Origin of the sequence: Microcoleus sp. B3-A4, from assembly GCF_036705385.1 — a bacterium.
Lineage (GTDB): Bacteria > Cyanobacteriota > Cyanobacteriia > Cyanobacteriales > Microcoleaceae > Microcoleus.
The window spans coordinates 1-53,830 of sequence record NZ_JAUBUI010000001.1 but is presented as its reverse complement, the minus strand read 5'-3'; the positions used below and the strand labels follow the sequence as shown (position 1 = coordinate 53,830).

Sequence of the window (53,830 nt, the reverse complement as noted above, 5' to 3'; positions counted from 1 at the left end):
ACTTGTACCACCCGAGCTACTTGTACCACCCGAGCTACTTGTGCTACCACCACCCACTACACTAACAGTGCTTCCGCTGCTGCCCGTACCAGGTTTTTGTTTGGCCTTTTCTTGGTCTAATTCTACATCACTGATGTTATTGATTTCTAAAACAACTTGCCCTTCGTTATCTTCTATGTATGTATCAAAAAAGAAGCCGGAGAGGGTTGTTTTTTGTTTGACTTCAAAAATAACTTCATCTTTGAAGCCATTTAAGGAACACCAACTTTCGCTAAGTTCAATTTCTGTCAACTTGGAGATAAATTTTCCCCCTTCAATCAACAGTAACGCCCAAGGTTCTAATTGGAAATTTTTTGCTTCTGCTCCATAAGTGGCATTGCTTTCCCGAATCTTGACGCGATAGTTCCCAGCAGCTAACTCGATAGAATTAGCATTTGCTTTTTTAAGAGTTGAGAGATAATTGCCATCAAGGGAATAGCAGTTTCTCTTGCTATCAACGGTTAAAGTTTGGGGATTAAACTGTTGATTGCCCGTGATGGAAACAGTGACTTCTCCTTGATTATCAGCACTATAGGTATCAAAGAATAAAGCACAGACTACAGCTTTTTCTTTGATATCTAACTGCAATTTGTCGTTATAGCCGTTTAAAGTTGCCCAAGTTCCACCTGTCTCAACACCTGTCTTTGTGTTGATAAAGGTACTGCCATCAAGTCCATAAATCCAGAGAAATACAAAAGGCTCACCGACGGTATTGTCGGCACTATAACTGTAGCTACCACTGGTAATTTGGATATCAAAAGTTCCTTTGTCTAATGTCAGAGACTTAGCAACATTTTGTTGCAAGCTATTCATCTGAGCGGTATTGATAACGTAACAGTTTTCTTTGGTATCAATCGTTAACAGTTTCATAGTTTCCTCACCCTTTGTAGTTGTTGTTTGTGGAGCTTGTGTAGTTTCAGTGTTAACTTTTGAAGTGATGATTTCGCTCACTTCTGCTGCTGGTTGATAAACCGCAATTCCTGCCCAACGACCGCTAGGCTTGGTTTGAGCCACTAATGTGCCTTTACCTGTCTTGGTATTAATGCGGATTAATTGACCGTCTTTTCCCAAGTTAAAAAATCTGCCGGTAACGCCATAAAGGACATTACCAACAAATTCCATACTGCCAATACCAGGAAATCCAGTATCACCAATAGTTTTAACTTCGCTAGTATCGAGATTGCATCTAGCAAGTAATTTCTTTTTTTGGTAGCCAATTAATGTGATATATGCTATGCCATGGCTATCAAAGGCAACTTCGCCACAGTTGTAGTCTTTATTAGCTACGGTAGCTACTGGTGTACCTTTTCCTGTTTTGATATCAAGGGCAATCAGTTGTTTAGCTGTGCTGGCATAAAGGGTTTGACGTTGGGCATTATAAGCCAAGCCTGCTGTAGCAAAGCCCGTATCCCCAATGACAATCGTATCGCCCGTTTTGATGTCAATTTTTACGAGCTGCGTTGTGCCGCCTTCTTGCTCAATGCCATAGAGTTGTGAATCAACAAAGGCAATATCATACACTTCTGTAATGATCTCACCGATGAATGTTGCTTTACCTGTGGCTAAATCAAGAGTATACAGTTTACTTAACTGATTTGAGACACAATCCTGGATATAAACTGTGCCTGGAACGATAGCTAAATCCACAGAAGGTATATTGCTTGCTTGATTACTCATCTTTATCTTTTGAACTTGCCCAGCGATCGCTCTCTCTGGCCAGCAATACTGGTACAGGATGCGACAACTGAGCCGTCTGAGCTTGTTTGAGCATATCTCCGAGTTGAGTGGTGCTGAGATCGTCGTAGGCTCGCGCCTGCGCCAAAAACTCGTCTACATTCAGTTTTTGGTAATCACTTAATGTGATATCTGCTATTAGACTTGTTTTGCCAAACAGTTAAGAAATCATAATCGAGGTTGCTGATGACGGTATTTCCCTTAATGCTGATAAACTCAGCATCTGCTAGAATTGGTCGCAACTTTGACCGCTCCGGGGATGACTATTAGTCTATCTAGAAGGGTAGATAATTTTTTTTTTAGTAATAAAGCGTAACATCTCTCTGTATCCGCTCAATAATCCGGGGTAAATCGCTCAACGATGCACCTCAAATGACGCAAAATCGTTCCTGAGTGGGTACTCCGCCCCGAATTATTGAGCGGATACATCTTTCTCATCTTTCAGTGGTGCGAAGTCAGCAGCAACGAGCATTTTATCGAGTTCGTACTCGCTCCCTGCCATAGAGTTGTGAATCAACAAAGGCAATATCATACACTTGTGTAATCATCTCACCGATGAATGTTGCTTTACCTGTGGCTAAATCAAGAGTATACAGTTTACTTAACTGATTCCAGACACAATCTTGGATATAAACTGTGCCTGGAACGATAGCTAAATCCAAAGAAGGTACATTGCTTGCCTCATTACTCATCTCTTTCTGTTTTTATTACAGAAAAAAGCAGATGAAAGTAATAGTGCGGTTGGTCATGAGTTATTTCAACTGAAGTTCGGAAAATACTCGGCTACCAACCACAGCCACCAGCAAGGGGGATATCAAGTGATGAGATATGCACTTGGAGCTACTGGGCTACCTAGCACACAGTTCTTTATTAATACATCACTAGCTTTTTTAGCAGTGGGCGGGGAGAGAATCGAACTCTCATACCTTTCGGTGTCAGATTTTGAGTCTGATGCGTCTACCAATTTCGCCACCCGCCCTTTTTCGTTTCACCATCATAACACACCGATCGATTTCCTGCAAGCAAAGATTCATAATCTTTTGAACTTGCCCAGCGATCGATCTCTCTGGCACGCAATACTGGTACAGGATGGGACAACTGAGCCGTCTGAGCTTGTTTGAGCATATCTCCGAGTTGAGTGCTGCTGAGGTCGTCGTAGGCCCGGGCCTGCGCCAAAAACGCATCGACATTCAGTTTGGGAGCTAAAGTCGGCGAACCTCCGGCCAGCTTCATCAGCACCGATGCTACCACTCTTGGGTCTTGGGTGGCGAGCAAGGCGGCGCGATCGCACGTAAATTCGGCACACCGCAACCATTCCAACATTTGCGCCTGCAAACCCTGCGCCAGCACGGTTCCCACAGGCGAAATTTGACCGGCCGCCAACACAATTAAATTAGCCAGAGTCAGGTAAACTCCATGCTCGCACTTCAAATGCCCCAACTCGTGAGCGATTACGGCCTTAACTTCCTCATCTGTGAGCAAATCAATCAGAGAAGTGTGCATCACCACAAAAGGCTGTTTTCCCCGCATCGCAAAGGTGTAAGCATTCGGCATCGGATGCTGGCGGACATAAAGCTGTGGCACCTCCAAATCCAGAGTTTTGCACGCATCGACCAGCAATTGATGCAGGTGGGGCAATTGATTTTCGCCGACTTGGACGCTGGAAGCCAGATTTTCCAGCATGAAAAACTGTTCGCCAAGTTGTCCCAGCAACTGCCGCACGATCAAATCCAGGCCGGGCAGTTGTTTAAGAGCGCTGGTGGCTTCCAAGTCTAGCGGGTGGCGAAACTGGTCTGCTTTTAAACCGATGAGCGGTATGTTCGACATTGTAGTGATTATTCATTAGTCAACAGTTAACAGTCAACGGTCAACCGTCAACAGTTAACCGTCAACAGTCAACAGTCAACGGTTAACTGACTAATTAACAGTTTAAACCCGATCGCACGGGATTGACAGGAGCCTCAGCAGTCGCCGGGTCTGTACCCTCTTTGACCCGTCGCAACTTAGCTCCCAATTTTTGCAGTTTCACCTCTAACTGCTCGTAGCCGCGGTCTAAATGCTGCAAGCTGCTGATGGTGGTGACACCATCGGCTGCAAGTCCCGCTAGCACTAACGCCGCCGAAGCCCGCAAATCTGTTGCCACTACAGGCGCGCCCGACAGCCGCGACACTCCCCGCACAATCGCGACATTGCCTTTAAGGCGAATGTCGGCGCCCATGCGGTTGAGCTCTGCTACGTGGCGCAAGCGATTCTCAAACACGGTTTCTTTGATCAAGCTGTCGCCTTCGCTCAGCGTCAGCAAAGCCATAAACTGAGCTTGCATATCTGTGGGGAAACCGGGATAAGGCAGAGTTTCGATGTCTGTGGCCGAGTGAGTTTGGCCGGGAACTATCCGCAAAATGTCGGGGGATTCTGCAATAATTTTCGCCCCAATTGTCTGCAATTTGGCAATGACTGCGGTCAGGTGGTCAGGAATTACCGGCGACAAACTGATTTCCGAGTGAGTGATAGCTCCGGCTACTAAAAATGTTCCGGCTTCAATGCGATCGGGAATAATTGAATAGTCTACCGCGTGCAGCTTGGGAACTCCCGAAATGACGATCGTATTCGTGCCAGCCCCTTGAATTTTTGCTCCCATAGCGCGGCAGAAATTCGCCAAATCTGCAACTTCCGGCTCTTGAGCCGCATTTTCAATCACGGTTTCTCCTTCAGCCAGAGTCGCCGCCATCATCAAAGTTTCAGTTGCGCCGACGCTGGGGTAGTCCAAATAAATTTTGGCTCCTTTCAGGCGGCGGTTTGGCCCTTTGACGTAAGCGTGAACAGTGCCGTGGTCGATGTGGACTTCGGCCCCGAGCGCTTGCAGACCCCGAACGTGGAGTTCAACGGGTCGGGCACCGATGGCGCACCCACCCGGCAAGGGCACTTTGGCAAATCCCAAACGCGCTACCAGCGGCCCGATGATGAAGAAGCTCGCCCGCAGTTGGCTGACTAATTCGTAGGGGGCTTGAGCGTCTATGAGGTGGCTGGCGTTGATGTCTAAAACGTCCCCGTTTTGCTGTAATTTGACTCCTACAGCCGAGAGAATTTGCCCCATGCGGGCGACATCGACTAGACCAGGAACGTTGCGGAGACGGCAATCCTCTGGGCATAGCAGGGCTCCTGCCATGACTACTAAGGCCGAGTTTTTGGCGCCGCTGATTTTGACGTGTCCTTTAAGGGGTTCGCGACCCCAAATTTGTAATACTTGTTGTTCGTCGCTTTCAGGGGAAGCTGGCAGGTTAGATGAGTTCTGAGCTGGTGTAATGGGTTTGCCCTCCATAATGCGCTTCGTTACTTTATACATTATTAATTTTGGTTCGATTTTACCGGAAAGTTTTTATATGTCTAGGGGTAACATTAGGAATTCCCGGAATTATATTTGCTACTACTCATACGCCGCAAGGTTTTCAGGTTTACTCGCACAAATAATGTCGATCGAGTCTCCGAGAGTTATCTGTATCAAAATTTACGTTAATTTGTAGCGCTCGCTCAGAGCGCAGATGTTGTAACTTTGTCAACGATCTTTTTAAGTAAAAGCGGACTCGGTTGTTGACCGAAAATTTGGGTACAAGCCCCTTCTTCAGCGGACGGCTTTAATTGTATTTCTTGAAAAAGCATCTGGACGTTTGCTCACAGCTCTGGTATAATTAGGTATGAGGATAGAGCAAATGTTTCATTTAACCTACGAATTTAAACTCAAGCCAACGACAAGACAAATAGAAATATTTGAAAATTGGCTAGAACAATGCCGTCGCGTTTATAATTACGCATTGGCAGAGCGTAAGCATTGGTTTCAGTCTCGTAGTTGTCAAATTAACGCTTGCTCTATCCGGTCTGAATTTATCATTGGGGCCGAAACGAAGCGACCCACTTATGCGAGCCAATGCAAAAGCTTAACTACAGCTAGAGCAAATATACCTGCTTTGTCTGCCGTTGCCGTACACGTCCTACAGCAGACATTAAAAAGACTTGAAAAAGCTTTCGTGAGTATGTGGGAGCAAAAACATGGTTTTCCCCGCTTCAAAAAAGCCGGGAATATGCGCTCGTTTGTGTTCCCACAATTGGGGGTTGAGCTGGTTCAGAATCAAGCGGTCAAGCTCCCTAAAATTGGTTTAGTCAAGTTTCACCAATCACGTCCTATTCCTGATGGCGCAACGATTAAGCAAGCAAGGGTAGTTCGTAGGGTTAGCGGTTGGTACGTGATGTTAACCCTACAATGGGACGTTTCAGTGCCCGATCTAATGCCTCACGGTGAAGGTATCGGTATCGATATTGGATTAACTAATTTCATAGCAACTTCTAACGGTCTTTTAGTCAAACGCCAAAAGTTTTTCATAGATGCAGAACGCAAGCTTAAATTGCTGCAAAAAAGTGTAAGTAGAAAAAAAATAGGCTCGAACAATTGGCGTAAAGCTCAGAAGAAAGTCGCTTTATTGCATGAGTACGTTACTAACTGTCGAAAAGAGTGGCATCGTAAATTATCTCATCAAATCAGTAAAGATGTGGGGATGATTTTCGTTGAGGATCTGAATCTAATCATGCTCTCTAGGGGAATGTTAGGGAAACATTGCCTAGACGCATCTTGGGGACAATTCTTCAGGATTCTAGAGCAGACTTGTCTGAAATATGGCGTGTACTTTCAGAAGGTAAACGCCAATAAAACAAGCCAAACTTGTCCCAACTGTCTAACAGAAACTGGTAAGAAGCAGCTCTCAGAACGTACTCATTCATGCTCAAATTGTGCCTATACGACAGATAGAGATGTTGCAGCAGCTCAAGTAGTTCTAATTAGAGGACTTGCAGCCGTAGGGCATACGGTCAAGATGCTTTCTGAGGGTAAATTCGTCGGAATCCCTGCGAAGAAAGAATCCCCATGCCTTTAGGCTGGGGTATGTCAAAAAGGTGTAAGATATCGGTTCGATCGACAATGCCAGAAAGTTAACACATTGTCGATCGCCCCATTGCCTGTGCTACCCTGTGACAACAACCTAGAGCCAAAGCTACTCCTAGCATATGGTTCACATTAAACGGATCGAACTGACTAACTTTAAATCTTTTGGCGGCACGACGGCCATTCCCGTGCTGCCCGGTTTTACTGTGGTTTCCGGGCCCAACGGTTCTGGGAAGTCCAACATCCTCGACGCTTTGTTGTTTTGTCTCGGACTTTCGAGTTCTAAGGGAATGCGGGCTGAACGTTTGCCGGATTTGGTCAACAGCGCCCAAAACAAACGCGGTACGATCGAAGCTAGCGTGACTGCGACTTTTGCGCTGGAAGATGTGGGGGAGGAATGGTTCGCCCAGGATGAAGATGAGGATGAAAATGCAGCAGATGAGTTATCTGTTGCAGCAGAAGAAGTCGAAGGGATAGAAACTGCCCAAACTCAAGACAACAACGGACAATCATCTTCTGTCAATCAAGAATCGCCTCTATCTGTTGAAGAAGCCGAAGGGATAGAAACTGCCGAAACTCAAGACAATAACGGGAAATCATCTCCTGTCAATCGAAAATCCAAAATCCAAAATCCAAAATCGGATGAGTTATCTGTTGAAGACGTAGAAGAGATTGAAATCGCAGCAACTCAAGACAACAACGGACAACTACTCGCTACCAATCCAAAATCCAAAATCCAAAATCCAAAATCGGATGAGTGGAGTGTGACGCGCAAACTTCGGGTAACTCGCCAAGGTACTTACACTTCAACTTATTACATTAACGGTCAACCTTGCACGCTGACTCAACTTCACGAACAACTCAACCGCTTGCGAATTTATCCCGAAGGCTATAACGTCGTCCTGCAAGGAGACGTGACGAGCATTATTTCGATGAATTCTAAGGAACGCAGAGAAATCATTGACGAATTGGCTGGGGTGGCTCAGTTCGATCGCAAAATCTCCTTAGCTAGGCAGAAGTTGGATGAAGTTAAGGAGGTGGAAGAACGCAGCAGTATTGTGGAAAAAGAGCTGATTTCTCAGCGCGATAGACTTGCTTCCGATCGCACAAAAGCGGAAAAATATCAAAAATTGCGGGCGGAATTTCAAGAAAAGTCGCAGTGGGAAATTGTGCTGAAATTCCGGCAATTGCAGCAGCAAGAATGGAAACTGCGAGAACAAATCGAAACGGGCGATCGCACTTCTGCATCTCTCACCGAACAACTGCAAGCAATTAGCACCCAAATTCAAGAAGCAACCGCCGAACTTGACGCGCTGAATGCCCGCGTTAAAGCTTTGGGAGAGTCAGAATTGTTGGCTTTGCAAGCGACGATTGCCACTCAGGAAGCGGAACGGCGGCAACTGCAAAACCGCAAACAGGATTTGGAAAAAACTGCTGGGCAAATGGCGGCTAGTATAGCACAAACCGAGGAAGAAGTTCGGCAATTTAAGCAAAGTTTGGAGCAAATTGAGATTGAAATATCTTATGTTAAGTCTCAGCAGGGGAGTTTTCAGGAACAGCGGGATGCAGCCCAGCAAAGTTTAGATGAAAGTCGGGAAGTTGCCAATGCGATCGCCTCGACTGCCGAAGTTTGGGTGCAGCAGCAAACGGAACTGCACCGCCAAATCGAAACAATTCAACAAACTTTGGAACCGCAGCGTACAGAACAAGCTACCATTGGCGAAAGAGCCGATCGCCTGCAAAGTCAAATTCAAGAACAAAACCAATCGCTGCAAGTATTGGAACAGGAAATTGCAGCGAAAAAAGAGCAGCAATCTCGCCTTGGGGAAACCAAAGGCGTTGCATCTTTGCAAGTAGAATCGCTGAATCAGATTTTAGTCGAAGCCGAACAAGAATTGCAACTGCAACAGGAAACTCAAACTCGTTTGTTGGAAGAACAGCGGGAAAGACAGCGCAAATTAGACAAACTAGAAGTGCAGTTTCAAGCACTGCAAGAAGCGACGGGAACGTTTACGGCAAAAATTGTCGCGCAAAGCGGAATTGGCGGAGTTTGCGGCTTGGTGGCTCAACTGGGCAGGGTGGAACCGCGCTATCAGTTAGCGCTGGAAATTGCGGCGGGCGGGCGCATGGGAAATATGGTGGTGGAAGATGACAGCGTGGCTGCTGCGGCGATCGAATTGTTGAAACAAAAACGGGCGGGAAGGATGACGTTTTTGCCTTTGAATAAGATTAGGGGCGGCAGGTATTCGGTAAATGAAAATTTGCGACGCGCGGCTGGGTTTGTGGATGCTGCTGTTAATTTGATAGATTGCGATTCGCGGTATCAGGAAATTTTTGCTTACGTTTTTGGCAGTACGGTTGTGTTTAGCAACCTCAGCGACGCCCGCCGCTATTTGGGACAGTACCGGATTGTCACTTTGGACGGGGAAATTTTGGAAACTAGCGGGGCGATGACTGGGGGAAGTTCTACTAATAGATCTACCTTACATTTTGGCACGGTTGAGGCTAGTGAGGCTGCTAGTGAAGCCAGGACGATCGCATCTCTACAAGAACGTCTTGAGGAAATTGAGCGGATTTTGGAAAGGTGCAAAGTTGCGATTGATCGCGCTGCTGTTGCAGTCAAAACTCGCAGCCAAGAATTGATGGAAGCAAAACAAAATTTGCGCGAAAATCAGTTGAGATTGGAACAGTTGGATTCAGAAATTAAGAATTTGCAAGCGCAACAGGAACAAGTGCGATCGCAAATTGCGAAAAATACACAGGAATTAACTAATTCGCGATCGAGATTGCAGTTGCTGGAACGAGAATTGCCCGCACAGGAAACTCAATTGCAGCAGTACCGGCAAACTTTGGCGCAGTTGGAAGAGTCGAACAGTCACAGCGAATGGCAGCAAATGCAATCGAGTTTGCGTGCTCTGGAAGCGCAACTACAAGAGCGAGAATTGGCTCTGAGAAACGTCCAGCAGCGCCTTGTAGACTTGGAAAATCAATTCGGGCGTTTGGAAGACAAAATTAAGGAAGGTAGCGATAAATTGCAGGAATGGCAAGTGCAGCAAAATGCGGGTGCGGATGCACTCGATCGCATTGTTTCGCAGCAGTTAGAACTCGATCGGCAAATTGCGGAAGCTAAGGCAGCTTTGGGGGAAATTGAGGAAAAATTGGGCGTGCAGAAGGGAGAGCGCGATCGGGCGGAATCTCAATTGCGAGAGCAGCATTTAGCCAAACAGCAGTTACAATGGCAGTTGCAAAAACTCCACGAAACCCAGCAAGAACGCCGGGAACAATTAGCCGCAGTCCGCACTCTATTGGAAGCGCAGCGGGCGGAAATGCCCGACCCCGTGCCGTCGATTCCTGAAAATGTCGAGAAAGCCAATTTGACGGAATTGCAACAGGAAGTAAAGGCGATCGCCAAACGCATTCAAGCTTTAGAACCTGTCAATATGCTAGCCTTGGAAGAGTACAACCGCACTCAAGAACGCCTTCAAGAATTAAGTCAAAAATTGACGACATTGGAAGGAGAACGCACTGAACTGCTGTTGAGAATCGAAAATTTTACCACACTCAGGCGGCGCGCTTTTAAAGAAGCTTTCGACGCGGTTAACGAGAACTTCCAGACTATCTTTGCGGAACTTTCCGAAGGCGATGGCTATCTCCAGCTAGATGACCAGGAAGACCCCTTCAGCAGTGGCTTGAATTTGGTGGCTCACCCGAAGGGCAAACCCGTACAGCGGCTGGCTTCCATGTCTGGAGGCGAAAAGTCGCTGACGGCGCTGAGTTTTATTTTTGCGCTGCAACGCTACCGCCCGTCTACGTTTTACGCTTTTGATGAAGTGGATATGTTTCTGGATGGGGCAAATGTGGAGCGATTGGCTAGAATGATAAAACGACAGTCTGAACAAGCCCAGTTTATTGTTGTGAGTTTGCGGCGACCTATGATTCAATCGGCTGAGCGTACAATTGGCGTTACTCAAGCGCGGGGAGCTTATACTCAAGTCATAGGACTGAAGTTGTAGTCCCGGAGTTTATGTTAACGCTCGTGTTGAGTGATATATGTACTTAATAAATCAGGATTAAAGTTAGAATGACATCCGAACAAATCTGCCAACGCTCCGATATTCTAGGCACTCAAGTCATCACCCGCGACAGAGGTAAACGCTTGGGGGTGGTTAGTCAATTGTGGGTGGACATTGACCGGCGGGAAGTTGTGGCGATCGGTCTGCGTGATAATATATTTGCGGTCGCTGGAATGCCGAGGTTTATGTTCCTCAGCAATGTCAGTGAAATCGGCGACGTGCTGTTGGTGGAAGATGAGAGCGCGATCGAAGATGATGTTGATGTTGAAGCCTACAGCATTTTGATTAACAGCGAAGTTATTACCGAAACCGGCGAACTTTTAGGTAGGGTGCGGGGCTTTAGGTTCGACCCCGAAGACGGTAAGTTAGTTTCTATAATTATCGCTTCCCTGGGAATCCCCCAAATCCCCGACCAAGTTCTCAGCACTTACGAGTTGGGGATTGAAGAAATTGTCAGCAGCGGCCCGAATCGCTTGATTGTGTTTGAAGGTTCCGAGGAAAGGCTCAGGCAGCTTAGTGTGGGTTTGCTGGAGCGCGTCGGTTTGGGTCAAGCACCTTGGGAACGGGAAGAGGACGAGGCAGGTTATTATCCGAAACCCGTGGCTACGGGAAATCAATTGGGCCCGGGCGTGCGGATACCTGCACCGGAAATGCGGAGCCGGGTAGCTGCGCCTGCGGTTGAGGAAGTTCCTTGGGATGAGGATTCGCAGTGGAATCGGCCTGCGGTGCGCCAGCCGCAGCAGCAGATGCGCGCGGTGCAGCCTGAGCCGCTCATCGACGATTACGAGGATTACGAAGAGGATAATTGGGGCGGCGAGGAGGACGATTACGAGGAGGAGTACGAGGCGAAGCCGCAGTACACTCGCCCTGAGACTTCTCGCCCGAAGGCGCCTGTGGTCGAGTACGAGTACGAGGATGATGTGGAGGCTGATGCTTGGGCTGACGATGAGGCACCGAAGCCTTACCAGGCTCCTCGGGTGAACATCCCTGAGAAGACGAAGACTCCTGAGTACGAGGAGGAGCCTGGTTATTAGAAATTAATCGCTCGGTTGAAATTAATCTGGGATTTTTGGGGCGGGCTTGCGTACCCACCCCAGACTTATCTGGGTTGATTTCTTGGGTGGGGGCGAGTTTACAAAATTATTGATTCTAGGCCTAGATGGTTGGAAAAACCCGCCCTTACAAATTGTCGTAGGGGCGGGTTTTGTCCGAGAGATCATTAATCATAAACATTATGAATAAACCCGCCCCCGCAAGGCGATCGATCCGAGTTGATTGTTTGGGCGGAAGCAGGTTTTGCCAGAAATATCGATCGCCCCAGTCCGTGATATCATGTCCGGTGATTTGATTTGCGATTGTTCGCTGTTTTGGGCGATCGGCAAAACGGTCGATTGCTTTCACCGCGATCTAAAGTATGAAAAAAGATATAGCTAAAAATTTTGCTTTTCGGTTAATAACTTATCTAATCTTTCCAATATTTCTATCTGCTACCAGTGCAGAAATTGTCTTACGAGTTGCGGGATACAAACCCTGGCAAATAGAAAATGTTGATGTTGCCGTCGAACCCAAAGGTAACTTTTTTACCAAGGACTCGGAACTTGGATACAAGCATTTGCCTGGTAAATTCAAGGTGACACTTAACGGCAATTACTCATTTAATACAACTCATCTCAATAATAGTTTAAGAATAACACATCCCCTCAATACTTACAATTTATTATCGTCAAAAAAACCTGAGATTTGGATATTCGGCTGTTCTTTTACCTACGGTTGGTCATTGAATGACAGCGAAACTTATGCTTGGTTGCTGCAAGAGAAATTACCCAAATATGAAATAGTGAATTTCGGGGTTAATGGCTACGGCACGCTGCACTCGTTCATTCAATTCAAAGAAGCACTCAAACAAGGAAATAAACCCAAAGTTGCGGTGATTGCTTATGCGGGATTTCATGACCGCCGCAATACTTTGTTAAGGGCGAGAAGAAAGCAAATGGCTGCTTGGAATAAACTCGGTATTTTATTCCAGCCCGATGCTAGGCTGAATGGAGAAAATAATTTTACCTACCAGATGGCAAAACTTGAATATCGCGAGTTTCCGCTGATGCGGGTTTCTGCATTAAGCCATTTTTTGGAGGTTAATTACAATCAATTTGAAGAGGGATTGTACAAAAGTCATGAGGTTTCTAAGGCAATTATTGAAGAGTTTAACCGTATGGCTGAGGCTAATGGTGTTAAGTTAGTTGTGGCGGGAATTAATACAGGTTCTGCTAAGATGTTGGAGGAGTTAAGTCAGGAGGGAATTGCTACGGCGGATATTTCGGTTGATTTGAAAATACCTGCCAATAATAATTTACCTCATGACCTTCATCCAAGTGCGATCGCGAATCGGCAATATGCAGAAAAGTTGGAAGGTTTTTTGCAAGGTACTGTTTTAAGGTAAGTTAACGAACCGCGAAGGCGCAAAGGGCGCGAAGGAAGAGAGAAAGAAGAAGTTTATAAGTTATTTAGGGTTGCGAGAGTGATGGGATTATTGGATTTTGTTTCTTTTAAATTGCCTCGCCAGAGTTTGATTGATGGCTTTTTTCTGTTTTTACTTGTTATTGTAACTGTGGGCGTAACATCAATCTATGTCTCCAGCGAACATACTTTTTATTGGTGGGATTACGCGGGCTACAACACTGCTACAGTCAACACGGCAAATTTATTTCGAGACTCGCCAGATAAAGCATGGCGCGGAGTTATAGAATCGCTATCTAAGGAAAAAAACCTGTTAATTTCTCTGCCCTTAGTGCCGTTTATTCTCTTATTTGGCGAGTCTCGGCTGAGTTACATTCTCAGCGTATCCCTGATTTATGTGCTGCCGTTTCGCCTGTTGCTGGGGGCAATTTCTGCAAAGCTAATTCCAGTTTATCCCCGCCGGGTGTTTTGGTCAACTGTGCTGCTGAGTTTATTAATTCCGATGAGTTGGATACCGACTCTGCGGGGATATCTGGATACTGGCGGCTGTGTGTTTGTAGCCTTGGCAATTTTGGTTTATTTGCAGGATGTTAAGCTGAAATCTTGGTGGAAAATCCCGTTAATTGGGTTTTTGCTGGCGGCGGCGATTCTGTTGCGACGCCATTTTGCTTATAGTGCGATCGCATTTTTTGGTGCAGCGATTTTACAGGCTTTCATCGAGTTTATTGTACTAATATACCCTAGGGCAACGGCGTTGTCGTCTTCAAAAGACAAGGACGTGGCAGTGCCGTTTCCTTACCGATGCTTGTTTGAATCCGGTGTTAAATTGGGTTTAATAGCTGCAACTAGCTTGACTATTTTAATGTTGGTAGCGGGAGATTTTACTCGCAGTGCTCTGACGGTTGACTACCGCAATTTGTATGTCGCTTGGAGTTTGCCTGTAAATGATATTTTAACTCGTTATGCGGATTTTTACGGTTTGGGAACTTGGCTGCTGGTACTGATTGGTTTTTCGGCGGGAATTATCACCCGAATCCCGGTTCCGGCGGCGACTATTTTTGTTTCGTTGTTTGGGGTTTTATCGCTGATTGAATGGCTGTTAGTGTTGCGTTACGGGTACTTGCACTATACAATTCATATTACACCTATCGTACTTTTAGGATTGTCAACATTTTTCTGGACAACTTGGCTGACACTCAAGGGAAAAGTCCGGTATTTGATGCTGGGCACGGCGGGTTTGTACCTGGTTGTAAATGCCGCAGTCGGGTTAATTCCTCTTAAAATTGATTTGCCAACACTGTTTGTGGGTAATTTTCCGCCGTTAGTGCGATCGGACTACGACGAAGTTGTAAAATTAGTAGAGTTTCTGCGAAAATTAGCACCCAACGAAGAACCAATTTATATTGTCGGTGCTTCTAACAATTTCAATGCTAACATCCTCAGACAAGCCAACCGAAAATTAAACCCGCCCGAGGGTTGGTGGAAATTAAATACACTCGGCAGACCGCAAATTGACTCGCGCGATACTTACCCGCTACCGGAGTTGTTGCAGTCACAATATGCGGTGGTTGCTGTACCTTTTCAGCAGGTGTTACCGACTGACGAACAAGTTTTACGATCGCACGAACAAGATGTTGTTAAAGTTGTGTACGATGCCTTTACCCAAAACTGGCAGATTGCCCGCGATTTCCAATTGCTACCGGAACAGTTTAAGCTAGAAAACGGCGTGACTGTCAGCGTTTACCGGAGGAGGCGGCCGACTGATACAGCAACGGCAGTTAGGACTCTGGAGGCGATGCAGCGGCAAATAGTCGATCGACCAGGCACGCAGTTAGATTGGATTAGTTTGCATCAATCAATCTACACAAGTGCCAATTATTCAGTCAGTCAAGAATCCGATAACCTATATAATATAGTAACTCATCCAATTAAAAACAGCAAGAAACTCGATACATCTTTCCTGTATTTAGGTTCCATCTCAGACAAAGCGAAAGTTACCGGCAAACTCAATTTACCTAACAAACAATGTCCGGGAATTGCCCTGCGCTTGACTTTGTGGGACAAGCAAGGTAAATTAGTAGACTCAGCAGAGATGGCTTATAGTCAAAAAAGTGCGATCGGCTTAAATCTATTAGTTGAGGGCAAAAATCCCCTTTATCTGCTGCTTGAGGTATTGAGTAGCAGCAAACAGGATTTAACAAACCAATGCCAACTGGAGATTAACAATTTAGCTGTCAGTAGGTAAATTGAATCGTCAATGCAGAAACATCAAAAATCCAACTGGTATTTTAATCTATCTCTCTCTACTTTTGTCATCATCGGCTCTCTGATGGCAACTGGCTATATTTTCCCGATTGGAGGCAACTTTCCCGAAGTGCCGCCCATTCAATTTATGTTAAATCCTGAACTGTATAAAAATGATTATTACGTTCAGGAAATGGTTAAATTTAATCCGAGATACTACTATTACTATATCATTTATTTGCTCGCAAACTTAGGAACAAGCATTCCCCTAGCGCATTTTATTTATCAATTCCTATCCTTCGGTTCATTTATCCTAGCTTGCTACGCAATTATCAATATCTATACTAATTCCAAACTGCCTGCCGCAGCGATGGCTTTTTTATGTATAGCCGCTTCATTTACAGATGTTGGTAACACGCTGATATTTTCCACCAAATCAGTACCCAGTACCTTCGCAATGGGTTTCGCCATCTGGGGAATTTACTTTAGTTTGCGCCAGAAATGGCTGACAGGATATTTCTTTTTTGGACTGGCTTGTCTGCTGCAGTTCTTAGTGGGTTTGTTACCGGGATTGATGATGGTTCCCATTTTGGTAATTCAATCTGTAAAACAGCGGAAGTTTAAAACATTGATTTTGGCGATCGCACTTTTAGCAGCAATGGCAAGTATCGTTTACGTACCGATGTTATTAACAGGTACTACCAGCACTCACACTATCAACAACGCCCAGTTTGTCTACATTCACGCGAAAGTCCGCAACCCCCACCACATCCTCCCGTCAAATTGGGATGTTGGGAATTGGTTCAACTTTATATGTTTCATAATTGGTGGCTTGCTTTGCATCAAAAATTCCAATTTATTGCCAAAAGAAGACAAGATTAATTTTTCTGTATTTGTTGGAACATCAATTTTTGCACTGTTTCTAAATTACATATTTGTCGAAGTTTACCCGCTGGCTTTTATCGCTAAACTACAGTTAGCTAGAACTGTACCTTTTGCTCAATTAATTATATTTATTGCTATTGCTTTGACGGTCGAGCAACTTTACAGAGAAAAACAAATAGCTATTAGCTTGTTGCTGTTAGCTGTACTAACTTTGCCTTTTAGGGGCATCATTTTCTTAGGATTATCAGTTTGGCAAACAAAAAATTACGTATTGCCGAAACGATATAATATATTGTTGTGGATTGTAGCAGCAGGAACGGTAATTTTCAGCTTGATATATCCGGTGACTGATTCATGGGAAATAATGGGCGATCGAATAATTAGCATCGCAGTTTTTTTCTCAATCCTCGCCTTCCCATTCATGTTAGAAGAAACATCCCTTGCTACATCTATAAAACAGACTCTAACTCACACATTAGCCTTAATAACTACCGCCACCTTAGTTTGTGGAGTAGCAGGAATTATGCCCAAACCTATATTAAATGTATTTCAAACAAGAGTTAATATCAATGCCGTTCCCAGAGACGACTTAAGCAAATTAGCTGTGCGATTTTCGCAAAGTAGCAGCCGCGATTCACTCGTATTAATTCCACCTTCAGTTACCAGCTTCCAGTTTTTCTCCGAAAGAGCGATTGTGGTCAATTTCAAGAACTTTCCCTTTACCGAAAAAGGCATCAAAGAATGGCAAACTCGCATGGAAACCGTTTTAGGAGTCCCCTTAAACCCGCAAATGATTTGGGGAGGAAATGACTTTTTCATCCGCCGTAGCAGTGCCGATTTAGTCAAAGTAGCCAGAAACTATGAGGCCGATTATATCCTGACTCGTACTGACTGGCATCCAAATATGCAAGGGGAAATCGCAGACAAACAAGGCAAATGGATACTGTATAAAATTAGGTAATAGGTAATTGGTAAAACTTTTTAAATCCAAATCTAAATTTTCTCTTAGTCTGCTGAGGCAGACTTTGCTTGTCTAGAAGCAATTTCAAGATCCGATTAATCAGCGTTAATCGGCGGTTAAATATCAAAACCTGAATCATCAATAATTTCGCTAATTTGCTTGTCCACATAATCAGCATCCACATTCCGCGCCATCAACTCAGCTAAAATCCCCAAAGAAATCAACTGCACCGACAGAATTGTACACAAAATCCCAAAAAATAACAAAGGTCGATTCCCGATCGGCCCAAAATTCATCCCCGCCAAATTCAGAAACCAAATAACTATCAAATAACTCAGCGAAACAGTTCCCACCAACCCAAAACACAATCCCAAACCTCCAAACAAATGACCCGGTTTGTGTAAATACTGCGTCGTGGCTAACACCGTCAACAAATCAATAAATCCCCGCGCATAACGTTCCCAGCCGTAATTCGATTTTCCGTGCTTGCGCGGATGATGTTCCACAACTACTTCCCCAATTTTAAACCCTAAATTGTTGGCTAAAGCCGGAATGTAGCGGTGCAATTCCCCGTACAATTTAATCGACTGCAAAACTTCCCTGCGATAAGCTTTAAAACCGCAATTCATATCGTGCATTTGCACCCCCGTCAGCAAACACGCAACGGCATTAAACAGCTTGGAAGGTAAAGTTTTAGAAAGCGGGTCGTTTCGCTGTTTTCGCCAACCAGAAACTAAATCAAATCCCGATTCTAAATGATGTAAAAACTTGGGAATTTCAGCGGGGTCATCCTGAAGGTCAGCATCGAGAGTAAAGATAATTATCCCTGCTGCATTCCGAAATCCTGCTGAAAGTGCGGCAGATTTGCCAAAGTTGCGGCGCATTTTAATCGCTTTAATTAGTTTGGGATGTTGGCTGGCTAAATCTGCGATTTCTTGCCAGGAATAATCGCGGCTACCGTCATCTATGAAAATGACTTCGTAACTGTCAATTCCTGTTTGGAACATGACAAGTTGGATTTTTTTAAACAGCAGTTTGAGGGTGGCTTCTTCGTTGTGAACGGGGATTACGAAGCTGAGATGTTTTGGCATAGGGCTATTCTATTTCATTTGTGTTGTCTCTGAGATTTTTTTATTAACCGCAGAGGGCGCAGAGGGCGCAGAGGAGGAGAAAGAGAGGTTTTTTAGTTTTTATTGATAACTTGGGAGTTTCGCAAGGCTACCCAATCTTTGCGGTTTTTAAAGGAGGCATAAGCTGTCAATAATTTATCTGTTGGTGATGTTTGAATGTATCCTCTCCAAGCTGCGAATTCGTAGGAAGGGCCAAACAATTTAACTAAATCTGGGCGGGGAAATCCTGACAGGGCAAAACCTCGAACGACATTTTCTTGGTTGAGAATGGCAATACATTTTACATTGTTTTCGGGGTCTCCTACCCAGCCAATTACTCTCGCTGCTGTTGGTGCAAGTTGGGTGGCTGTATCAAAATATCCGGGTACTCCGTCTTTGGGCGCTGACAGTAAATTTGGGTCTATTTTTGTGTCTAATGCTGCACAGAAATTGTGTTTTTTGATGTCTCGGTTAAATGGCACTAAATTGTTAGTTTTTAAGGCGTCGATTAACCCGATAAAAGCGGCAGGTTTGTTGCCTACGCGGTCTTTAATTAGCGTTACGTCGGTGATGCCTAATTGCAGTGATAATGCTACTAACGGTTGATAGGTTGCTCTGTGGGCGATCGCCATTGCAGTTTCGCCTCCCACCCCGTACATTAAAATAATGGCGACTGTGGCGACTGCAAACAGCGGTGTCAGCCAACGCCCTTGGATTCTTGGTGTTGGCTGCCACTCGCGCACCCACAATACTGTCAGCACACTTGTGCTCATCCAAAACAAAGCTGGGAGTGTGGCGTAGCGGGAAGCTGTGGCTTGTTCGACACCAAATCCCGATCGACTGACAGCGGCCATTAACGCCGTTTGCAGCGTGTAAAGTTGGATTGATAGCCAAGGCAGCCAATCCGGGCGATCAACCTTTTTTACAAATAGCCAATAACCCACAAAACCCGTCGCTGCAATCAAACCAATTATACCAATAATTGAAGCAACAATAATATTTTCGCTAAAAATTCCGCCGAGATAAGTTGGAATATATTCGAGAGTTTTGAGCGGGTTAATTTTAGTTAAAGAAGGGTGATGAGATGGAGTTTTATAAGTTAAAAAATAAATCCCAATCACTGCAATCGAAGCAATGAAATACAAATAAGTTATTCGCCGAGGAAACCGCAGCACAACAGCAGCAGCACACAATATCGGCCACAAAGCTAAAGGAGTGCTGTAACTAATACAGCCTAAAACGCCAAAAACAATGCTGCCAATTACCCACTTATTTTGTAAAGGCGGGGGCGAGCACGGGGGCACCGCCCCTACAAACTCGTCACCAGGCTCCGCCTCCCTTTTACTTGACAAAAGCGTCGCATAGGATTGCAAACAAAATATCGAACAAATCACCAATAAATTAGCAATTATCCAGTGAACACCGCTGAATCCCCGCATCCAATTGTGAGCCGCCGCCGGAGTAAAATTAAAAATAGAAATGCAAAGGAGTAGCGAGATAAATTGCAGCGGAAAACGCCTCAATTTGAACGGCAGCAGAGCAATTAATACGTGACACTGAATCCAAGCCAAGAACCAGGCAACTAAACATAAACCAATATTTGAACCTTGGGTGACAGCTATATTCAAGCCATAAATAATAGCCGGAATCAAGACAAAATGCTCGTTCGCCCGAAATATCCAATTAAAAGGATTTGTAGAGAAACCGTCTACTGAATAGAAATTCCACGTCATCCACCAATAATCAAAATTAGACAAGTCTCCCGCTTGGGATATCAAGTACAAAATATATGAAGCTGGTATTAGAATGCCGAGAACTGATGCGGCAATTAAAATATATGGTGGCTTGACTTTCATGGATTGGGAGATTGCGATATTTTTAATCGATTTGGGCTAAGTTGTACGCGCTGAGATTAAAAAAACCGGGTTTTTTACTTGATTGAGGGTTTGAACCAAGTATTTTGGTGAAAAAACCCGGTTTCTGGCTAGTTTACAGATTTACTCAATTTTTTATTTCACTTCTCTTGCCAGCATTTGTCTGAGTCCTTGCTGCCAGTGGGGAGGATACGTGCCTAAAAGTGCTGATATTTTAACCGTAGAGAGGACAGAAAAAGCCGGACGTTTGGCGGGTGTCGGGTATTCGGCGGTGGTGATGGGAATTACGCGCTGAACTTTTAGGGGAAAGCCGAGTTGTGCTGCTTCCTCAAAAATGGCGATCGCAAAATCGTACCAACTACAAACACCGCTGTTAGTGTAGTGGTAAGTCCCAAAACTTTCTTGCCCAAGGAGAGGAATAATTTGCGAAGTCGCCGTACTTAAATCGGCCGTCCAAGTAGGGCTTCCGATCTGATCTGCTACTACTCGAATTTCTTCCCTTTCCTTTCCCAACCTCAGCATGGTTTTGACAAAATTACCTTTGCCGCCGTTGCCGTAAACCCACGCCGTTCTAATAATAATATGTCGGTTTCCCGCTTTCCGAATTGCTTCCTCGCCTGCTAATTTAGACTTGCCGTAAGTTCCCAGCGGGTTTGTAGAATCTGTTTCCAGATAAGCAGAACCGTGACTACCGTCAAATACATAATCAGTAGAAAAGTGAATCAAACTTGCTCCCAGTTTTTCGCATTCTTCTGCGAGAATTCCGGGTGCAATGCCGTTGACTGCGTGTGCTAATTCGGGTTCGCTTTCTGCTTTATCTACCGCAGTATAAGCACCCGCATTGACTACTAAATCCGGTTGAATTTCAGCCATTGCCTGACGGATGCTTTCCGGTTGGGATAAATCGAGGCGAGTGCGATCGACCGCAATTACCTCTCCCGAAGATAATAAAATCGGCTGCAATTCTTGAGCTAGCTGTCCGCTGCCGCCTGCAAGTAAAATTTTCATAATCAAAACACTTGAGCTGTTTTCAACGTTTGTCCAGCTTGGTCTTTAGCTGATAAGATTGGTTGGGCACCATCTAGCGGCCAGTCGATCGCCAAATCGGGGTCATTCCACAGGATACACCGCTCGTGTGCCGGTGCATAATAATCTGTAGTTTTATACAAAACTTCAGCCGTCTCCGAAACCACTAAAAAACCGTGAGCAAATCCCGCCGGCACCCAAAATTGCCGTTTATTTTCTGCACTCAGCAAACACCCCACCCACTTTCCGAAATTTGGCGAACTTTGTCTAATATCCACCGCTACATCAAATATTTCGCCAGCAACTACCCGCAGCAATTTGCCTTGAGGCTGCTGCAGTTGGTAGTGCAAACCGCGCAACACATTTTTAGAGGATTTGGAATGATTGTCTTGAACAAATGCTGCCGTCACACCTGTTTTTTCGATAAAAGCTTTGTGATTGAAACTTTCAAAAAAGAAACCGCGATCGTCCCCGAAAATTTTTGGCTCAATGATCAGAACTTCCGGTATTTCAGTAGATATAACATTCATAGTTGGCTGTATCGCGTGATAAACTCATACTCAGTCTAGGCTATTTTACTATGAAAACTGACACATATCTCAAAAAGTTGTATGCCAACCGCTTTGATTCGCGACAAATGCAAGCGAAGGTGGCACTATGGAAAGTTTTAATTGACTACTTCTTACAAGATTATGTTCCTCCCGAATCAGCCGTTTTAGATATTGGTGGCGGTTACTGCGAGTTTATAAATCAAATTCAGGCTAAAAAAAAATGTTTAATTGACCTCAATCCCGATTCCAAGTTATTTGCCAATCCTGATGTAAAAGTGCTGAACATTGATGTTTTAAGTTTTGACGATAAACCAGATTTTAGCGAAGAGTTTGATCGGATATTTATCTCTAACTTTTTTGAACATCTCCGCAATAAGGAAGAACTAATCCAAATTATCTCATTTTGCTTTGAGGCGCTTAAGCCAGGGGGTTGTTTGTTAGTTGTTCAACCAAATTTCAAATATTCTTTCAAAGAATACTACGATTTTATCGATCATCAATTACCGATTACCCACTTATCGCTGCAAGAACTTTTACAAACCGTCGGCTTTGAAATCGACCTAATTATACCCAGATTTTTACCATTTTCGACCAAAGGCAGACCCGCATCGCCCTGGCTTTTAAAAATTTACTTAAAATTGCCTTTTTTGTGGCTGTTTTTGGGAGGCCAAATGTTTGTTAAAGCATCAAAAAAAAACAATATAGGCAGAGACTCATGACACGCATTCCCAGTCAGATCCAGGCAGAGAGATACATCTGCGTTTATCCGCGTCTATCCGCCTGCTTCTGGGGTTAAAAAATCCCTACAAAATCGAACTTAAAACTACCTCATTAGCAGCAATCCAATCATAAATATCCTGCAAAGCCGCTTCAGGCCCAATAACAGGCCGCCACCCTGTTTTCTCCATCACCCTAGAAGAATCAGTAATAAAAATCGGAATATCCCCCGCGCGTTCCTCCAAAACAGGATTAATTGGAATCGATTTTCCGGTAATCTTTTGGCACAAATCAGTTGTCTCAACCAAAGAAAGACTGTTGCTCACACCGCCGCCAACATTAAAAACTTCGCCGTCAAATTCAGCAAAATGTTCTAACTGGTAATTAAGTAACCTCAACAAGTCTTCAACGTGCAGTAAATCCCTAACCTGCTTACCGCTGCCACCAAAACCGATGTAATTCAGCGACTTTTGAAAATAGTGAGCAGCCACCCACAAACCGCAAACTCCCTGATCGACTTTACCCATTTGCCAAGCACCAGTAATTAACCCGCAGCGGTTAATAATTGCCGGCACATTGTATGCTTCCCTGTATTCCTCAATCAGCAATTCGGAAGCTAATTTAGTTGCTCCGTAAAGCGAACGGTGTCCTTTTAATGGGAAGTCTTCTGATATGCCTAACTCCGATATACCGGGTAAAGTTTGCTCAGGGGCGATCGCAAATCTATTCGGCAACTCTAACAGCTTAACCGATTTGACACTGGCGATCGGATAAACCCGACTCGTAGACAAAAACAGCAAACTCGCACCCGTTTGTCTCGCCAACTCCAAAACATTCACAGTGCCCAGTAAATTCGTCTGCAAAACGTACTGAGGCGAACTAAAACCAGCCAGCACAGAAGGCTCCGCAGCACAATCTATAATGCAGTCAGCATTCAGTGCAACTGGATCTAAATCGGCCGCTGTACGAATGTCCCCGTACACAAACTGAATCCCGCAACTTTTAAGCCGAGGCAGATTCAATTCAGAACCCCGGCGACGCAGGTTATCCAAACAAATTATTTGCCATTCCGGGTGCAGTTTCTTCAGGCCAATTGCCAAACAACTGCCGATGAAACCCGCACCGCCCACAATTAAGATTCTCTCAGGCATTCACTTTTAATTTTGCTATCTTTCTAGTCCGGTGGTAGTCGCCGCGAGAGAGATGTTTTTCCAGCCACACATACAAGACAATAAACAAATATCGACTGCCCATCTCTTTGATTTTCAGCTTAGAAATACCAGCAGTCCGATTGTACCACCTCAGAGGAATCACCGTATAGGAAAAACCCCGAACAATTGCTTTTAAAGGCAGTTCCACTGTCAAATTGAAATGATGGCTCAAAATCGGTTGTACGCCTTCAATTACTTCTCGGCGGTAAATTTTAAAAGCATTGGTGACATCGCTGTACCGCAAGCCGAAAATACTTTTGACAAACCAGTTTGCTAAGCGGTTAATTGCTAACTTGTGAATTGGATAATCAACCACAAAGCCACCTTTGATAAAGCGGGAACCAAAAACGCAATCATATCCTTCTTGCAGCTTGCGGTATCCTGCTACCAAATCGATCGGATCGTCGGAAGCATCCGCCATCACAATTGCTGCTGCATCTCCGTCAAATTCCGCCAAACCCCGGCGCACGGCAAATCCGAAACCATTCGGAGGTTGATTGTTGATGTATCTAACTGTGGGAAAAGTCTCTGACAACTCCTGGCAAATATCAATAGTTCGATCGACACTGTTGTCATTCACAATCAAAATTTCGTGCGGAATGCCTTCTAAATCGAGCGTCTGGGCGATCGCCCGCACAGTACCGTACAAACAGCCCTCCTCATTGTGGGCTGGTATAATCACAGAAATTTTCACTCCTCATCCTCCGCGCAACTGGACAAACTGGTTGTCCACAGGATTATACACCCAAGCTTTAATTTCAGTTTGGGCGATCGGCAAATTATTATCCGGCAAATCAACAGCCCACCTTGCATTGTTGTATAACTCAGATTTTAAACTCTCAGCAATGTCGGGACTGTCCAAATTTACATAAGCGTTAGCAAAAAAAGATTTTTTGTCGCCCAGAGATAGCAGTACAATATTCGGCTGTTCCAATTTTTCTGGCAAAACCGCCCAACCAGCAGCCTTGACAGCATCATTTTGCTTAACAGTCAAGGATTTATTGCTGGTTTGAGGTTTGTCTAAATAGCCGTACACTTTCTCGGTATTAGAAATAAACTCTATATTTTTCGCGAACTTTATCCAACCTATTTTGTCGATAATTGCAGCGCCTTCTCTTACCAGCCAAGTTTTTTTGCTCAGCACCCTCAAACAGCTTTCCGGCGAATTTTTGAAAAAATCCGAGGGTTCCAGATAGTTAATTAACTGCAAACAATCGTGAGCGCCTTGTTTGTAAAGAATTGCCGCTCTACTTGGGGCTATCGCCTGTTGAGAATTCACAATAATTGTAGCAATTAACAGCCCTGCTACTACGCGATAAATAATTTTATAATTACTCCTTAACCTTGCTTTTGTTTCTTGATAATTACCTCGAACAAACAATTGCCCTAGCTGAACCAAAGCAATTAAGAGCAAAATCGAATTAGTGGTATATCTCGACGATTCAAGCGCGTGAATTGCCCCAAATTCTGCCCTCCCAGCCGTAATAAACAAAGAAGATAAAAGCGAAAAAAAACCTATTAACAGCCAAGGTAAAGCCTGATGTTGCAATCCTAAAGGAATTGTGGAATGGGCATCTTCCCGTAATTCTAAATGAATTGTGAGATGGGCATCTTGCCCGTCCAGCGTGGCAGCCTGAACCACGTTGATAACTGAGTTGGGATTGCTATAGCTTTCAGCAATATCATTGCTATCTGTGATTCCGAGGAGCGAAGGAATCGCCGGGACTTGAGGTTGCTTTGGGAAGTTAGCATTCACAGATGAAGCTAGCGAACTTGATATAATTTTTTTTCCAAAATAAACTACAAAAAATATAAACTTTGCCAAAATTACCAATCCTACAAATGCCGAAATTCCCGGCGATCGCACAATTGGCGAACCCAGCAAGCTTAAAAGGTAATCAATAACCACAAGCGGCTTATTCAACAATGAAATAATACTTGCTTTCCGACTAGGATGATAATCTATTGAGTAAACAGCACAAGTTGCCACAAACAGCAGCATCCATGCGAGCGCTCTTTTTCGTTTCTGCGCTGCATTTCCCTCCAAAGCCGCCACAGCCGGAATCGCAGCCAACCAAGATAGCAAACCTTGAGCGAGCGAAAAACTCGCAAGAAAGCAGAATACAGCAGCAATAGAGATTCTAATATTAGGCAATAATTTGTGATTTGAAACCAGCGCATAAACCGCAGCGACAAAACACAAATTCACGAAAAACCACGCTAATTGAAATCCCCAAAGCCAGTTTTCGTGCTGAACTAGAGAGAAAAGCAAAATACAAGTTAAAATATTAGCTAAATGCCACAAATCATCCGCGACATTCTTAACGGGCATCGAGGATAACTTGTACATAGCGATAAAAGTTATCGCAGCCAAACCTATGCTGAGACACAACTGATAATTAATATTCCATCGGGAAGCAAAAGCCAGCACCGCAATAATTATTTTAGGGAAAAGTATGCGGTGGTTGCTGTGCAAAGCCCAAAAATCGTTAAAAGTTACATTTCCCGCAGCTATTTTTTCAAAAAGGCTAGCTAACCTCCACTCGTCATCAACGGGAACGTTAACGCTAAAATTCGCTACAAATCCGATTAAGAAGAGGACAGGAATTAAATATAAAGTAAATAAGATTAATTTTTTCATCAATGTGCGATCGCACCGATTGCCATCACCATTTTATATCAACCCGGCTTAAATACCCTTTATTTTTTTCTCAGCGAAGGACGTTCGGCGAAGCTCACTCTAGCCACCGACGAAAGTTTGACTTTTGAGGGGTTTTAACCACCTAATTTGATCGAGGAGGTGGTATTTACTTATAGCGGTAAGGTGCGCTAGGCGCACCCTACTTCTTGATAGCGGTTAACCGAATTACTTAATAGTCTTGAACGTATCCATTTTCCCTGTAAATCGGTTGATAAACATCTGCAAAACACTCCGCTTGCCAATATTGATATTAGAACTCACGGACATTCCCGACTGCAAGTTAACCTCCACTTCATTTGCCTTGCCCTTGTTCAAAACAAACTTCTGATTTTTGAGCTTAATTTTGGTTTTGAAAGCATAGTATTTCCGCAGTTCAGTAGGAGGCTCAGCATCGCTGCTAATCTCTATCACTTCACCCTCAGCAGTACCAAACTCCAGCGCCGGGAAAGCTTCTACATTCACTTCCACAGGCACGCATTGGTATTTCGTCAAACCCAGTTTCTCTCTGTTAACTTCCTTCTCTGGACAAACGCAACTTTTACCTATTTCGCAGTCAATCTTTTCTCCGTCTAATTGCTTGCCGTGATACTGTTCCAATTTTGCCCGCTTCTGTCTCAAAGCATCCAATACCAAAGCCACATTGCTGTTTTCCAGGTAAACCACTGCTTGCAGACCGTTTTCGTCATCCAAAACTTTGAGCAGCTTTTCAGTTTGCTGCGCTTCGTAATAAGCTTCTTCGCAGCGTGCTGGGCGCGGTTCGCCCGGTTTCACCACCGAATTAATAATGGATTGGCATATCGGATCTTTCGCTATATCCAGCTTAGCTTTCTCCTTCTTAGAAGGTTTCAAATCGAAGATAACACCGGATACCGGAGCTTTCAGAACTTGAGTGTCGCGGTTCTGTTGAGCCTTTTCTAGCTGAGCGTTCACCTCGGACAACTTTTTCAGGTTTTCCACTTTGAAGCGGCTTAGCTGAGAATCGCTGCTGGCAATTTGTTTCTCGTTTTCAGCAATTTTGCTGTAAAGTTCTTTGGCCCAGGAATCCTTGGTGTTTTTTAACTGTTCTTGGGCGCGGGCGATGGACTCCTGAATGCGTGCTTGCTCTCCTTGCTGGCGCTGTATGTCAGCACTAATTTTTTGGATGTCACCTTGACGCGCGTTAATTTCGCCTCGGCGCGTATTGATTTCACCGAGGCGTGTGTTAATTTCGCCTTTGCGAGAGTTGATTTCACCTTCGCGCTGCTTGATTTGATCTTGCTGTTTGAGAACGTCGCTTTGGCCTCTGAAAACATCTTGCTCTTGACGTTCTTTTTGCAGTTCAGCAATGGCTCCTTCCTCCACCAGGGGAGCGAGTCTGCCTAGAATGTTTTGGTTCGACTTCAATACTTGTTGGGATTTCGCTAACTGTTCTTGGGCCAAATCTCTCTGAGCCAGGGCTGATTTTACTTGCTCTTGCGAAGAACTTAACTGCTGCTGAGCATAATTTAATTGGTTCTGGGCAAAACCCAATTGTTGCTGTGCCACTGTCATTTGATCGCCGGCGGCTTTCTCAGCATCCTGAGCTTGCTTCAGTTGTTTTTCCAACTCCTGAACTTGGCCTTGAGCTGCGGCTACGCGAGACAGAAATTCCGATCGATAATTAACATAAAGTCCTTGCTGAGCAGCATCAAAATTTCCGCTGGCTCCCCTGTTGAGGTACAGTTCGTCAATCAAAGCTTGCAGCACTTGATTTTGTGCCGTGAGGCTCTGTCTGTCCTTGATTGTTGATTCTAGGTTAGAAGGAACAGCGCCTTGAATTTTGCCGTTGACAACATCTTCGTAAAATTTATTTTCCTTTTCCAGAGCTTCTTTAGTTTTCTGAATCGATGTTAAATCGGCGCTGGGTGCAAGGGGGTTGAAAGTGAGCAGAGGCTGGTTCTTTTCCACGCGATCGCCATTTTCAACGTGAAGTCTGACCACAGCGCCCGTAGCAGGTGCTTGGATGTCTCTAGCACCATCTTTTAGCTCTAATTGGCCCACAGCGGGGACAGCTTGCTCTACGCTAGCAAAATAAGCCCAAACTACAGCAGAAGTGGTCATCAGCATGATCATCCACAAAAACAAGTGCGACCAAATCGCTGGTTTTTCTAGAATGACTGGTTGCTCAGAAAGTATTACCGATTTCATAGCCATTTGTTAGTTGTCAGTTGTTAAGCGTTAGCGATCAGTTGTGAGTTGTTAGATATCAGGTATTCGATGACTCTTGTTGTTGGAAGAGGCAGTAGTAACGCCCTTTAAGAGCCATTAATTCTTTATGAGTTCCCCGCTCGACTACAGAACCTTGATCCATCATAATAATTATGTCGGCGTTTTGGATTGTAGTCAGGCGGTGAGTAATGAAAAACACCGTGCGACCGGCGAAAGCTTCTGCTAAGTTATTGCAAACTTGGCGTTCGGAATGGTAGTCGAGAGCGCTTGTAGCTTCGTCCAAAATCAGCAGTTTCGGGTTTTGCAAAATCGTCCGGGCGATCGCCAAACGCTGCCTTTGGCCCCCAGAAAGCGATGCACCCCGCTCTCCCACCACCGTATTGTACCCAGCAGGCAAGCCCATAATAAAATCGTGAGCTACCGCTAATTTCGCAGCTCGCACAATCTCATCCGTACTCGCATCGGGATTACTCAGAGCAATATTTTCCTGAACAGTACAGTTAAACAGCAAAGTATCTTGCAATACCACCCCTAGTTGGCTGCGAAGCGAGTACAGTTCCACCTTAGAAATGTCATAGCCGTCAATAAAAATCCGGCCCGACAGCGGCGGATAAAGACGCTGCAACAGCTTCATCGCCGTACTTTTACCGGAACCGCTTCCACCCACAATTCCCACAAAACTGCCAGCGGGAAATTCCAAATTCACATTAGCCAATTGCAGTGGCCCGCTTTCGAGAAATCGGAAGGAAACCTCCTCATAGGTAACCTGCCCTTGAATAGCCGGCAGCGGGATATTGTTCCGGTCTTCATCGCTGGTTTCGGTCGGAGTATCGACAACATCCTTAAGCATATCGATCGACATCGAGACTTCTTGGAAACTCTGCCACACGCTCACAAAACGCAGCAGCGAACCAGTCACGTTCCCGGAAATAATTCGGAAAGCAATCAACTGACCCAAAGTAATCTCATTTCCCAGTACCAAATAAGCTCCCACCCACAACTGAGCTAAGTTACCCACCTGGTTTAAAAAACCGCTAATTGTACCCGCCGCAGTCCCCGTGATAATTGTTTTAAAACTGGCTGTAATGTATTTTGCGTAGCGGCTCGACCACTCCCAACGGGATTTCAATTCTATATTTTGAGCCTTAACAGTTTGAATCCCGCCGACTACTTCAACTAAATAAGATTGAGCGTCCGAAAAACGCATATTTCTCTGTTTTATCAGGCGCAGCACCAGCGGATTGATTAGAATAATCATCAGCCCCAGTATCGGTACCACTGCCAAAGATACAAAAGTTAGCTGCACGCTGTAGGAGAGCATAACGGCGACGTAAACCACCGAAAATACTGCATCGAGAACCACTGTCAGAGCTGTGCTCGTCATGAATTCCCGAATCTGGCCCATCATGCTGAATTTGTAAACCAGATCTCCCACGCGCCGATTGTCAAAGTAATTTTGGGGCAGCCGCAGCAAGTGGTCGATGACTTCTGCACTCAATTTGACATCAATGCGGTTTGAGGTATCTATAAACAAAAAGGTACGCAATCCGTTGAGCAGTCCTTCAAACAGAGCAACACCTAACAGAAACGCCCCCAAAATATCCAAGGTGTCAATGCTGCGCTGACCTAATACTTTATCAATAATTACTTGGCTGATTAATGGGTTTGCCAGACCAAATAACTGTACAAAAAACGAAGCGAGCAACACCTCAAAAAACACTGTCTTGTGTTCCATGAGCGCCGGCACAAACCACCAGAAGCTGAACTGCTCTTTTTGTTCAACTTGCGGAGCTTGCAGCAGCAGGACTTCTCCCTGTTCTCCCCAGATTTCTTTAAACTGAGGTACCCGCTTCCGCATCAACCCTTTTTCGGGTGTGGCGATCACCAATTCTTGCTCGGTAATGCTGTAAATAATGGCAAAGCTGTCTTCCCATTTGATCATTACCGGGGCTTTGATGCGGTTGATGGCTTCGGCTGGGACTTGCGCCAATTGGGGCGTGAGGCCGATGCTTTGGGCGATCGCCCCGCAGGCTTGCATACTGATAGAACCAGCGGTTTTTAACTGATTTTCTAGAACTTTGCGGATGATATCTCGACGAAATTTTAGACCGAAATACTTGCTCAACATTTGGAAGCAAGCTAGCGGGCTGTCAATCTGCCCTTTGGCGCGGAAAACTGGGTATCTCCCCGCATCCTTTGGTTGGTCGGTTTTGGGTTCTGGGGGGCGATCTGGGGCGTCTATAACCGTGATCGATGTTCCGCCGGGCGGATTCGGCCCTAGACCTACTGTATCTGTCGTGCCATTTGATGGCTCTGTTTCGGGTTGGGGTTCTGGGGGTTCCCGGAAGCCGACCAAGCGGGCGCCGAGGCGGCCTTCTACTTTTAAGGATTTGGCTGCGTTTTCCACAGAGAAGCGACTGCCGGTGGGAAAGTCGCCCAAGACGCCGCTGCTGACGAGCCAAACTCGATCGGCATCTAGCTCTTTGGCGATGTCTTGAGTTTTTTTGTTGCCGTTTGGTACGTTGACAACTGTCGCATCTTGCCAAGCTTGCAAGGTGAGTTCCTTGAGATTGGAAGTGCCGTCGGCTTGGCGCTGCAATTCCAGGCTCAACAGTTCAAATACTTCGCTCAAGGAACAGTGTTCGCGAAAGGCTTCTCCAAAGGTCGGCTGTTTTTCCAGTACGCTCAGGAAATCTTCGGCAGGTAGCACGATCGCGATCACATCTGTAGAGGCGATCGCCGTTTCGCAGGGAACCCCCCTGAGCAAGCCAGCCCAGCCCAGGATTTCCTTCGACTGCACCAAACGTAAACTTACGTGGCGCTGCGAGCGCTGGTCAAAGCCCAGGAGCCGGGCCTGACCTTGATAGATAATTGCCACCTGAGTCGGCATTTTTTCCCGTTCAAACAGGGGTTGCCCCGTCCGGTAGCCGAGGAGTTGGCATTTAGCCACCAAGGCTGACAGAGCCGTCTCTGAGAGTCGGTCAAAGGGAGGTGTTTTAGCTAGGAAATCCTGAATTTGGGAGAGGGAAACAGCGGAAGAAGTCATCCGATTTTAGATTTTAGATTTTAGATTTTAGATTGAATCCACAGATGAATCCGGAGGCTTTTTGTCGGGATGCTACGCTTTTTAAAGTCTCCACGGATAAATCCGGGGGCCCCAGACGAAATTGCTTTCGGTCATGATATTGAAGACACGGAAGAGAGGGGCTGTAGCGGGCCTATTTGCGAGATTTGTTCGGCGAGCCAGCTTTCAAAGAGTTCGTTAATCAAGTGCAGCCGCATCGATTCATCGAGCTGGGCTGGCATGAACTTTTCTAGTCGAATAATCACCATCCATTCTGCCAGAGGACGCGGCGTCCAGAGTTGATTTGGCTGGCTGACGGACAAAAGTTTGCTGATTGCCGGGTGGGGCTGCGAGAGGGGTACTGGGCCCAACAAGCCGCCTGACTTGGACTCCGGCCCTTCGGAATAGTCGCGGGCCACTTCTGCAAAGGTTTGTTCCCCTTCCAGGATGCGAAAGTAAAGTTCGTTTGCCAGTGCTGGATTTTTGGTGCGTACCAGGGAATAGACTACGTGGTCTAGGCTGGCTTTGCGGGTTAAAAAATAATTATCTACTTTAGGTCTCCAAGTGGCTTGCTTAAATTTTTCGATCAGCAAGGGCCTGACGGCCATCTCTTGAAGTTCTTCTTCCGTCATATTTTGGCCACGCAGCCAAGCTTCTTTGGCTTCCGGGGCTGTCAGTTGGTGTTGTGCCAGAAAGTTCTCGACGGCGGATTGGCGTTCTTCGTCGCTGCAACTAAAGGATGCGATCGCTTGGTCTACTATTACACCCCGCAAGAATTGCGGCATTAATTGGTACCGCTTCAGGAGCGATGGCATATCCTGAGCTTGCAGTAATTTATCGCCTATTTGAAAAAGTCCTGTCATTTTTTTATCTCCAACTGACTTGCGCTTCCCCTTTTAATTTAGCTGTGGCAGGAAAAGAGCGACAACCACTAACCCCTCGATTCCCCGATGATAGCAGACCGTCAGTGGGCTAGCGCTATTGCTGTCTATTTCTTGACGCTCTGCCTAGCGAGGGGTTCCCCACGGGTCTCACAATGGTAGCGGGATGCGAGAGTTGGAGAGTGGGAAAATCTTTACTTCTGCCATCTTCCTTCTTCCCTCAACATCCATCCGTTAAATCCCGTACACTGCTTAGTTGCTGAACTTCCTTCTTCCTTCACTCTCGCAATAGTCTTTCAAAGAGTGTTCCGAGTTGGGTCGAGCAAGCGCGACTGTCGAGATATTTCGGGTTTGCCGCCATTTTTTGGTGGATTCGATCGCGGTAGTGCTGGCGCAGTTCTGGGTTGGTTCCCAGTGCTGTACTCAGCTCTAAATAAGTGTTCTCGCTGTTTGCTACCAGTTCCGGAAGTAGCAGTTCTTCAAGCAGGGCGGCTGATTGTCGAGATCGAGTTGTTTGCCCTTTTCTTACAACTACAGGCAACCCAACCAACAGCGCTTCTGCCGCATAGCAGGCACTGCTGTATGGATAGGAGTCTAAATATATATCAGCCAATTCCAGACATTTTATGTAATCGGCGCGAGATGGCAGCGCTTTAATCACAACTAAGCGCTTTTTGTCAACCCCAAATTCGGCAAAGAGCGATCGAATTTGTTTGTAAAAAGGCACCGTCGGATAGTTTTCATTGCCGGAACTAAAGGGATACAAAACTAAAATAGAATTTGGTACCGCCGCAATAATTTTTGCCCAAGTTTCTCTCAATTCTGGAGTAATTGTCAAAGCTTGAGCCCCGGACATGAACACTACAGATTCCTCGGTGGCTCCCCAACTGCTGCGAGTCGGTTCAACTCGGGCAGGTGCCGATCCTGCACTATAGCTTAAACAAACTCCCGAGCCTTTTAAAGTAATTAATTTTTCGCGATACTCTGCTGCTGCATCTGCAGGCAATGTCAAATCTCCGGCAAGGAAATAATCGATATTTCGGGCGCCCGTGGTGGCGGGGGTTGATGCACCGGTAGCTATTTGCACCCGGGCTAGTCGGTGCAGGCACAGCAGCGCGCTTGGTTGGGAAGTGTCGGTGGTATTGGTGCAGATTAGCAGAATATCTAAATCGTGCGATCGCATTTCTCGAACTTGCGGGAGCAAATCTTCTGACAGTTGCACCAGTTTGTCGGCGCACTTTTCGCAATACTTTGCCAGTATATCGTCTTGTACCTGGAAATGGTATACGATAATTTCAAATTTGTTTCTGTCTAAATATTCAAAACTTGTAATTGCTGCCCGAGTCTCGAATTCGTCACTAATTTTATCAAGCAAAAAGCCAACTCTAATTTTAGTTTTTTTCGATTCTGGTTGACGAAAATTCCATTCGATTTGACCGCCGATATTTTTCAAATTAAATTCCAGAATATCAGCTCGCTGACTCAATACATTAATCAGATTTGCCTCGCTCAAATACAAAGCTGGGAAACTAACATTTTTCGCAATAAAACCCGCCAAATAACGCCAAACTTCTGCATTGGGAAAACTGGCGATATTAGCAGCGACGTACTTGATTAACTGCTGGAAATATTCAGAGTACCTTTCTATTTCCCAGTTTTGTTTAAAATAACCGGGAGACTGAAATATAAATTTCAAAAAGTCGTCAAAAAACCACTGGGGAATCGCTGCATTTTTATACTCAAGTGGCAACTGATAAGCGTCGCGGTACAGCATCGCTGCGAGGAGATATGGAATCTTATCGGCAATTTCCCCTCCTTCAGCAAGTTTCGAGGATAACTGCTGGATCAAACTTTGTTCTGACTCGGTTAAACTTTCATTTTTGAGCGTGCTATCTAGTAGCAATTTATGAGCTTTTCCGGCGTCTTGCGAGTAAGCCGTTTCTAATTTTTTCGCTGGCAAATTCAGCCAATATTCCGCTAGCTGTTGGCGGTATTGGCGCAGTTGCGCGAGAATAGACTGTTTTGATGGCAATTTGTTGTATTGCTCAAGCAGTGCTGACAATTCAGATAAACTCGGCTGGGTTCTCAATGCCAACTTTTGGCGGATTGTCTGTTTGATTTGTTGATTCAAGAAACTGTAATCAGGACTATTTAGTAGTTTTTTGTAAAATCTGACTACATCCTTATGATTTTCCCCAGCAGCGAAGTTTTTCCAAGTTTGTTGTTCGGGATGAATCCGCAGTGAGGACAGTTTTTCGTCTACAAATCCGATATGATAGTTGCCCATGATTCGCCACCACATATCTAAGTCTACATACTGAGATAATCCCGAATCAAATAATCCTATTTCTTCAAAGACTCGGGCAGCAATTAAGACGGTACTAGGTTCGCCAATTTTGTTTATCGGGTTGTTCAAGCAGTTAGTATCTGCCAGTAATTCTTTTCCGGGCTGCATAGATTTTAAATTCGACCAACTTTTATGCAAATCTTTAATTGATTGGGAAGCTCTCCGCAAAACCGGGTTAGATTCATTTTCAGCTATGGTGATGCCGCGCGGGGAGAAAACCATACCTATTTCTGGGTTTTGTTGGGCGACGGCGACCATTTTTTCAATACATTCTGGTGCGAGCAAGTCGTCTTGAAACAAAAACTTAATGTATTGACCTTTTGCTTGGGATATGCAAAAGTTCCAGTTTTGTGATAAGCCGTAGTTGCGGTGCAGTACGATGCGGAAATCGACTGAGGTTTGGGATTGGAAGGATTGGGCGATCGCAACTGTTTCGTCTGTGGAGCCGTCGTCGGATATAATCAGCTCTATGTTAGAGTAAGTTTGGGCGATCGCACTTTGAATCGCTTCGCCAATAAATGCCGCTCCGTTGTATGTAGGAATACAAATACTAACTAAAGGTCGGGCATTTTTTACTGTCGCCCCCTGAGAGGACTTTTTTCGTATTCCGCGCTCCAAGCTTTTGAAATTATCTGTAATTTCGGCAATATATTCGAGACGGTTTTGAATTTTGCTCCCGACAGTTGGCGGATTCAGTAAAGTCTTAATTTCATCAGAAGCTATTCTTCCAACTTGCTGAGCTTCCCGGTAATTGCTGAAGACATGACGCATTAAATCCGCAGCGTGTTCGACATCCGGTTCGGCCCAAACATTGCCTTTTTTGTATGGCCCGCAATCTTTCTCAATTGGGATTAACTTATACTTGACTAAATAGCTGTTTCCGACATTCATAAATTCTGTATTTGATGAATAGCCGGTGGCAATTACGGGTTTGCCGTAAAACATAGCCTCCGCCATGGTTAATCCGAATCCTTCGCAGCGGTGCAGCGATATGTAACAGTCGCAATTATAGAGCAAGCCGTTAAGTTTATTTTTGGACAGATACCCGTCTAGATGTTTGATATTTGAATTATTGGCTATGGCTGAGTTTAAGGATGCTTGCTCCGCTGAAAATTTGTTGGAATTAGAAGATTTGATTACCAATAATACGCTGTTGTCTTCCCCAAAAGCTTGTTTAAATGCTTGAATTGTCGCCAAAGTATTTTTGCGCTCGATGCGGCTGGAAAAGTCGAAGACAAACAAGAAAATAAATTTATTTTTCGGTAAATTCAGTGCTTCTCTGTTCAGGGAAGGTGCGGGGAGAGCAATACTAGGCATGATTTTGATAACGGGAATTGGCGCTACTGCTGCAATTGCTTCGGCGCAATAGTTGCTGTAAGTCCATATTTCGTGAAAGTGATTAAATGCGGGCTGCCATTCCGGAGGAAAGGCGGGAAGTTCCCAGGCCCAAAAGCCGATGTTGTATTTTTTGTCAAAATAACTGGAACCTATATGTTTAATAAAGGTTGCAACTTCATCTGCGTTGACTTGAATTAAGTTTACGGGATAGGGATTATCTTCGCTAAAATTTTGATAGGTGGTGTCTTTCTTGCGGTGGGGACTGCGGGTAAAATTGTTGATGACGAAGGGAATGTTGGCGGCTTCTGCAGCCCTGATGTTTGCTCTGACACCTTCTCCTATGCCAAATTCGCCGTTAATGTAGCCAGCGATGTTCATTCCTAGATTAGGGTTCATAGTTTCTAATGTATTTAGCACAGTGTAGTGTGGATTTTTTGAGGAAAAGCACAATTAATTGATCGGCTCAATTGCGCTAAAAAAGGGTAGGGTAGAGAAGAAATTATAATTTTGCCGAATATTTGCTAACATATAGCAATCCTGGAGGATTGGTGAATAAGATTTAAAGGAAACGCTCTTAACGCATACCAAGAGAATAGAAAAGAAAAAAAGTTCGCAAGTGAGAATTTAGTGCTTGACAAAGATATCGATCGCCATTGTATACTGGCATCGCAATGCTAACCTTCGGCTGGTTGTCTGTCGGCCTGGGTGGCTCTGTTTTATTTTACGATAAACTAATCAGGAATTTTAGACAAAGTGATCGATCGCGCCAACCACGACTTCTTGAAGCTGCTACCGCCGGATGCTAAAGTCATTGTCGAAATTGGCTGCGGTACGGGTTCGACGGGCGAACAGTACAAACTGATCAATCCCCATTGTCAGTATATTGGCATTGAATGCGATCGAGAAAAAGCTAAAATTGCAGTCGATCGGCTAAACTGGGTGACAGTAGCCGATATTGAAGAAATTGCCCTCGAAAGTCTCGACATCGCCCCAGGAACCGTCGATTGCTTAATTTTCGGCGACTTGCTACCCTATCTGAAAAATCCCTGGGAAGTCCTCAAGCAGTACAGTGGTTTGCTGAATCCAGAGGGGCAAATTCTCGCCAGAATCCCTAATGTTCAATACTGGCGGCGAATTGTCAATCTGCTGCGGGGACAGTGGGAGAATCCCGACAGCAAGATGCAGCACTGGTTTACCCTAGAAAGTATTAAATCACTATTTGCTCAAGCCGGATTGCAGGTTTATGAATTTCAAGGGAAGGGACACAAAACCGAAAATTTTGTCCACTTTCAGGAATTACTGCATCCAATGGTAAAGGCTTTAGAGCTCACATCGAGCAGTTTTGCTACGGAAACTGGTGCTGAACATTATATCGTGCGATCGACCAAATCGACCGTACCTGCGCGCAGACTGCTGATTCAGACTATCATTATGGCTCCTACAGGGTGCGATCGCGTGCGAGTTTTGGAACCGGACAAATTTAGCGCCACAATTCCCGGTGTTCGCACCGTATCCGGCGTGAAAACAGCAGGATTAATTCCCCCTCTGCCGGAAGAAGAAAAAGTTTTCATCTGGCAGCGGACAATCATGCAATATCCTGCCTACATTCCCCAACTCAAAGAACTGTTGCAACAAGGCTATTTAATAGTAGCTGAAATTGACGACAATCCTATCCGCCGCCGCGAATATGCAGATAATAATTACCTCAGCTATCGCGGCTGTCACTGCGTTCAAACTTCTACAGAACCCCTCGCAAAAATTTTGCGCCAATACAATCCAAATGTGGCTGTATTTCCCAATCACTTAGCTTATCTACCTCCGCCGCGAATTTATCCGGCAGAAGATACAGTTACAATTTTTTTTGGTGCACTCAACCGCGAAAAAGATTGGCAGCCGATTATGGCAGCACTAAATAGAGTTTTAGCCGCACACAAGCACCGGATTAGAGTTAAAGTAATCCACGACAGAAAATTTTTTGATTCCTTGAAAATACAGCAAAAAGAATTTGAACCATTTTGCAGTTACGAACGGTATCAAGAAATCATGTACAGTTGCGATATAGCTTTGCTGCCGCTTGTTTCCAACCCGGTTAACGAAACGAAATCCGACTTAAAATTTATTGAATGTGCAGCGCGGGGAGTAGCGGTACTGGCAAGTCCCACTGTGTACGAACATTCGATAGTCGAAGGTGAAACAGGATTAATTTATAGATATGAAAAAGAGTTTGAAACCAAACTAAATTCGCTGATTTCAGACACTTCTCGGCGCCGGGAAATAGCCGCGAATGCTTACGAATGGGTGCGCGACAACCGCTTGCTGTGCGGGCACTACCGACAGCGGCGAGATTGGTACTTACAGATGCGGGACGAGTTGCCACGTTTAAATGCTGAGTTGCGCGATCGCCTGCCCGAGTTATTTGGTGACTAAATGCGGTAAGATTTATAGGGTTATTGTGCGATCTTACTGTTTTATTGTTTAATTTCTAATTGTTACTCCACACCAATGCGAATTCTATTCACTATTGCTCACTTTTACAATCCCAGCGGCGAGGGGAAACACGCTTCCCAGCGAAATGATCCGCAACCGCGACTGAATGCTTTAACCGCTTGCGTGACAGCGCTGCAAGCTTTGTACGGCAAATCTCAGTCCATGATTGACATTAGCGAATGTGCAACTATCCCAGCAAATCAATCTCAACAGCACGAAATTGACATTGTTATTTGCACTACTCAAGGTTATCATCTGTTGCCTCAACTGCCGGTACAGCCCAGATGTTTTATGCACCACGCTACCAAATGCGAACCGCTGCTTTTGGGGTTTGAGTGTCAAGCAGTTTTGCGAGCGTGTCTAGACAAATACGATTATTTTTGTTATTTGGAAGATGATTTAATTCTGCACGATCCGTGGTTTTTTAGTAAATTAAAGTGGTTTACGCATCACGGGGGAAATGGAAATTTGCTGCAACCTAATCGCTATGAAATAGCGCCTAAAGGCGCGGTTTTTAAAGCATATGTTGATGGGGATTTAGCAGAATCCGCTACTTCTCCCTTCCAAAATGTAGAGGAGCAGCGGCAGTTAATGGGAAAAATCATGGAACAAACAGTCGCTTTTGAGCGGGCGTTGAATCCTCATTCCGGCTGCTATTTTTTGAATGCGGAACAGATGGCACACTGGGCTAAGCAGTCTCATTTTTTGGACAGAGATACTAGCTTTATCGGCCCGCTGGAAAGTGCCGCGACTTTAGGAATTATGCGGACTTTTAGAGTTTACAAGTCAACTCCTTCCTATGCTAATTTTTTGGAGATTCAACATTTTGGCACGAGTTTTCTGAATTTGATTGGTAATAAGGTGAGAGTGCCGGAAGCAGGATGACTTAAGATATTCAGGTAAGCTGCAATACTTGAGAGGTAGCATGACCCCGGCAACCGAAAAGATTGTCCTTCCCTCTCCCTTCCCCGACCACACGAAACTGCCAGAGGAAGATGGCACTTTCGTGAATAATTTTCAGGAGCATCCCCAGAGCATTATTTTGACTGATTCTATCGGGTCGGTATTGCAAGAGCTTCATCCCGATCGGCAATATGCTATAGGGCAAGACTGTGGCATCTACTGGCGAGAAACTGACCCGCTTGAAAAGGGAGCGGAAGCTCCTGATTGGTTCTACGTGCCGAACGTGCCACCAAGACTAGGAAATCAGATTCGTCGCTCTTACGTGCTGTGGCGGGAATTCATGGCTCCGATGATTGCTTTGGAGTTCGCATCGGGAGACGGTTCAGAAGAGCGGGACACAACGCCACTATCGTACTCAGAAGTCGAATCGGCGCCAAGACCTGGGAAGTTTTGGGTCTATGAGCGGATCGTGCGGATTCCGTATTATGGGATCTATGAAATCAATAGTGGCAGGCTGGAGGTTTACAGCCTGAATAATGGGTTTTACCAGCAGTTGCTTCCGAACGATCGCGGTCATTATCCGATCGCGCCAATGGGCGTAGAATTAGGACTGTGGGAAGGCAGTTATCAAAACCAGACAATGCTGTGGCTGCGGTGGTGGGACAGCGAGGGCAATTTGCTGCTGACAGGTACAGAACGAGCTTCCTTAGCAGAGCAGGCTTTGAGTGCAGAAGCCCAAGCGCGGCGGGATGCCATCCCTCGGTTGTTGGCAATGGGATTGAATACACAGCAAGTGGCAGAAGCACTCGGTTTATCGGTAGAGAAAGTTAGGCAGCATTCACAATCTTAATGTTGGTTTTTATTAATAAGAAGTCAAAACATCGCCGATTTTAACTGTGCCGCTGTTGATAATTTTGGCTAAAACTCCAGTTTGTGCGTGACCGAATTCCTTTTGGAGTAAACTGAGTAGGGAAATATCCCGATCGCCTGTTTCTGGATTCACTTCTATATTGACACAGCGGCCGATTCGTGCTGTAACTTCTATGCGCGCCGTGCCTAATTGAAACTGTTTTCCGATCAACTCAAATTCTGACCAAGCTGCCATACCTTCTAGCACAATGTTCGGGCGAAATCGGCCCACGTCAATGTTTTGAAGAGCGATTTCTGTTAATTGGTCTAATGTGGCTTGACTGAGTAAAGAGATGTGTACCGGTTCTCGATCGGGATAACGAGTTTCGCCGCTGGTGTCGCCGACTAAGTGCAAAGGTGCAAACTGCGGGTGTCTCGCTTCTTTTGTGGGTTCAATTGCCGCCAGATATTCTGTGAAAAAAGTGCCGATGCGATCGCGCCCCGCTGCTGTGTTCGTTTCTGCGGATAACACTGCAACTCCTTCACGCTTGACTGTTAAAAGGGCTGTTTCCGGTTGATAATGACATTCTAAAGCTGCTAACAAAGGCCAATCGTTTTGAACAGCAAAATTTTTTTTGCTCATCCAAGGCACATTGTCTGCCGGCATCTTTGCAGCTTCAAGATTATCTGCAAACATTAAGGCAAAAGCTCGATCGCCCTTAATTCCGTGTCCTGCTGTTAAAGCAAACTCTGACATTTCTTGCGGTGTCAGCCCTTTAATTGGATAAATAAATAACTGTTTTATTGTTGCAGATATCATAAATTTTAGGAAGTTACTACAATTTTAAATCTCAATCTTATTCCCCCCCTTACTAAGGGGGGCTAGGGGGGTAGAAGCTATTTCACCAACCCTTAATAAAATTGCTCTAAAAACCGGATTAAGCTAGCAATTCATAGCGCCGGATATCTGGAGGCCCAACGGCCAAACCGTCTAATTTCTTCACGGCGTCTTGAATGTGAGTTGAACCGAGATGTAGTTCCAGCAAATCTGCACTTTCCCACTCTTCAACGAAGGTAAAATCTGTGGGATCGGCTTGATTTTGCAGGAGTTCGTATTTGATGCAGCCTTTTTCTTTGCGAGTGGGTTCCATAATGCTCAGCAGCAGGGATTTAAGTTCTGCTACTTTGTCGGGAAAGGCAGCGAGGCGGGCGACTACTCGCAAGGTTGTTTTGGACATAGGAGAAAAAAGTCAGAGATAGGACGATCGAATTTACCGATTTTTATTTGGCAAACTCAACTATAGAGGATTTTACTTAAAATAACCTACACAGGTCGATCGGTCAACGGCAGTAAAGTCAGTGCTGGACGCGATCAAGTCTCAGAAACCCGGTTTCTTCCCAAATTCTTCGTTAGCAACCGCACAGCGTCGTATAAACGGGGTTTATTGATATATTTTGTCCTATACCGGAGCCACTCAATCTTTGGGATAAAATCGCTTGTTTTCTGTAGAATATTCCCAGGCGATTGCCTCCGGGTCTTTTTCGCGGCTCCACTGAGCAAACTCCGGCTTAAGTTTCCACTTGCCGATCGTAGTTGCGTGAACTTTGAACCTGCGGGAGAGTTCCGTCTGGGTAAAAGAGATTTTGGGTTTTTCAGGAGTCTTGGTTTGAGCAATGGGGAATAAATTTGGTTTTTTATCTTGTGCTTTTTCCCGATTTGTGGGAGGCTCTTGAACAGCTATTCCCGCATTAGCTGTTTCGCTTTGATTGACAGGTGGAGCTATTTGAAAATAATACAAAATTCCGCCTTGTTCTGTCACTTCAAAATCCGCTGCAAACTCAGAGGCTCGTTCGTCGAGATACTCTTGAACCTTTTCTCCGGGGAGTTTTGCATTCATCGCCAAATCCAAAGCCGTAACTCGCCCTTGATTTTCCTTGATTAACTTGTAGAAAACCGAGTCTAAATGAGCGAGTTTGTGTTTTTGCTGCTGCTGGTAGAGCCTCCAAGCCCAAGCAATGCCCGCTGTGGTGGCGATCGCCCAAAACATCGTTCCCGACTCGAAACTGGCAACCGCCGTTAAGGAAATAGGCAAAAGCAGGGTAAGATATCCCCAAATGCTTCCCTTTTTTAGGTTATTGCTGTTTTTGACCATAGTTCCTAAACAGGTACGTAGTTTAGCTTAGTAGAGCGTGTCTGAATGCCGCGAAAGTTTTACGACCGTCGATATATCGGCTGATCGCTGACGCACTCTACTACACCATCCCAGAATCTACTTTTTTTTGCAACCGAGGGTTCATGTACTTTTTTCGCAAACAGATTGCCATCCTGCTGATAGTTGTTGCTTGCTGTACGCTGACGATTAGTTGCAGCGATAGCCGAGCTGTCCAGTGTACTAAATTTACTGAAATTGTCAACAAAGGCAACGCTCTCATTGATGTTGATAAAGACAGCAACGATGCTGCAACGACCGACAATTTAGCTAAAAATTTGAACCTGATAGCGAATGAACTTGAAGATCTGCGAATCACAGATCCAACACTCAAAGAAATTCAGCAGCCATCGGTTAAATCCTTCCAGGAAATTAGTCAAGCACTCGGCGACATAAGCAAAAGTCTTCAGGCTGGAAATCTCGCTTCTACAAGTATAGAAGGTCGAGAGCAAATCCAAACCGCTCAAGCAGATATTATTAGAGCCGGCCAACAGGCGAATCAAGCAGCCGCAAATCAAGACGCTTTGACTAGCAAACTGATTAATTATTGTAAGAGCGATCGCTAAAGGCTAAGAGTTTTGATTTGGGAGATGGCCGCGCGAACCCCAACAACCCACGGGGGGTGAAGGAATTTGAGGAATGCGTCGCCTTCACCTACTATCTACCCCTTTGCAATTACCCAATTTAGTGATGAATTTCTAGATTCAAAATATAGCGACCGAGTTGCACTTTCTCCGACCACAACTCATATTCTAACTGCAAGTGATCCGGTTCCGGCTTTCCTGTGAGCGTCAAGTTGCGAGTGAAGTTGCGGAGTCGCAACTGTTCGGGAGTCGCCAGCGATTCGCCCTGAAGCCAATAACGGCTCAGGCCGTACATTCCTCGTTCCCAGCAGTGGCGGTAACTGTATTTGCCGTTTCCTTGCATCGTCATAATGACTCGATAGGGCGAAACTTCTAGCCAGAGCAACCGGGGTTTTGTAGTTGGGGGTAAGATTGTAACTTGCTCGGCAGATTCATTGGAGCTGTCGGAAAATTCGCGATCGATTATTGCTGGTTCGTGCAACAACAAGTGAAAGCGCTCCTGGTCTTTTTGATAAAGCGTAGCAGCGGTTTCAACAACTGACCACAAAGGTAAATCTGTGGATACGAGCGATAAACTTACAGGCTTGCGGTGATGGGTCAGCATAAATAAAAGTTTAGGAGTTGTTGTGGATCGGGCGGTTTGAGATTGGAGATTTTAGACTTTAGATTGGCTGGGTTCCAAATTCCGGAGCTTTTGCTTAAAAAAATGAAAAATCTACAACTCGCAATCGAAAATCTAAAATTGTTTAGTCACAATTCAATCATCTGGTCGATAACTGAGAGCAGGACATGAAATCTAAGCAGATACACGGATAATATTTGTGAAATTAATGTGAAATCCGTGCCGTTGCGTCCGCACTCCCGTGTCATCGATAACTGACAGCGGAGTCTCCGGGCGAGTTTAATCAGCCTTTAAGTTAACCGGACACATTGGGAAAAAACCCGCAGGCATCCAAAAGACGACTAACTTAGGACTGGGAAAAAGGTAGGATAGCTAACGCCATCCAATCCTAGTTTATCTCAATGCAAGCTGACATTATAACTACTACGCTTCTTGACAAAAGCCAAACTTTAAGCATTCAAAAACCGGCCTCGGGCTTGTCGCTGGTGGGGAGGATTCGAGTTCCCGGCGATAAGTCAATTTCTCACCGAGCTTTGATGTTGGGTGCGATCGCCCAAGGTGAAACTACTATTGAAGGACTACTCCTAGGGGAAGACCCCCGCAGCACGGCTAAATGTTTCTCGCTCCTGGGAGCCAAAGTTTCTGAACTCAACGCCGAACGGGTGACAGTCACGGGCGTCGGAATTGGCGAGTTAGAGGAGCCCGTAGAAGTCTTGGATGCGGGTAATTCCGGCACGACGATGCGGCTGATGTTGGGAATTTTAGCCTCTCATCCGGGGCGTTTTTATGCAGTAACGGGTGACAGTTCTCTGCGATCGCGCCCGATGTCGCGCGTCATTAAACCGCTGCAACAAATGGGAGCCCAAATTTGGGGCCGAAAAAGCAATTCTTTAGCTCCTTTAGGGATACTGGGACAGCAGTTAAAACCGATTCACTACCATTCTCCGATCGCCTCGGCTCAAGTTAAATCTTGCATTTTGCTCGCCGGTTTGATGGCAAGCGGAGAAACTACAGTCACAGAACCCGCTCTGTCGCGGGATCACAGCGAGCGGATGCTGCGAGCGTTTGGAGCTCAATTGAGCGTCGATCCAGAAACTTGTAGCGTGACAGTTACTGGGCCGACACAACTGCAAGGGCAGAATGTGATTGTACCGGGGGATATTAGTTCGGCGGCATTTTGGCTAGTTGCTGGGGCGATCGTCCCGGGTTCCGAGATCGTAGTCGAAAATGTCGGCGTCAACCCAACTCGTACAGGCATTTTGGAAGCTTTGGAAATGATGGGCGCCGATATTGAACTGCAAAATCAGCGAGAGGCGGCCGGGGAACCGGTAGCGGATATTTTGGTTCGCAGTTCCGGCCAATTGCGGGGATGCACCATTGCTGGCGACTTAATTCCCCGACTGATTGACGAAATCCCGATTTTGGCGGTAGCAGCGGTCTTTGCGTCCGGTACTACAATAATTCGAGATGCGGCCGAGTTGCGAGTCAAAGAGAGCGATCGGCTGGCCGTGACTGCTGCCGAACTCAACCGCATGGGAGCCAAAATTTCCGAGTTACCTGACGGTTTAGAAATTACCGGGGGAACTCCTTTGACGGGCGCGGATGTGGACAGCTACACCGACCACAGAATAGCGATGAGTTTGGCGATCGCAGCCCTCAACGCCACAGGTATTACTAACATTCACCGGGCAGAAGCCGCTGCCATTTCCTACCCCGACTTTACCGCTACTTTGCAACAAGTTTGCCATCCAAATTGAGAGCGGGAGAGTGGGAGAGTGGGAGAGGGGGAGAGCCAGGAGTGCGAGATCGGGAGAGGGGAGAGTGGGAAAAATCTTCTTTATTCATTCTTCCTTCTTCCCTCTTCATTCTTCCTTCTTCCCTCTTCCTTCTTCCTTCTTCCTTCGTTTAAGAATCTTTACCTACAACTTGTTCTTTTAAAGAATCAATTTCCGTTAACAACTCTTGACGGTTAGAAGCCTTGAGCAGATAGCGGTAAACAAACCAACCCGTATATCCCATGCCAATCAACTCAAAAACTGGAGCTACCAAAGGGACATCATTAAGAGCACCTAAAACTCCCAGCATTACCTTAATACTAATACCGCCTGCCAGAATTAAACCAACAGTTATGAGGGGCTTTTGGTAGTCAGCAAAAAAATGGGATACATAGGCTGGAAGTTCCGACAAAATTGTAAGAACTTGGTCTTTGATATCTTGGAACTGGCTCGTCGTTGTTTCTGGGGTTGTCACTGTAGTCATGACTCCCGGTTGGTCAGGCACCAGGTCTACTGTGACGACTTCAGTGACTGTTTGTGTCTCGTCAGAAAAGTTAGCTTGTGTCATTTGATACTTCCTCCGGTGTCAAGTAAAATTGCAGGCTGTGAGTGGCTGCCAGTATAATTCTCCGGCAATTAGCACAGCATTCGCGCTGCCGGGACTAATTGATGAGACTAAGGCAGAGCTTCACAAATTGCAAGCAAAAATAAGGATAAGACTTGATTGTAAACAATTTCCCCCGTTGCCAAATCGGTCTTTTGACTCATTTTTTCACTTGAGCGAGGTCGATTTGATTCGGGCAAGGGCGTCCTTGTTCAAAGTCGGTGATATTGGCGATCGTGGTTTCGGCAATATTTTTCAAAGCTTCCTCGGTGAAAAAAGCTTGGTGTCCGGTAATCAGGACGTTGGGGAAAGTCAGCAAGCGCTGAAATACGTCGTCTTGAATGACCTGATTTGACAAATCCTCAAAAAACAGATCCGTCTCTTGTTCGTAAACATCTAATCCGAGGTAGCCAATTATACCCGACTTCAGTCCTTTGGTAACAGCTTTAGTGTCAATCAACTGACCGCGGCTGGTATTGATCAGCATCATCCCCGGTTTCATTTGCTCGATCGCCTCTGCACCGATTAAATGGTAAGTTTCCGGTATCAGCGGACAGTGGAGGCTGACAATATCAGAGGTGGCGAACAGTTCCGGGAGTGCGACGTATTCCATGCCTAGGGCGAGGCAATCTGGGTTTTGGGAAACATCGTATCCCAGCAGGCGACACCCGAATCCGTGCAGAATTTGGGCAGTAATTGCGCCAATCTTGCCAGTCCCGACGATTCCCACCGTTTTGCCGTGGAGGTCAAAACCCAACAAGCCATCTAGGGCGAAATTGCCTTCGCGGACGCGGTTGTAAGCCCGGTGGATTTTGCGGTTGAGGGACAAAATCATGGCGACTGCGTGTTCGGCGACGGAGTAGGGAGAATAAGCCGGAACTCGGAGGAGAGTTAGATCTAAATCCTTCGCTGCTGCTAAATCGACGTGATTGAATCCGGCCGATCTCAGGGCGAGCAAGCGGACGCCTTTTTCGGCGATCGCCCCGAGTGTTTTCGCGTCCAAGCAGTCGTTAACGAACGCGCAGACGGCCGGAAATCCAGCAGCCAAAACGCTGGTTTCCAGGGTCAGATGCGGTTCAAAAAAAACCAATTCGTGTTTACCGCCGACATTGGCTGCTGTCAGAAAAGTGCGATCGTAGGATTTGGTATTAAATACGGCTACCTTCATGATTTTTGCCTGCAAATCCAGTAATAGTTGGGAATTCTTTCCAGATCAACTCTAAATTTTACTAGAACGCCCTTGCCCCAAACAACCCTGTTTGCCTGAGAAATATTGAGTTTCGCAACCATAGCATCTCTGAAGACACCAAATTTTTAGCTTTAGGGCAAGTCCTGCTTAATTTTTTTAATCTAATTGCTTAGACTGTAGTAAAGCGCGATCGTTAATTGCTAACTTTTTAGGAGAAAGTCAGATGCGTAAACAACTCAAAACTATAATTTATGAAATTTTAGAAACCTCAGACCCAAGCAATTTCTACAGTTTAGCCGATGACGCGATTATTACTGGTTTGATTGTCATAAACGTCGCCGCTTTTCTTGCTTCTACTTCGCCCACCTTGTCGCAACAACACATATCTATTTTGGAAAACATCGAAATTGTTTCCTCCTTAGTGTTTACAATAGAATATGTTTTGAGGCTGTGGGTGTGTACAGTCGATTGCAGATACAGCCACCCGCTTTGGGGAAGATTGAGATATGCTCTTACACCGCTAAGTTTGATAGATTTAATTTCCATCGTACCTTTTTATTTTTTGCTGTTATTTCCTAATTTTAACTTTGTTAATTTAATTCGTGTACTGCGCTTGTTGCGGTTGCTAAAAATGAGCCGTTATTCAGAGTCAGTCCGAACTCTGGGAGCAGTATTGTCCGCTAAAAAAGAGGAGTTAATTGCCACTGCATTTGCAGTTTTTATTCTATTAATATTTGCCTCTAGCATCATGTATTTTGTGGAGCACGAGGCGCATCCAAAAGCTTTTGGGAGCATCCCCGATGCAATGTGGTGGGGAGTTGTGACATTAACTACTGTTGGTTACGGCGATATTTATCCAATCACTCCTTTAGGCAGATTGTTAGGAGCAATATTAGCATTTTTGGGAATCGGAATTTTTGCGTTACCTGCGGGGATAATTGCTGCGGGTTTTTCCGAGGAAGTGCAAAGGAGAAAGCAGCAAAAAATGGCGGCAACTTTAGAGCAATCTGCGAATTATCAATCGGTCAAAAGGCTAGCGGAAATCGAGGTCGGGTTTGAACAAAACCAAAGGGCGATCGCACTTCACATCGAAAGTTCGTCCGAGTTGATGAAAATCTGTGTTCAAACGGCGAAACAGAAGTTAGGAAGTGATTTTCAAAATGAACAAATTCTTCGTGATTTAGCTATTCATCTGTACAACGAGACTGTTCGCAAATTCGAGCTTTAATTACAGCCATAGCAGAAGGAAGAAGGAAGAAGGCTATAAAGGAAGGGAAAGGAAGCGCGAGCGCATCATCGACTGCCCGAGGATGCCGGGAGTAACTCAGTCCTCAATTGCCTCAATACCAAGTTGCCTAAGTCGCTCAATGTGGTCTTTCATGGCCTTGAGCGCTTCGGGGGAGTGCCCCTGCCAATCCGTGACCTCGCCCGTGACGCGCAGCGGCTCCCGGGAGCGGTATGACTTCGTTGGATTACCCGGGTATTTCTTGTCCGTCAGATTGGGGTCATCCATAATCGGGCCGGTCGGTTCCACTATGTAGATTCTGCCGGGTCCTTGGCCGAGGGCCAGCTCGGCCCCCCAAGTAGCCGCATCCAAGGTGGCAGTCAGATAGACGTAGACTGCCTTATTCCTCTTACCGTAATTAGAGTTGTAGCCGGGCACGATTAGGTCTCCCGGCTTCAGGTCAGCCCGTGTGCCATGGTAGAACTGCTGCGGAATCATATCGTCAGTGGCTGTCATCGGCTCGCTCCTGATACTGTTTGTCCTCCGCTCGCAAATCTCGCGCCGGTGTAGACAGGGAGTAGGTTGGCCTGAGACTAGGGCGAACGCATCTAAATTTCATGTTAACAGAATATCAATAGTCCGGACAGTTTTTATATGGTCCAACGGCTTATTCTCTATGACTTTGAGCCACTGTGGATAATTAAATCAATGTCAGCTCCACCCCTGACCTACATTTAATTCGACTTTATTTATGATCCTTGCGCTGTAAAGCTTGTAGTCTCGTTCCCAAAACTGTCCGGAGTATTGCAGAATATGGTAGATTGCAATACGGTTGACTTAAAAAAAATCTGACTTTCAAGAAATGCCTGTATTGCCTATAAAATGCTGAGATTACATTCGTCAAAAAGCGTTAAGTTAACCGTATTGACTTATGAACAGCCTTCAATAAGATGCGTTATCCCTGGCTATAAAGGCTTCGCGAGCGGCTAAAAAGAAGGAAGAAGGAAGAAGGAAGTTGAGTTTGTAGGGTATGGAGTGTCCGACAAACTCCAATACAGTTGACTTAAGAACAATCGGATTTGGGAAAAATGCCTGTATTGCCTATAAAATCGCGATCTGAAATTCGTCAAAAAGCGTTAAGTCAACCGTATTGCTACAAACTCACCCTGTGCTTACAGCACACCGTACAAACTGGACTAATGACTAATGACTAATTACCAATCGGGCGGCAAATTGTAATATTCAAGAGTCGATTTATCTTTCAGCAAATCTTCAGTTTGCCGATCGACCTGAATCTGTCCATCCGCCAAAACTAACGCCCTTTGAGTCGTTTTCCCGATCCAATTCAAATTGTGGGACGCGATCAAAATTACCTCGATCGGCAATTGTGACAAAACCTTAGCCAAGTGACGCCGCCACGAGGGATCGAGTCCGTTCGTCGGCTCGTCTAAGATTAAAATTGCTGGGTCTAACGCTAAAATTGCTGCCAAGGCTGCTAACCTTCTTTGACCTCCCGAAAGTTCGTGGGCGGAACGGTTGGCAAATTCTACTAAACCAAATTCGTCTAATAGGGCTAAAGCTCGATCGCGCGCAACTCCCGGCGGCACTCCGTAATTGCGCGGGCCGAACATAACATCCTCTAAAATAGTGGGCATAAATAGCTGGTCGTTAGCGTCTTGGAAGCAAAATCCAATCTGCCTGCGCGCCTGCGATAACGTCGCCTCTTCCAGCTTTTTTCCCTGCACTCTAATCTCGCCCGATTGAGGCATTTTTAATCCGATCAAGTTTTCGAGCAAAGTGCTTTTACCAGCACCTGTCAGGCCGAGTAGAGCCACTCTTTCTCCGGGGTGCAAAGTAAAAGAAATTCCCCGCAATACTGGCTTTTGCTCGGGATAGCCAAATACTAAGTCTTGGACTTCGATTGTTGGTGCGGATTTGAGATTAGTCATCCGATTTTAGATTTTAGATTTTAGATTTTAGATTTTAGATTGAATAATTTCTACTCGTTCCCCGGCTTTGCCTGGAAAAGCAGCTCGGGAGGCTCTGCCTCCAATTTCCCTCCGCAAGAAGCGAGGCAGAGCCTCTGGACATCGGTTCCCAGGCAGAGCTTGGGAACCAGTTAATTACCCCTTCCCAATTACCCCTTCCCAATTACCGTAAGAAGCTGTTGTTAATCCGGCGGCTATTAAAATTGCTAGTGTCAGCCAGATTCGCTCTTTAGGTGTCGATTTTGAGTCGGCGGGCAAACTTCCTTGATAGCCGCGAATTAGCATGGCTGCGTGTACTCTTTCTGCCCGATCGAGACTTCGCAAATAAAGCGCTCCGATCATGGAAGCACTGGCGTAACGCAGCCATCCTCCGGCGCCGGACAAGCCTCGGAGTTGGGCGGATATTTTCATGCGGTTGACTTCTGCCAGCAGGATTTCTAAGTATTGTCCCGTTAAAAGTACAATCTCTTGCAAACCTGCTGGTAGGGGTAATCCTTTGAGGGCGATTCCGAAACTGTGGGGTGGCAAAGTTAGCAGAAAACTGTTCATAATTAGCAGGCAGATTAGGGAACGCAGCAACAGAAAACTGGCGCGTTCCCAACCTTGAGGGAGCACTAATAAGGAGAGAAAAAGCAATTCTGCTCCCAACAGTTGGGCTAGGGTTCGCACCGGAGCCCTGAGCGAAAACGACCAAAAAAGTGCGATCGCCCCATAAATTACCAGCCACAGCCAAGCGCCTGTCTTCAGAAAACCCATGCCAATCACAATTGTGAGAGACACTCGCAATCGAAAAGGTATGGAGAGTTTAGACATCTTTAGGTTTTACCACCAACTGAGCAATCCCAAAAGCCGCGCCGAAGCTGAAGGCAGACCCTAAAAGTCCAGCAATGCTAGTACCAATAGGCTGTTCTTCTAATCCTTTAACTGTGTAGTCTGCTAAAGGAGTGGGATTTTCGATCGCCACAGCTTCTTTATCTTTAAAGCCGTATTTTTCCGCTACCGCTTCTAACCCGTCAGGCCAACTTGAAGCGAACAGCGAAAGCACCCCGGAAATTAATAAAACTCCGATTACTGGCACTACCCATTTCTGCAGTTGTGGCTGTTGTCCCGGCAGTAAGTCCGGCCGCACTTTGACGAGATAAGTTAAAACGCCGGCTGTAATTACCCCTTCGCCAATGCCAATTAAAATATGTACGCCTACCATTGCTGGCAATGCGATATTGAGCCCTACTGTTCCAGAAATTGCCAATTGGATCGCCACACAAATCGAAGCAGCCACGACGCTGAGGGCGGCTGCAATCCCCGCAGCTAGCGGCAAACGGTTTCTGGAACCTCCCAAGAGTTGCTGCAATGGCTGCAACAGCCACCAGCCCACCCAAATACCAACTAGCCCCATGTTAAAAATATTGGCTCCCAAGGCGGTGATGCCCCCGTCGGCAAACAAGACGCTCTGAATTATAAAAACCGTGCTCATCGCTAAAGTTGCCGCCCAAGGGTTCCCCAAAACGACGGATGCGAGCGCCCCTCCCAACAAGTGGCCGCTGGTGCCGCCGGCTACGGGAAAGTTGATCATCTGGGCTGCAAACACGAAAGCTGTAGTTAAACCCATGATTGGGGCTTGTCGCAGCCCAAGACTGGCGCGGGTTCGATTCAGGGCAACTGCAATTACTGCTGCACTTGCTATGCCGGTGGCAACGGCTACTGGCGGTGAAAGGAAACCATCAGGTATGTGCATCGATCTATCCCAAACGAGAGAACTTCCAACTCTTTAGTCAACTATTTTTTACAAAAATTTAAAACCCCCTCTGGGGGCATTAATGCGATCGAGCGATCGGGGGATTTGCGGCGGGCGATCGCTTATTTGATATAGATTACCGCCTCAGGGGCAGGATTTTGAGGATGAGAAATTTTACATTAAATAATCCTGAAGAATTATTCGGATATTTTACCGACCACCCTCACCTTGAAGCTTTTTGATAATAATTATCAATATTTGTTGACAGATTCAAATCCCAAATTGTATTCACCGTCAAGCTCAAACAAGAATATTAAAAAAATATAAAGAATCCACTGAAAATCTCTCATTGGTTTTTTTTTTAGTTTTAAAAAATATAATTAAGTGTTTGACAACCGCAACAGTGAAATTAGCAGATAGCTATTCACAGCCAAAGTACAAAGTATTGCGTTTATAGAAACTAAAAAGTCCGAATTATTGCTAGTTTATACAGCACTTTCCGATGCTATGAGCTACAGTAGCAGCAATGAGTGAACCAATCTCTTAAATGGTTAGGATTCATCAAATTAAGGGCAACTGCTACGCTCCGAGTGATCATCTCTGGGGTCTAGGGAGAGAACATTGGCAAAAAAGATTTAAGCTGCGACCACCACATTTCAATAGGATTAAAATCAGGAGAGTAAGGGGATAAATAAATAACCCTTGGGAGCATCCCGCTTTTTAACTAAGCAGAAATACTGAGTTTAATGTGGTTATTTAAATATGCACACCTGAGTCTTAAAATTTGAGGCACATTTTTTTCGTTCCACTGTGCACCTACAATCTTAATTCTTGCTCCAATCTGTTTAATTAAAGACTCTACAGCTCCTGAACCAATGTCAATGCCCTGCTGTTGATAATTCTGGTAATCTGGGATTCTTGACTGATGTTTTCGCAGATATTTCTGGAACTTTTCACTTTCTTTACTCATAACTCCTACAAACTCGGCTATAGCTTCTACTGTTGACCCTTGCCACAGTTGTTTCTGCGCTCTCCTCAGTCGTTTGAGCGAACCTCCTACTCTATGTAGATTTTCTATCAAATGATACCAATCGAGTACCTCTCTTCTTTGCTCAATAGTCCCAATTTGCTTAAACAGATTCCACACCCCATCATGACCATCTCCCAAGCAGGTTATCGATTCACTTTGAGGTTGGCTATTTACCCATGCCACTAAATCTGGATTATTTTGGAAAAAAGCTGCCCCTACTTGACCATGTACCTTAACTGCCTTATAATTCCTCCAGACACTTTCTTCTCCTTCATGAGTTCTCAGTCTGACGTTTCCTCC

Annotated in this window: 41 protein-coding genes, 1 tRNA gene and 2 pseudogenes; 14 read left to right on the top strand and 30 right to left on the bottom strand. The window is 45.4% G+C overall.

Features of this window, described 5'->3' with window-relative positions; all coding sequences use genetic code 11:
• The 6 genes and pseudogenes from QUB33_RS00215 to murA all read right to left on the bottom strand — a co-directional run.
• Window positions 1–1,716, bottom strand: a pseudogene (locus QUB33_RS00215) (hypothetical protein); the annotation flags it as partial.
• Window positions 1,709–1,861, bottom strand: coding sequence for a hypothetical protein (locus QUB33_RS00210; protein WP_333345717.1), 153 nt, complete (start codon window positions 1,859–1,861; stop codon window positions 1,709–1,711). The pseudogene QUB33_RS00215 and the gene QUB33_RS00210, both read right to left, overlap by 8 nt.
• Window positions 1,862–2,246: 385 nt before the next feature.
• Complete coding sequence (locus tag QUB33_RS00205; protein ID WP_333345714.1) at window positions 2,247–2,465, bottom strand: hypothetical protein; 219 nt, start codon at window positions 2,463–2,465, stop codon at window positions 2,247–2,249.
• A 205-nt stretch (window positions 2,466–2,670) separates the two neighbouring features.
• Window positions 2,671–2,752, bottom strand: a tRNA-Leu gene (locus QUB33_RS00200).
• On the bottom strand, window positions 2,731–3,600 hold the full coding sequence (locus QUB33_RS00195; protein ID WP_333345711.1) for a M48 family metallopeptidase: 870 nt from the start codon (window positions 3,598–3,600) through the stop codon (window positions 2,731–2,733). Before QUB33_RS00195 ends, QUB33_RS00200 begins: the two co-directional genes overlap by 22 nt.
• Window positions 3,601–3,694: 94 nt before the next feature.
• Window positions 3,695–5,116 carry a UDP-N-acetylglucosamine 1-carboxyvinyltransferase gene (gene murA / locus QUB33_RS00190; protein WP_333345708.1) on the bottom strand — a complete coding sequence of 474 codons (1,422 nt, stop codon included), beginning with the start codon at window positions 5,114–5,116 and terminating at the stop codon, window positions 3,695–3,697.
• Window positions 5,117–5,480: 364 nt separating this feature from the next.
• On the opposite strand from murA, the gene QUB33_RS00185 reads away from it, so the two are divergent.
• From QUB33_RS00185 to QUB33_RS00175, 3 genes are all read left to right on the top strand, one after another.
• Window positions 5,481–6,695, top strand: a complete 1,215-nt coding sequence (locus QUB33_RS00185; protein WP_333345705.1) for a transposase — start codon at window positions 5,481–5,483, stop codon at window positions 6,693–6,695.
• A gap of 130 nt (window positions 6,696–6,825) precedes the next feature.
• Complete coding sequence (smc, locus tag QUB33_RS00180; protein WP_333345702.1) at window positions 6,826–10,716, top strand: chromosome segregation protein SMC; 3,891 nt, start codon at window positions 6,826–6,828, stop codon at window positions 10,714–10,716.
• A gap of 68 nt (window positions 10,717–10,784) precedes the next feature.
• Window positions 10,785–11,810 (top strand): PRC-barrel domain-containing protein, encoded by a 1,026-nt coding sequence (locus QUB33_RS00175; protein WP_333345699.1) that lies wholly within the window; start codon window positions 10,785–10,787, stop codon window positions 11,808–11,810.
• Between the two features lie 145 nt (window positions 11,811–11,955).
• Here the strand turns inward: QUB33_RS00175 and QUB33_RS00170 are convergent, their stop codons facing one another.
• Window positions 11,956–12,177, bottom strand: coding sequence for a hypothetical protein (locus tag QUB33_RS00170; RefSeq protein ID WP_333345695.1), 222 nt, complete (start codon window positions 12,175–12,177; stop codon window positions 11,956–11,958).
• A gap of 13 nt (window positions 12,178–12,190) precedes the next feature.
• Here QUB33_RS00170 and QUB33_RS00165 point away from each other — a divergent pair, with 13 nt between their 5' ends.
• The 3 genes from QUB33_RS00165 to QUB33_RS00155 all read left to right on the top strand — a co-directional run bounded on the left by QUB33_RS00165 (window position 12,191) and on the right by QUB33_RS00155 (window position 17,323).
• Window positions 12,191–13,216: an SGNH/GDSL hydrolase family protein gene (locus tag QUB33_RS00165; RefSeq protein WP_333345692.1), complete on the top strand. Its 1,026-nt coding sequence runs from the start codon at window positions 12,191–12,193 to the stop codon at window positions 13,214–13,216.
• A gap of 168 nt (window positions 13,217–13,384) precedes the next feature.
• Entirely contained in the window at window positions 13,385–15,478 is a 2,094-nt protein-coding gene (locus tag QUB33_RS00160) for a hypothetical protein (RefSeq protein ID WP_333345688.1), read from the top strand.
• Window positions 15,479–15,490: 12 nt separating this feature from the next.
• Entirely contained in the window at window positions 15,491–17,323 is a 1,833-nt protein-coding gene (locus QUB33_RS00155) for a DUF6798 domain-containing protein (RefSeq protein ID WP_333345685.1), read from the top strand.
• Between the two features lie 116 nt (window positions 17,324–17,439).
• Here QUB33_RS00155 and QUB33_RS00150 read toward each other — a convergent pair whose 3' ends face one another.
• The 4 genes from QUB33_RS00150 to rfbC form a co-directional block, all read right to left on the bottom strand.
• On the bottom strand, window positions 17,440–18,414 hold the full coding sequence (locus tag QUB33_RS00150) for a glycosyltransferase family 2 protein (RefSeq protein ID WP_333345680.1): 975 nt from the start codon (window positions 18,412–18,414) through the stop codon (window positions 17,440–17,442).
• Between the two features lie 92 nt (window positions 18,415–18,506).
• Window positions 18,507–20,288 carry a hypothetical protein gene (locus tag QUB33_RS00145; RefSeq protein ID WP_333345677.1) on the bottom strand — a complete coding sequence of 594 codons (1,782 nt, stop codon included), beginning with the start codon at window positions 20,286–20,288 and terminating at the stop codon, window positions 18,507–18,509.
• A 153-nt stretch (window positions 20,289–20,441) separates the two neighbouring features.
• Window positions 20,442–21,314: a dTDP-4-dehydrorhamnose reductase gene (rfbD, locus tag QUB33_RS00140; protein ID WP_333345675.1), complete on the bottom strand. Its 873-nt coding sequence runs from the start codon at window positions 21,312–21,314 to the stop codon at window positions 20,442–20,444.
• Between the two features lie 2 nt (window positions 21,315–21,316).
• A complete protein-coding gene (gene rfbC, locus QUB33_RS00135) occupies window positions 21,317–21,862 on the bottom strand; it encodes a dTDP-4-dehydrorhamnose 3,5-epimerase (RefSeq protein ID WP_333345672.1) in 546 nt (181 codons plus the stop codon).
• 50 nt (window positions 21,863–21,912) lie between these two features.
• Between rfbC and QUB33_RS00130 the strand changes: the two genes are divergently transcribed.
• Window positions 21,913–22,602: a methyltransferase domain-containing protein gene (locus QUB33_RS00130; protein WP_333345669.1), complete on the top strand. Its 690-nt coding sequence runs from the start codon at window positions 21,913–21,915 to the stop codon at window positions 22,600–22,602.
• 84 nt (window positions 22,603–22,686) lie between these two features.
• Here QUB33_RS00130 and QUB33_RS00125 read toward each other — a convergent pair whose 3' ends face one another.
• The 7 genes from QUB33_RS00125 to QUB33_RS00095 form a co-directional block, all read right to left on the bottom strand.
• Window positions 22,687–23,751 (bottom strand): NAD-dependent epimerase/dehydratase family protein, encoded by a 1,065-nt coding sequence (locus tag QUB33_RS00125; protein ID WP_333345666.1) that lies wholly within the window; start codon window positions 23,749–23,751, stop codon window positions 22,687–22,689.
• Window positions 23,744–24,505 (bottom strand): glycosyltransferase family 2 protein, encoded by a 762-nt coding sequence (locus QUB33_RS00120; RefSeq protein ID WP_015174080.1) that lies wholly within the window; start codon window positions 24,503–24,505, stop codon window positions 23,744–23,746. The genes QUB33_RS00125 and QUB33_RS00120 overlap by 8 nt, the downstream gene beginning before the upstream one ends.
• A gap of 3 nt (window positions 24,506–24,508) precedes the next feature.
• Window positions 24,509–26,452 carry a hypothetical protein gene (locus QUB33_RS00115; RefSeq protein ID WP_333345660.1) on the bottom strand — a complete coding sequence of 648 codons (1,944 nt, stop codon included), beginning with the start codon at window positions 26,450–26,452 and terminating at the stop codon, window positions 24,509–24,511.
• 225 nt (window positions 26,453–26,677) lie between these two features.
• Entirely contained in the window at window positions 26,678–28,684 is a 2,007-nt protein-coding gene (locus QUB33_RS00110; protein WP_333345657.1) for a chromosome partitioning protein ParA, read from the bottom strand.
• A 52-nt stretch (window positions 28,685–28,736) separates the two neighbouring features.
• Window positions 28,737–31,745: a peptidase domain-containing ABC transporter gene (locus QUB33_RS00105; RefSeq protein ID WP_333345656.1), complete on the bottom strand. Its 3,009-nt coding sequence runs from the start codon at window positions 31,743–31,745 to the stop codon at window positions 28,737–28,739.
• A gap of 131 nt (window positions 31,746–31,876) precedes the next feature.
• Window positions 31,877–32,626 (bottom strand): peptidylprolyl isomerase, encoded by a 750-nt coding sequence (locus QUB33_RS00100; protein WP_333034840.1) that lies wholly within the window; start codon window positions 32,624–32,626, stop codon window positions 31,877–31,879.
• A 295-nt stretch (window positions 32,627–32,921) separates the two neighbouring features.
• A complete protein-coding gene (locus QUB33_RS00095; protein ID WP_333345653.1) occupies window positions 32,922–36,725 on the bottom strand; it encodes a glycosyltransferase in 3,804 nt (1,267 codons plus the stop codon).
• Window positions 36,726–37,082: 357 nt separating this feature from the next.
• Here QUB33_RS00095 and QUB33_RS00090 point away from each other — a divergent pair, with 357 nt between their 5' ends.
• The 3 genes from QUB33_RS00090 (at window position 37,083) to QUB33_RS00080 (ending at window position 40,569) form a co-directional block, all read left to right on the top strand.
• Entirely contained in the window at window positions 37,083–38,756 is a 1,674-nt protein-coding gene (locus tag QUB33_RS00090) for a methyltransferase domain-containing protein (RefSeq protein ID WP_333345650.1), read from the top strand.
• 75 nt (window positions 38,757–38,831) lie between these two features.
• Window positions 38,832–39,701: a calcium-binding protein gene (locus tag QUB33_RS00085; RefSeq protein WP_333345648.1), complete on the top strand. Its 870-nt coding sequence runs from the start codon at window positions 38,832–38,834 to the stop codon at window positions 39,699–39,701.
• Between the two features lie 40 nt (window positions 39,702–39,741).
• Complete coding sequence (locus QUB33_RS00080; RefSeq protein ID WP_333345645.1) at window positions 39,742–40,569, top strand: Uma2 family endonuclease; 828 nt, start codon at window positions 39,742–39,744, stop codon at window positions 40,567–40,569.
• 12 nt (window positions 40,570–40,581) lie between these two features.
• On the opposite strand, the gene QUB33_RS00075 is transcribed toward QUB33_RS00080, so the two are convergent.
• The 3 genes from QUB33_RS00075 to QUB33_RS00065 all read right to left on the bottom strand — a co-directional run bounded on the left by QUB33_RS00075 (window position 40,582) and on the right by QUB33_RS00065 (window position 42,721).
• Complete coding sequence (locus QUB33_RS00075; protein ID WP_333345642.1) at window positions 40,582–41,388, bottom strand: MOSC domain-containing protein; 807 nt, start codon at window positions 41,386–41,388, stop codon at window positions 40,582–40,584.
• Between the two features lie 118 nt (window positions 41,389–41,506).
• Entirely contained in the window at window positions 41,507–41,806 is a 300-nt protein-coding gene (locus QUB33_RS00070; RefSeq protein WP_333345639.1) for a putative quinol monooxygenase, read from the bottom strand.
• Window positions 41,807–42,043: 237 nt separating this feature from the next.
• Complete coding sequence (locus QUB33_RS00065; RefSeq protein WP_333059019.1) at window positions 42,044–42,721, bottom strand: hypothetical protein; 678 nt, start codon at window positions 42,719–42,721, stop codon at window positions 42,044–42,046.
• A gap of 143 nt (window positions 42,722–42,864) precedes the next feature.
• Here QUB33_RS00065 and QUB33_RS00060 point away from each other — a divergent pair, with 143 nt between their 5' ends.
• Window positions 42,865–43,344: a hypothetical protein gene (locus QUB33_RS00060; protein WP_190656695.1), complete on the top strand. Its 480-nt coding sequence runs from the start codon at window positions 42,865–42,867 to the stop codon at window positions 43,342–43,344.
• Window positions 43,345–43,462: 118 nt separating this feature from the next.
• Here QUB33_RS00060 and QUB33_RS00055 read toward each other — a convergent pair whose 3' ends face one another.
• Complete coding sequence (locus QUB33_RS00055) at window positions 43,463–43,966, bottom strand: hypothetical protein (protein WP_333345636.1); 504 nt, start codon at window positions 43,964–43,966, stop codon at window positions 43,463–43,465.
• A gap of 419 nt (window positions 43,967–44,385) precedes the next feature.
• Between QUB33_RS00055 and aroA the strand changes: the two genes are divergently transcribed.
• Entirely contained in the window at window positions 44,386–45,741 is a 1,356-nt protein-coding gene (gene aroA / locus QUB33_RS00050) for a 3-phosphoshikimate 1-carboxyvinyltransferase (RefSeq protein ID WP_333345633.1), read from the top strand.
• 148 nt (window positions 45,742–45,889) lie between these two features.
• Here the strand turns inward: aroA and QUB33_RS00045 are convergent, their stop codons facing one another.
• Together QUB33_RS00045 and QUB33_RS00040 are read right to left on the bottom strand one after the other, a co-directional pair.
• On the bottom strand, window positions 45,890–46,327 hold the full coding sequence (locus tag QUB33_RS00045) for a CAAD domain-containing protein (RefSeq protein ID WP_333345630.1): 438 nt from the start codon (window positions 46,325–46,327) through the stop codon (window positions 45,890–45,892).
• 196 nt (window positions 46,328–46,523) lie between these two features.
• On the bottom strand, window positions 46,524–47,531 hold the full coding sequence (locus tag QUB33_RS00040) for a 2-hydroxyacid dehydrogenase (RefSeq protein ID WP_333282656.1): 1,008 nt from the start codon (window positions 47,529–47,531) through the stop codon (window positions 46,524–46,526).
• 244 nt (window positions 47,532–47,775) lie between these two features.
• On the opposite strand from QUB33_RS00040, the gene QUB33_RS00035 reads away from it, so the two are divergent.
• Window positions 47,776–48,780 carry an ion transporter gene (locus QUB33_RS00035; protein ID WP_333345626.1) on the top strand — a complete coding sequence of 335 codons (1,005 nt, stop codon included), beginning with the start codon at window positions 47,776–47,778 and terminating at the stop codon, window positions 48,778–48,780.
• A 96-nt stretch (window positions 48,781–48,876) separates the two neighbouring features.
• On the opposite strand, the gene arr is transcribed toward QUB33_RS00035, so the two are convergent.
• The 4 genes from arr to QUB33_RS00015 all read right to left on the bottom strand — a co-directional run bounded on the left by arr (window position 48,877) and on the right by QUB33_RS00015 (window position 52,500).
• A complete protein-coding gene (arr, locus tag QUB33_RS00030) occupies window positions 48,877–49,293 on the bottom strand; it encodes an NAD(+)--rifampin ADP-ribosyltransferase (RefSeq protein WP_333345623.1) in 417 nt (138 codons plus the stop codon).
• 698 nt (window positions 49,294–49,991) lie between these two features.
• Complete coding sequence (locus QUB33_RS00025) at window positions 49,992–50,726, bottom strand: ABC transporter ATP-binding protein (RefSeq protein WP_333345619.1); 735 nt, start codon at window positions 50,724–50,726, stop codon at window positions 49,992–49,994.
• A gap of 174 nt (window positions 50,727–50,900) precedes the next feature.
• Entirely contained in the window at window positions 50,901–51,578 is a 678-nt protein-coding gene (locus QUB33_RS00020) for an energy-coupling factor transporter transmembrane protein EcfT (RefSeq protein WP_333345616.1), read from the bottom strand.
• A complete protein-coding gene (locus tag QUB33_RS00015) occupies window positions 51,571–52,500 on the bottom strand; it encodes an energy-coupling factor ABC transporter permease (RefSeq protein WP_333345613.1) in 930 nt (309 codons plus the stop codon). Before QUB33_RS00015 ends, QUB33_RS00020 begins: the two co-directional genes overlap by 8 nt.
• On the opposite strand from QUB33_RS00015, the gene QUB33_RS00010 reads away from it, so the two are divergent.
• Window positions 52,495–52,635 carry a hypothetical protein gene (locus QUB33_RS00010; RefSeq protein WP_333345610.1) on the top strand — a complete coding sequence of 47 codons (141 nt, stop codon included), beginning with the start codon at window positions 52,495–52,497 and terminating at the stop codon, window positions 52,633–52,635. The genes QUB33_RS00015 and QUB33_RS00010 overlap by 6 nt on opposite strands.
• A 472-nt stretch (window positions 52,636–53,107) precedes the next feature.
• On the opposite strand, the gene QUB33_RS29585 is transcribed toward QUB33_RS00010, so the two are convergent.
• Together QUB33_RS29585 and QUB33_RS00005 are read right to left on the bottom strand one after the other, a co-directional pair.
• Window positions 53,108–53,212, bottom strand: a complete 105-nt coding sequence (locus tag QUB33_RS29585; RefSeq protein ID WP_445299490.1) for a transposase — start codon at window positions 53,210–53,212, stop codon at window positions 53,108–53,110.
• Window positions 53,213–53,224: 12 nt separating this feature from the next.
• A pseudogene (locus QUB33_RS00005) lies at window positions 53,225–53,830 on the bottom strand (ISKra4-like element ISMae18 family transposase); the annotation flags it as partial.

Coding starts and splice junctions, on each gene's coding strand:
- QUB33_RS00205 (WP_333345714.1), bottom strand. CDS start 2,465: ATGAGTAATGAGGCAAGCAATGTACCTTCTTTGGATTTAGCTATCGTT.
- QUB33_RS00195 (WP_333345711.1), bottom strand. CDS start 3,600: ATGTCGAACATACCGCTCATCGGTTTAAAAGCAGACCAGTTTCGCCAC.
- murA (WP_333345708.1), bottom strand. CDS start 5,116: ATGTATAAAGTAACGAAGCGCATTATGGAGGGCAAACCCATTACACCA.
- QUB33_RS00185 (WP_333345705.1), top strand. CDS start 5,481: ATGTTTCATTTAACCTACGAATTTAAACTCAAGCCAACGACAAGACAA.
- smc (WP_333345702.1), top strand. CDS start 6,826: ATGGTTCACATTAAACGGATCGAACTGACTAACTTTAAATCTTTTGGC.
- QUB33_RS00175 (WP_333345699.1), top strand. CDS start 10,785: ATGACATCCGAACAAATCTGCCAACGCTCCGATATTCTAGGCACTCAA.
- QUB33_RS00165 (WP_333345692.1), top strand. CDS start 12,191: ATGAAAAAAGATATAGCTAAAAATTTTGCTTTTCGGTTAATAACTTAT.
- QUB33_RS00155 (WP_333345685.1), top strand. CDS start 15,491: ATGCAGAAACATCAAAAATCCAACTGGTATTTTAATCTATCTCTCTCT.
- QUB33_RS00150 (WP_333345680.1), bottom strand. CDS start 18,414: ATGCCAAAACATCTCAGCTTCGTAATCCCCGTTCACAACGAAGAAGCC.
- QUB33_RS00145 (WP_333345677.1), bottom strand. CDS start 20,288: ATGAAAGTCAAGCCACCATATATTTTAATTGCCGCATCAGTTCTCGGC.
- rfbD (WP_333345675.1), bottom strand. CDS start 21,314: ATGAAAATTTTACTTGCAGGCGGCAGCGGACAGCTAGCTCAAGAATTG.
- rfbC (WP_333345672.1), bottom strand. CDS start 21,862: ATGAATGTTATATCTACTGAAATACCGGAAGTTCTGATCATTGAGCCA.
- QUB33_RS00130 (WP_333345669.1), top strand. CDS start 21,913: ATGAAAACTGACACATATCTCAAAAAGTTGTATGCCAACCGCTTTGAT.
- QUB33_RS00125 (WP_333345666.1), bottom strand. CDS start 23,751: ATGCCTGAGAGAATCTTAATTGTGGGCGGTGCGGGTTTCATCGGCAGT.
- QUB33_RS00115 (WP_333345660.1), bottom strand. CDS start 26,452: ATGAAAAAATTAATCTTATTTACTTTATATTTAATTCCTGTCCTCTTC.
- QUB33_RS00110 (WP_333345657.1), bottom strand. CDS start 28,684: ATGGCTATGAAATCGGTAATACTTTCTGAGCAACCAGTCATTCTAGAA.
- QUB33_RS00105 (WP_333345656.1), bottom strand. CDS start 31,745: ATGACTTCTTCCGCTGTTTCCCTCTCCCAAATTCAGGATTTCCTAGCT.
- QUB33_RS00100 (WP_333034840.1), bottom strand. CDS start 32,626: ATGACAGGACTTTTTCAAATAGGCGATAAATTACTGCAAGCTCAGGAT.
- QUB33_RS00095 (WP_333345653.1), bottom strand. CDS start 36,725: ATGAACCCTAATCTAGGAATGAACATCGCTGGCTACATTAACGGCGAA.
- QUB33_RS00085 (WP_333345648.1), top strand. CDS start 38,832: ATGCGAATTCTATTCACTATTGCTCACTTTTACAATCCCAGCGGCGAG.
- QUB33_RS00080 (WP_333345645.1), top strand. CDS start 39,742: ATGACCCCGGCAACCGAAAAGATTGTCCTTCCCTCTCCCTTCCCCGAC.
- QUB33_RS00075 (WP_333345642.1), bottom strand. CDS start 41,388: ATGATATCTGCAACAATAAAACAGTTATTTATTTATCCAATTAAAGGG.
- QUB33_RS00070 (WP_333345639.1), bottom strand. CDS start 41,806: ATGTCCAAAACAACCTTGCGAGTAGTCGCCCGCCTCGCTGCCTTTCCC.
- QUB33_RS00065 (WP_333059019.1), bottom strand. CDS start 42,721: ATGGTCAAAAACAGCAATAACCTAAAAAAGGGAAGCATTTGGGGATAT.
- QUB33_RS00060 (WP_190656695.1), top strand. CDS start 42,865: ATGTACTTTTTTCGCAAACAGATTGCCATCCTGCTGATAGTTGTTGCT.
- QUB33_RS00055 (WP_333345636.1), bottom strand. CDS start 43,966: ATGCTGACCCATCACCGCAAGCCTGTAAGTTTATCGCTCGTATCCACA.
- aroA (WP_333345633.1), top strand. CDS start 44,386: ATGCAAGCTGACATTATAACTACTACGCTTCTTGACAAAAGCCAAACT.
- QUB33_RS00045 (WP_333345630.1), bottom strand. CDS start 46,327: ATGACACAAGCTAACTTTTCTGACGAGACACAAACAGTCACTGAAGTC.
- QUB33_RS00040 (WP_333282656.1), bottom strand. CDS start 47,531: ATGAAGGTAGCCGTATTTAATACCAAATCCTACGATCGCACTTTTCTG.
- QUB33_RS00035 (WP_333345626.1), top strand. CDS start 47,776: ATGCGTAAACAACTCAAAACTATAATTTATGAAATTTTAGAAACCTCA.
- arr (WP_333345623.1), bottom strand. CDS start 49,293: ATGACAGCCACTGACGATATGATTCCGCAGCAGTTCTACCATGGCACA.
- QUB33_RS00025 (WP_333345619.1), bottom strand. CDS start 50,726: ATGACTAATCTCAAATCCGCACCAACAATCGAAGTCCAAGACTTAGTA.
- QUB33_RS00020 (WP_333345616.1), bottom strand. CDS start 51,578: ATGTCTAAACTCTCCATACCTTTTCGATTGCGAGTGTCTCTCACAATT.
- QUB33_RS00015 (WP_333345613.1), bottom strand. CDS start 52,500: ATGCACATACCTGATGGTTTCCTTTCACCGCCAGTAGCCGTTGCCACC.
- QUB33_RS29585 (WP_445299490.1), bottom strand. CDS start 53,212: ATGCTCCCAAGGGTTATTTATTTATCCCCTTACTCTCCTGATTTTAAT.